This window comes from Parabacteroides sp. PF5-9, assembly GCF_029893105.1.
Classification (GTDB): Bacteria; Bacteroidota; Bacteroidia; order Bacteroidales; family Tannerellaceae; genus JARXWG01.
In genome coordinates, this window is sequence record NZ_JARXWG010000005.1 from 115,344 (window position 1) to 172,639 (window position 57,296).

A 57,296-nucleotide genomic window follows, 5' to 3' on the forward strand; every position below is an offset into this window, starting at 1 on the left:
TACAAGACAAACGTATCGCTCCGCATATGCTTATCCGTTACACCTATGAAGATGAGAAAGTGAAACATATGGTTTCTTTGTATACGATACGCCTCTGTTCGGAAGAACAATTAAAGGAGTTTAAATTCAGAGACGGAAAACTTTGGACAGCCAAACAGATTGAAGAAAATATCAACTCGGGAGTATTCAGCAAATACTTTGAAACAGAATTTCCCTATCTGCAAAACACCATATTATTCGCTGAAAATTTCTGTAACAACCTCAATAAAAAGGACGAAGACGAGATAAAATCAGTTATTTAAATTATCGGTTTCCCAATTCGATCACTTCCAAATCTTTGATCTGTGATCCATCAATCGCAAAACGAATGAGCGTGCGAACCTGATGAAAACCACTCTTTCCTACAGCACCGGGATTCATATAAAGACAATTCAACGACTTATCGAACATAACTTTCAGAATATGCGAATGTCCTGTTATAAACAGATTGGGACGGGTATCATAAAGATCTTTTCGTATCTCCGGATTATATCGCCCCGGATAACCACCGATATGTGTCATCATCACCTTCACCTCTTCCGCATAAAAATGAAGAATTTTAGGATATTGCTGCCTGATTCCCTGCCCATCGATATTGCCATAAACCGCTCGTAAAGGTTTAATGGCAGCCAATCGTGCAGCCAGATGTGCCGAACCGATATCACCGGCATGCCATATTTCATCACAAGAGTCAAAATAAGTTTTGTATTTATCATCCCACCAGGCATGGGTATCCGAAAGAAGGCCTATCCGAAGCATATCAGTTTTATTCGTTTGATGCAAAGATAAAATTAAATCATTCCACAATAAACAACGTCTCTATTTAGTTTTAAGTATATATCTTTACCCTTTCAACGCACGCAAATAATGATGGAGAATTTCTACAGATATTTTAAACGGGATATCAGTTGGTTATCATTCAACTACAGAGTCTTGCTTGAAGCAGAAGATGATACGCTTCCAATCTATGAACGGATTCGTTTTTTATCTATTTATTCTTCTAACCTCGAAGAATTCTATGAGATCCGTGTCGCCGAGCACCGGGGAGTGATCATGAAAAAGAACCTCTCCGAGGAAAGTGATCCGGAAGCTGAGAAGGTGCTTGCCGCTATCACCCAGGAAGTCAACCGACAGCAACGGGAATACTATCGCATCTTTTCGGAAAAGATCTTGCCCGATCTGAATAAACACAATATCTATCTGTATCAGGACAGTATACCGGAAGAGTTTCATAAAATATATATTCAAAACTTCTTTAATGAAGAAGTCTTTCCTTTTCTGGCACCCGTTATGATACAAGCCGGAGATATCCGAACGTTTATCCGTGACCGACGGCTATACCTTGTGGTGCGAATGGTGAAAAAGAAAAACATAGACAAAAATGATTCGCCTGAATATCATTATGCCTTAATGAAAATCCCTCATGCGAAAGTCCCTCGTTTCATAAACCTCCCCTCTCACAACGGACGGTTTTACATCATGTTTATTGATGATATTATCCGGGCCAACCTCTCTAGTATATTCCCGGGCTATCAGATAGATAGTTGTTATAGCATTAAAATATCAAGAGATGCCGATATCTATCTGGATGATGAGAAAGTACCGGATATCGCAGAAAGTATCCGTCAGAAAGTCAACAAACGCAAAGTAGGAGATCTGAGCCGTTTTATGTACGATCAGGCGATGCCCGACGACTTTCTTGCTTTCATCTGTAACGCTTTCGGCATCGAAAAAGATGATCTGGTGGTAGGAGGACGTTACCTGAATCTACAGGACTTAAGCAAATTACCCAATCCGTCGGGTCAATCTTTAGAACAACAAATCCCTGTTCCGATGCGCGTTCCTTTCCTGGACGAGATGAAATCGGTGATGAAAGCGATCAGGAAAAGAGATATCTTATTACATTTTCCGTATCAGTCGTTCGATTATCTATTGCGATTTATTATGGAAGCGGCTTTCGACCCTAAGGTCAAAGCGATCAAAATTACGCAATATCGTGTAGCCGAGAATTCTGCCGTAATTAATGCGTTGATCAGCGCTGCACAAAATGGGAAAAAGGTAACTGTTTTCGTCGAACTCAAAGCCCGTTTTGATGAAGAGAACAACCTCTATACAGCCGAGCGAATGAAACAGGCTGGCATTCGGATCATCTACAGTATCCCCGGATTAAAAGTGCATGCCAAAGTAGCCCTTATCCTGAGAAATGAAGAAGAAAACGGAAATAAAGGGAAAAACTATGCGTATTTGAGTACCGGAAATTTCAATGAAAAAACAGCCAAGATTTACTCAGATATGGCTCTCTTAACCAAAAACCCGGATATCATTGCTGATATTCAAAAAGTGTTCACCACGCTGGAAGGTCATCCGACCGATGGACTATTCAAACATTTATTGGTCGCCCGTTTTAACATGGTATCCGAGCTCCAACGTATGATCCAGCAGGAAATCGAACATGTCCGGCAAGGACGAAAAGGACGGATTATACTGAAAATGAATGGGCTTCACGATCAAAAGATGATCAACGCACTTTATCACGCCAGTGAAAACGGTGTGGAAATCGATCTGATTGTGCGTGGGATCTGTTGCCTGGTACCCAATCAACCTTATAGCCAAAATATCAAAGTTACCCGGATCGTCGACCTGTTTCTGGAGCACGCCCGTGTCTGGTATTTTTATAATGACGGGAAAAAGGATCTGTACCTCACATCAGCCGACTGGATGCGTCGTAACCTGAACAGGCGTATCGAGACAGCCTTTCCGATTCTCGACCAGACAATCAAAAAAAGGATTATCCATATCCTCGACCTTCAATTAAAAGACAATGTGAAAGCCTGTTTTATTGATGAAGAATTGCATAACAACTTTAAACGAGATAACAATCCCGTCAAAACCCGTTCACAACTGGCTATTTACGACTATTTAAAATCAGAGGAAATATAACGACGGGATCTTTTCCGGCAAATGTCCCGAACGTATCCGCCATTCCTGCGGATAAAGGTTGTTACTCCTGTTAACCAGATGTTTGACAAAACCTAAAGGTTGTTGCTCGTAAGTCAATAAAACATATCCTTTTCCGATCTCTTCGGGCAAAACAACCGATTCTTTTCTCAAAAAACGGATAGCCTGTTCCCATTCAAGCTCCTGAGAAGGGAAAGAGGATCGGTCAAAAGCCGTACTTAACGCCAATCCATGTATTGGCACACAATCTTTCCCTTTCACCTCCCCCAGCGGTACACCCGCCGACACGATCTTTAAACGATCGGCCAATTGACTATAAATCTCCATAAAACCCGAAGGGATAGCGACTAACGCCTCTTTCCGGTTTTCGATCTGAAACCTGTCTGCATTCAATAGCCAATCCGTTATCCCGGAAGGGATAATCGTTTTATTCTTTGTCTTCCTGTTTTTATTTTTCCGAACGGAAACCGGTCCGTCAGTTTTTTGCAAAACCGCCAGAAAGAAACCTTCTCCTCTGACTTTATGCGGAAAAAAGCGATAAACCGGATTGGCGTATTTGAGAGGTCCTGCCACCGCCCAATCCGAAGGAAAAGATACCGGAAGCACCTCTGCCCCCAACTCCTCCCGGATATACCGGATATTCTCTTCATTCTCTTCAACATTAAACGTACAGGTACTATAAACCAACAACCCGCCGGGTTTTAACGCTTCCCAGATATCATGGATAATCCTGCGCTGACGGGCAGCACATAAATCGACATTGTTTACACTCCACTCTTTGATGCTCTCGGGGTCTTTACGGAACATCCCTTCACCCGAGCAAGGAAGATCTGCTACAATCAGATCGAATAGATGACTCATTTCGCCGATCTCTGCCGGATCGTTATTCAGTACAATCGTATCGGGAGATCCCCATTTAGATATGTTTTCAGCAAGAATATAACTTCGGCTACGAATCACTTCATTACTGACCAACAGGCTGTTTTCGGGTAAAAGTGCTGCCAGATGAGTCGATTTACCACCCGGGGCAGCACATAAGTCGAGACAAACAACAGGTTCGGTGATATAGGCGCGTATCACCTGTTCAAGAAACATAGAAGAAGCCTCCTGTACATAATATCCTCCGGCATGAAACAACGGATCAAAAGTAAAAGCCAAACGTTCCGGTAGATAAAAACCTGTTTCACTCCACACCACTTTTTCCGATAAAGAGAACTCTTCAGATAGCTTATCTCTGTTCAAACGAATACTGACAGGAGAGTCTTCGTGTAAAGCATTTTCCAACGAATCATAATCGGCACCCAACAGCGCCTTGGTACGACGAATAAAATCAGGAGGAAGAATCATCTTTTCTGTTGTTTCAGGCAAAAATACTACATTTGCAGAAAAGTAACGGTATGCAAGCTTCTCTTTTCCTTATCCCTGTCACTTTAGGGGATACCCCCCACCACAAAGTGCTTCCCGAATATAACAGGGAAATTATTCTGCAAATCAAACATTTTATTGTGGAGAATGTGCGCACAGCCCGGCGCTTCTTGAAAAAGACAGACCCATCTATTGTCATTGACGAACTGACTTTTTACGAATTAAATAAACACACTTCACCCGAACAGGTATCGGGTTATCTGAGCCCTCTGAGCAGAGGAGAGCATGTAGGTGTCATCTCAGAGGCCGGATGTCCGGCCATCGCGGATCCCGGCGCAGATGTCGTCGCGATTGCACAGAAGAAAAAATACCCTGTCGTGCCCCTTGTCGGCCCCTCCTCGCTCCTCCTTGCTTTAATGGCATCCGGTTTCAACGGACAAAGTTTTGCCTTTCATGGGTATTTGCCGATCGACCCCACCGAACGGGTGCAGATGATCAAAAAACTGGAAGGGCGCATCTATTCGGAGAATCAGACACAGCTTTTCATTGAAACGCCTTATCGCAACAACAAACTGATAGAAGAGTTGATTCGAACCTGCCGGCCGTCGACCAAATTATGTATCGCTTCCGATATCACTTGTGAAGAGGAGTACATCCAGACACGTCCGGTAAAAGATTGGACAAACAAAATCCCCGATCTGAATAAGAAACCGACCATTTTCCTCGTTTATAAATAAAAGACAATATAAACTATGTATCAGGCACACGAAACAGCAGTGATCGATCCGGGATGTAAAATAGGAGATGGAACACGCATCTGGCACTTCACGCATATTATGACCGGTGCGGTAGTCGGCAATAACTGCAATATCGGTCAGAATGTTGTTGTCTCTCCCGAAGTGATTCTGGGGAATAATGTCAAAATACAAAATAATGTATCGGTATATACCGGTGTGATCTGTGAAGATGACGTATTTCTGGGACCCAGTTGCGTCTTTACCAATATACTGAACCCGCGCAGTGCAATCAGCCGGAAAGGAGAATATCTTCGGACCCATGTACGAAAAGGAGCATCGATCGGAGCAAATGCAACTATCCTCTGCGGACATACGATCGGAGAATATGCTTTAATCGGAGCAGGATCGGTCGTCACCAAAGAGGTTCTGCCTTATGCGCTGGTTATCGGAAACCCGGCAAAACAGGTCGGCTGGGTCAGCGAAGCCGGCTACCGGTTAATATTCAATGAAGAGAACCTGGCCATCTGCCCCGAAACAGGCGAGCAATACCAACTAAAAGACAATACGATCATTAAATTAACGTGAACTATACAACGTATAATCCTATGATTTAGATATTAATCATTTAGCCATCTTCATCAATTCATCAATCACCGCCTGATCATATCCCATCTCCTGTGCCTTCTCAAAATCGTTTATAGCTGAAGCCTTTTCATATTGCGCCAGTTTGATTTTGCCTCGAAGCACGTATAGCGACGCTGATGGTTCACTCTCTGCAAAGGCTTTATTCACATCCGCCATCGCACGAGCATTCTTCCCCATCATAAAATAAAGATCCGCCCGCCCTTCGTACAACAACCAGTCGCGAGGCTGCTCACTAATCAGATAGTTGTAAATCCGTTCACTATCCTCATAGTTCCCACGCATCTTTTCCAGGATCGCATGTCCCAACCGTCCACGTATCGACCGTTCGTTAGCTTGCAACAGTTGATCAAAATCCGCCTCCGCAGCCAGAAAATCCTTCTTTTGTAAATATACCAATCCCCGATAATACAACGCTTCCTGATGATCAGGTTCGTACAGTAATAATAAGGTATAATCGGCCAACGCCTTATCCGTCTCACCCATCTCGACATACAACGAGGCTCGGTTCTCCAGTATGGTCGCGTTCTGAGGCTGCCGGCTCAGTGCTGCGGTATAGGATATAAGCGCCTCTGCCCTTTTCCCCTGTCGGCGCTGAATCGTTCCCAGATTTGTCAATAACGCATAATTAGTCGGATTACCCGGTTCATTACGCATCGCTGCCTTCAGGCTCTCTTCAGCCGAGAACCAGTCTTCCTGCTCTACAAAGGTATAACTACGTTCTACCAGTTCCTCATACGTCTGTGCAAAACCGACCTGATGACCGCCCCCTAAAAAAACAACGATACAAAAACAATAGATCCAACGACTTCTTCTCATATACTCTACGATAGTGTGGAGCAAAACTACATAATATTTTCACGCTTCTTCTTTGAGATAAAAGAACTTTATAGGTTGATACATTTAATTAACGCAAATTTGAGAAAAAGTGAGAAAAACAGACGACTGTCATACTGCGAAAAACAGTTTTTGAAAAGTTCAAAAAAAAGAACAAAGCATTTGCAGGTTTAAAATAATTTGTACCTTTGCAACCGTATTAAAAACGGGATGTAGCACAGTTGGTAGCGCGCCACGTTCGGGACGTGGAGGTCGGACGTTCGAGTCGTCTCATCCCGACAGAAAGGATAAATAGATATGGTATTTATCCTTTTTTTATGCCTTCAATTGTCGGAGTATTCTAATAATTCCGGAACCGATCTGTTTACCTCAATCGACCGTATCACCTCCCACTTTTATATGTATCCCTTCCTTTTTTTTGCCATACAATTAATCGTCTACCAACTGTTAGACGATTCGGCCACAGTTGGTAGACGATAGTGAACCAATTGGTAGACGATAGTGACCCAACTGGTAGACGATTACCTCGTCAAGACAAAAAAAACAACAGATCCGAATCATTTAAAGAGGGGTTCTGCATCCTATACATATATTAATGTATAGCCTTACACCTAAGTTTTTTCTGATAAAATAAATGTATCCTGACTTGTCCGACTTTGTCTGAAAAAAGAAAATCACTTTCCTCCGGATGGGATTTTTTATATAAGCAGATGGGAATCACAGCGGTATCGCACTTATTTGTTTTTTAGTGTTTCGAAGCCCCTCTTTTTTTTTAATTTTATAACAAAAAATATGTATTTTTTTTGTTGGTTTGAAAAAAAAACAGGATATTTGGCACAAGAATGAATGGAAAATACCACATAATAGCCTGTTTTTTATGGGAGGATTTGACTTCTGCATAAGTCTGAGTTAATAGAAATACCGTTTCTTATTGGCTCTTTTTTATTTTACTTGAGCAGAAACAAGTCTTTTTTGTGTTGGTTCCATCTGTGAAATAAGTATGAAATATGTGTTTTATAAATCTAATATTAACCTTAAAATCTAAGAACGCATGAGTAACGCGAATTTTTGGAAAAAAGTGTTTTTGGGAGCTACTTTGTTGCTGTTCTGCTCGGGAACGATCCTGGCAGTCGACAAAGGTCATGCTACTGTAAACGTAGTTGACGGCACTCAACAGGGCCGTACAGTTACTGTTGTAGTATCAGATGCGATGGGTCCTATTATCGGAGCCAACGTTATGGTCAAAGGTACCACCATCGGTAATATTACCGATATGGACGGACGCGCTGTCATTGAAGGTGTGCCGGCCAACGCCACACTGGTAGTATCTTACATCGGTTATGTTGCCCGCGAGGTAGCAGCCGGAAATCAATCAAACATCAATGTCACTTTATCAGAGGACACACAAGCCCTGGATGAAGTAGTTGTTGTGGGTTACGGTACACAAGCTAAGAAGGACATTACAGGTTCTGTAGCGGTGGTAAATACTGAAGACTTGCAGGAGATACCTGTGGCTACAGTTGCTGAAGCTTTACAAGGTAGAGCATCAGGGGTGTACATTCAAACATCAGGAGCTCCAGGAGCATCCACTTCTATTCGTATTCGTGGGGTTGGGTCAGTAAATGATGCAGCACCTCTAGTCGTTGTAGACGGTGTATCTGGTGCGCCTATGGAATCTGTGAATCCGAATGACATCGAATCATTACAGATTTTGAAAGATGCTTCTGCAACAGCTATTTATGGAGCAAAAGGTGCGAATGGTGTAATCATCATCACCACCAAACAAGGTGATAAAGGTGGTCGCGTTCGCGTATCGTATGACGGATATGTGGGTACGTCTAAAATGGCGAACAGCGGATATGACGTATTGAATGGTTGGGAAGCGATGGAATTCGAAGCGTTAGGTATGGTGAACTTACGTGACGTAAGAGGTAAAACTCCTGCTGCTCACGCACAGTTCGGTGCATTAAATGACCAAGATCAACTTACAATGCCTTATGCTATTAAACCGGCTGGTTATTCAAAAGATCAGATTATTTCTCAATACGGTAGCGTAGATGCATGGGTTGCAGGTTACAAACCAAATGGAGGAAGTTCTTTTGCCCGTTCTGCTTATTACCAGATGTTGGAAGACGGTTATTCTGAAGCGGATGCCCGTAAAGGTACTGACTGGTACGACTTGGTGACTCAAAGTGGATTTATTCAGGATCACCAGCTTTCTGTATTAGGTGGACATGATAAAGGCTCTTACTCTATGTCAGTTGGTTATTCAAGCCGTGAAGGTACATTGAAATCTTCTTTCTTTGACCGTTATTCACTGCGTGCAAACAGTACATTCAGTCCGAATAAATACATCACTATTGGTCAGAATACAAACCTTTCTGTTATGGAAATGGGTGGTGACCGTGGTAACGGTGGTGAAGGTTCTGTTTATGCAAAGACTTATACTATGCAGTCTTGGGTACCTGTATATAACGTAGGCGGTGATCTTGCCGGATCTCAGGCTACTAATGGTGGTCGTGACGTATCTTCTGTATATATCGCTTCAGAACAAGCTGGAAGCTTTAATAGAAACTTCAGAGGTCAATCTTCTGTATTTGCTGAAGTAAAACCAATTGATGGTTTAACAGTTAAAACTCAGTTTGCTGCTACACTTCGTGGTGAAAACTATGGTAACTTCTATCCGGTGACTATTATGCACAATAAAGAAGGCCGTGGAACAAACGAATATACCGAAAGAATGCGTTGGTGGTTTGGCTACCAGTGGACCAACACAATAGCTTATACAAAAAAGATCAATGAAGATCAGACAATAAGCGTTGTTGCCGGTACGGAAGCATTGAAAGAAAACTTAGGTCGTTGGATTGAAGGTAATCGTAAAAACTTTGACTTTGAAGATGACCCAAATATGTGGATTTTAAGTAATGGTGGAACAGCGAATATGTCTGCTACAGGTGAAATGAACTCATACACCACTATGTTCGGATATTTCGGACGTGCTGACTATTCATATCAAGGTAAATACTTGGTTTCTGCTTCTATTCGTCGTGATGCTTCATCTCGTTTCTCTGAAAAGAACCGTTGGGGTACATTCCCTTCTGTCTCTTTAGGATGGCGTATGTCTGACGAAGCGTTTATGGAATCTACCCGTTCTTGGTTAGATGATTTCAAATTGCGTGCAGGTTACGGAACAACTGGTAACTCTAGTATTGGTGCTTATAACTATGCGTTCCAGTATGGTACAGGTAATAACTATTGGTATTCTATTAATGGTTCTGATGCAGGTGTTTATACCGGATACCATGTAACCAACTTAGGTGACGTGAATGCAAAATGGGAAACTGTTAAAACATTAAACCTTGGTTTTGATGCAACAGCATTAAATAACAAGTTGACATTAAGTTTGGAATGGTACAACCGTGAAACCAGCGATATGTTGGTGGATGCAAACTGGTCGGCATTGGCAGGTAGCCCAACTAGACCTAGAGTAAATATCGGTAATATGCGTAACCGCGGTATCGACTTCAGCGTAGGTTATCGTGACAAAATCGGTGATTTGCGTTATAACATCAATGCAAACCTTTCTACTTACAGAAATAAAATCACTAAATTAGGTGGTAGCGACTTGTTCGAAGGAACCCGTATCAGTAATATTTCGATTATGCGTGAAGGTCTTCCAATGGCTCAGTTCTTTGGATATAAAGTAGTTGGTATTTATAAGAGCGAAGAAGATGTATTGAACTACAAAAACTCAAAAGGTCAAACAATCCTTCCTTACGGAGCTTCAAGTTTGGAATCTTTAGATCCGAGTCAATATATCGGTCGTTACAAAATGGCTGATATCGATGATGACGGAATGGTAGGTTCTGATGACCGTACAGTGATTGGTAACCCGCATCCTGACTTCACTGGTGGTGTGAATATCTCTCTTCAGTATAAAAACTTCGACTTGAGCACATACCTGTATTTCTCTGTAGGTAACGACTTGTATAAGATGTTTGAATACTATACCCATTACGGTGCATTGCAGAGTAACTACTCCAAAGACCGTCGTGATAACTCATGGCATCCTGTAACTAACCCGAACGGTAAATACCCATTGTGGGCAGGAACAAGCCAGGAAGGTGCAGAAGCTGGTAACGAATCACACTCAATGTATATTGAAGACGGTTCATACCTGCGTATGCAAACACTTTCTTTAGGTTATACTTTGCCAAGAAGTATTACTGGTAAATTGGGATTGGAAAGACTACGCGTTTACGGACAGGTAGCTAACGTATTTACATTGACAGGTTACTCTGGTCTGGATCCTGAAGTTCGTCAGAACAGAACAGATGACAGACAAATGGGATTTGACTATGGTTCTTATGGAATGCCACGTCAATTTATCTTTGGTGTTAATGTTTCATTCTGATAAACATTTATATACAATTAAAAAAAATTCAGAATTATGAAGAAAATATATTTAGTAGCGGCAGTAATTGTCGGACTTACAATGGGTGCTTGTTCAGATTTTCTGGAAGTGGACCCGGTAGGGAAAAAATCGGAGAAAGACTATTATTCTCAGACTGGGATCGACCAGGTACTGGTAGGGGTATACGCCCGCTTCTTTACAGGGAATAGTTTTGCGAATGTCGTCACCAATTATGTCTATGGTGATGTAATGGCGGGTGATGCCAATAAAGGATCAAACTTTGCGGATCAGCCTGACTTTACCAGTTTGGAGTTGTATGCAATTACAACAGGGAACAGTTATTTGAACAGCAAATGGGAACGTTGTTATGACGGTGTTTTCCGTGCCAATACAGTAGAAAGCGTTTGTAACAAAACGAAAGATCAATTGGATGCGACTTACTATGCACATGCAACCGGACAAGCTGCTTTCTTCCGTGCTTACTATCATTTTGAGATTGTTAAGGTATTCGGTGCTGCTGTTCCTTACGTAGGTGTTGCTGATTATGAAGCAAATGTAAACCCACAGGTATCCAATGTGGATGAAGGTGGTAACTACGTCTATATCTGGGATAAGATTGCTGCTGACTTCCAATATGCTTATGATAATCTGCCTTCAGACTGGACACATAATGGTGAATTTGGTCGTGTAAATAAATGGGCTGCTGCTGCTTTCTTGGCAAAACTTAGAATGTACCAATCTTCTCCATATAATGGAACGAATGGTGGTTCAAACAAATGGGCTGAAGTAAAGACTATTCTGGAAAATGTAATGGCTAATGGTGTTGACCCAAAAGGAACAAAATATCAGTTGGCTAAAACATACGAAGAACTGTATACTGCTGGTGTAAGTGACTGGACAGGTGAATCTGTATTTGATGTTCAGAATTCATTGTCAGGATCTTCTGACCGTAACAGTACTGTAGCTGGTGGCGCTGCTGTTGGTATGAGTGGTGCGTTAGGTAACAGTGGTTGGGGATTCCTTCAACCGTCTTATGACTTGGTGAATGCACATATCGTAGATGAAAACGGATTGCCATTAATGGATGGATCTTTCCGTAAAAAAGCTCCGATTACAAGTTCTGCTCCAGAAATTGCTAATGAGCCGGAAACAGACCTGACGGTTTTTGTGGATCCACGTGTAGACTATACGGTTGGACGTTATGGAACTCCTTTCTTGGATTGGACTGTTTTAACAAAAACGGATGGTTGGATTCGTGAACCATCTAACGGTGGATATTATATCCATAAAAAACTGATCCCAAAGAAAGCGGATAATGGTTCGTTAAGTCTTTCGACTTCGGCTGCTTCAACAACGAAAAACTTCCACTTGGTACGTTATGCCGATGTACTGTTATGGTATGCTGAAGCGTTGATTGAAACAGGCGAACATACGAAAGCTGGTGAATATATCAATAAAGTACGTGCACGTGCAGCAAACAGCTTTGTAGAAGCTACAGATGCTGATTTAGTGCCAGCTACATCTCCTTATAAACTGGAAGATAAAGTGAACGGTAAAACCATAGATAATGCTGCTGGTAACTACCGTATCGGTTTATATCCTGCTTCTCAGTTTGCCTCTAAAGAGAAAGCAACTGAAGCTTTACGTTTCGAGCGCAGAATCGAGTTGGCAACAGAAGGTCATCGTTGGTACGACTTAACCCGTTGGGGTATTGCCCGTACTGAAATCAACAACTTTGTTGAATTTGAAAAGAATCATTTGAATAAGTACACAGGTGCTGAATCTTATCAGGATAAATGGGTGACATTACCTATTCCTTGGAATCAGCTTAACAAAATGCAAGATTTGCTTGTTCAGAATGAGAACTGGAAATAATATTAGATTTATCTTTTTTAGAAAGGGTGGCCAAAAGCCACCCTTTTTTAGTTTTAAAAATAGGCGGCAATAAGTCGCAATTAAACATTATCTACCTCATTATAATAAGTTTTTGCTTTTATACAATCATCTTTTTCACTTTTGTGATTTGCTGTTAAATAAAAAGGAGTCATCCTTGAGGACAACTCCTTTGACAATAAAATTACAGGAGATTAGTTCTTTGAACAATAAGCGGGTCCACCACACCTTTCACGGGCAATATTTTCTGCTTCTACATTTCCGTAATAATCAGGAACTTCTACAATGAAAGTCCCTCCTGATGATCCACACCAGCAAGTATACGACCCGCCACCCAGAATCTTCATCATTTCTTCTTTCTTCAAAACAGAACCTTGTTCTTTTAAAGCAATTTTTGTTAGCTTCTTCATGATTTCAATTTTTTAAGTAATTAATAAATAGTTATTTATCCATGGATTCGCCAAACCTAATTATTTGATTCATAAAAAGCAAGAAAAGTTGGTCACAGTTTGGTCACAGTTTGGTCACAAATCAATATCACCTCTGAAATTTGCGATGAAATGGATGTTTTAATTTTCATAACATTACTTTCTTTGTAACACTATTCTAGGACGAGACAAGACCTAAAAACAAAAAGAGATGGTGACAATTCACCATCTCTTTTTGTTATGATTGTATAATAATATGAGATTATTCTACATTTAACGTCACACGTTTGAAATCAACTACAGTAAGATCTTTATTCTGTTGTTTCAGATACTGTTCGATAGTCAATTTATTGTCTTTTACGAACTCCTGTTGTAACAATGTATTTTCTTTGTAGAATTTCTGCAACGCGCCTTCTGCAATACGATCTAACAGGTTTTCAGGTTTACCTGCCTGACGTGCTTTGTCGCGGGCAATCTCCATTTCCTGATCGATGATCTTCTGATCAACACCGTCTGCATTGACAGCAACCGGATTCATCGCAGCAATTTGCATGGCGATATCACGGGCAACCTGACGATCTACTTCCTGATTGAAAGCAACGATTGTAGCCAGTTTATTTCCCGGATGAATATAAGAAACAGCATAAGACCCATTTACTGTTTCATAGAAGCCTAGTTCCATCTTTTCACCTGTCACACCAATACGATCGGTAATATGATCCTGAATTGTACGATCTGCTAACGAAGAAGCTAATAAGGCCTCTAATGATTTTGGTTTTTTATCCATAGCGACATTCAGGATATCCTGAGTCAATGCTACGAATTCACCATTTTTAGCCACGAAGTCGGTTTCGCATTTTAAGGCAACGATTGCAGCAAAGCCACCATTTTCAGTAGCTAACACACAACCTTCTGACGCTTCACGATCCGAACGTTTTGCAGCAACAGCCTGTCCTTTTTTACGGATAATCTCCATTGCTTTATCGAAATCGTTATTTGCTTCTTCCAATGCATTTTTACAATCCATCATTCCAGCACCGCTCATCTTGCGTAGCTTGGAAATGTCAGCCATAGTAACAGCCATAATCTATAATTCCTTTCTTTAATTAATTATTCTTTTACTTCTTCAGCTTCATCCTGAACAGGGGTTTCTACAACCTCCTCTTGTGCCAAATCTTCAACAGCGTCTTCTTTCTTTGCGCTTTTTCTGATTGTTGACTTAGCTCTGCGCTCTCTTCTTGGAGCTTCTTCCTCACCGGTAGCATCGGTATCTACCTTTTCTGCTTTACGCTCTTCCAAACCTTCGCTCATCGCCTGACAAACAGCGCCAAGGATCACCTCAACAGATTTAGTGGCATCATCATTTGCCGGAATTACGAAATCAATGTTGCCCGGATCAGAATTCGTATCCACCATACCGAATACAGGGATACCTAAACGATTCGCTTCACGAACCGCAATATGCTCTTTCATCACGTCAACAACAAACAACGCAGAAGGTAGACGAGTCAGGTCGATAATAGAGCCTAATGTCTTTTCCAATTTTGCGCGTTGACGCGTGATCTGAAGTTTTTCTCTTTTTGAAAGATTATCAAATGTACCGTCTTTAGTCATCTTATCGATTGTAGTCATCTTTTTGATGGCTTTACGAATAGTCGGGAAATTGGTTAACATACCACCCGGCCAACGTTCAATCACGTAAGGCATACCGATAGAAGCAGCCTTATCAGCAACAACTTGTTTAGCTTGTTTTTTTGTAGCGACGAACAGCACTTTCTTTCCCTGACGAGCCAGGTTTTTCAATACTTCTGCTGCTTCGTCTACTTTAGCAACTGTTTTATATAAATCAATGATATGAATACCATTGCGCTCCATAAAAATATAAGGAGCCATTGCGGGGTTCCACTTTCTTTTTAAGTGTCCGAAGTGTACTCCGGCTTCTAATAACTGATCAAAATTTACTCTTGACATGGTTTTCTTTTAATTTTTCGTTTACTTTCTTTTGAATTCAACCATCAGGTAGTCCATCCACATTCCACATGTAAAAGAAATCCTGCTGATTTAGATACTAAACGTCTTGCTTTTGTAAGAAACTCACAAACAACATTAACGCTTACTGAACTGGAATCTCTTACGTGCTTTCGGTTGTCCCGGTTTTTTGCGTTCTACAACACGTGGATCACGGGTAACAAAACCTTCAGCTCTCAACGCTGGTTTATCTTCCGGATTGATTTTAATCAATGCACGAGCGATAGCCAAACGAGCCGCTTCTGATTGTCCTTTATATCCGCCACCAGCAAGATTGATCTTGATGTCGTATTTTTCGGAGACTTCCAACTTGTTCAATGGCTGTTTCACCACATACTGAAGAATAGAAGAAGGGAAATAATTATCCAAATCACGTTTGTTGATTGTTATTTTTCCAGTTCCTTCGCTTACGTATACACGTGCAACAGCCGCTTTACGTCTTCCTATTGCATTTATTACTTCCATAGGGCTTATTTATATGAGTTTATATCGATTGATTTCGGTTGTTGCGCCTCATGCGGATGTTCTGCTCCTGCATATACATGCAAATTACCAAGCAATTTTGCACCCAGACGGTTTTTCGGCAACATACCTTTAACTACTTTACGGAACAAGCGATCTTCACCCTTAGCCATCAGATCGGCCGGAGTAAATTCACGTTGTCCACCGGGATATCCGGTATATCTCAAATAAATACGATCGTTCCATTTATTTCCTGTCAGAACGATTTTTTCTGCATTGATGATAATCACATTATCACCACAATCAACATGCGGAGTAAAATTGGGTTTATACTTGCCACGCAAGAGTTTTGCTACTTTAGAACAAAGGCGTCCCAAAGTCTGTCCGGTTGCATCTACAACCACCCATTCTTTATTAACAGTTGCTTTGTTAGCAGAAATGGTCTTAAAACTTAAAGTATCCACTGCTTTAATTAGTTTGTTAATTAATAATTTAAAAAACGAGCTTTTGTCTGTTCGCCAACATTATTACACGGACACGAGACGTAATAATGCGCTAAAAACTAAACTCTTAGTACATTTTGATAATAATCGGCTCGCAAAGGTACGGCTTTTCTCTGAAATATAAAATGTTTTTAGACCCTTTTTAACGAAAGGTTCTTCATCTGAATGCTCTATATAAGCATTTTGTCTATCAATTTCGTATAATCCGAAGTAAATAAACAGACCTGTTAAAAGACCGGATTCACCACCCTCTCAGACAGCAGGGCAATATCAATAACCTCCCGGATATCATCAACATAATGAAAAGTAAGTCCTTTCAGATAATCGGCATTAATCTCACCCACATCCTTTTTATTCTCTTTACACAAGATGATCTCTTTAATACCAGCCCGTTTAGCCGCCAATATTTTCTCTTTGATACCTCCCACCGGAAGGACTTTACCGCGAAGCGTAATTTCTCCGGTCATAGCCAGATTACTCTTTACTTTCCGTTGGGTAAATGCAGAAACTAATGAAGTCACCATCGTGACTCCGGCGCTCGGACCATCTTTCGGAATAGCACCCTCAGGCACATGCACATGCACATTCCATTTTTCGAACAACTCTTCCGCAATATCAAATTGCGAGGAATGCGAATGAATATATTCGAGTGCCAACATGGCTGATTCTTTCATCACATCACCCAGATTGCCCGTAAGCGTCAATTTCGACCCTTTGCCCCGACTCAAGCTGGATTCAACAAAAAGGATCTCACCGCCAACAGCCGTCCAGGCCAAACCTGTTACTACACCTGCATACTCATTGCCTTGATAACGATCGCGACTATATTCAACCGCTCCCAGGTATTCATGTAAATCTTCCGGAAGAATTTGTTGCGGAACCACCTCGTCGGACGCGATCTTCCGAGCCAGTTTTCGCATGATCTTGGCTATTTTCTTATCCAGTTCACGCACCCCACTCTCACGGGTATACGATTCGACGATCAATTGAAGTGTTTTCTTGGGAAATTTTACCGATTTTTTAGGAATACCGTGTGCTTCCAACTGTTTGGGAACCAAATGACGGGCCGCAATCTCCACTTTCTCTTCCAGGATATACCCACTGACCTCGATCAACTCCATACGATCCAATAACGGCTGCGAAATCGTATTCAGATTATTAGCGGTTGCAATAAACATCACCTTACTCAGATCATAGTCGACATCCAGATAGTTGTCATGGAAAGCATTGTTTTGCTCAGGGTCGAGCACCTCCAATAAAGCCGAAGCCGGGTCGCCTTTGAAATCATTTGTTACTTTATCAATTTCGTCCAATACAAATACCGGATTTGATGTACCGGCTTTATTGATATTCTGAATGATCCGTCCACTCATCGCTCCGATATACGTGCGACGGTGTCCGCGTATCTCCGCTTCATCATGCAATCCACCCAATGAAATTCGGACATATTTCCGGTTCAATGCTTCAGCGATCGATTTCCCCAAAGATGTTTTACCGACTCCCGGAGGGCCATAAAGGCAGATGATTGGAGATTTCATATCGCCTTTCAGTTTCAACACAGCAAGATGCTCTATAATACGTTCTTTCACCTTCTCCAAGCCGTAATGATCCCTATCCAGTATCTTCTGCGCATGTTTCAGGTTAAAATTATCTTTACTGTATTCATTCCATGGCAAATTGACAATCGTCTGTACATATTGTGTCTGGATGGAAAAATCGGGCGATTGCGGATGTAAACGTTCAAGCTTTCGCAACTCTTTTTCAAAAATCTCAGCAATAGGCGCCGACCATTTTTTCTTCGCCGCTTTTTTACGCAACTCTTTAATTTCCTGCTCATTGATATTACCACCCAACTCTTCCTGAATCGTTTTGATCTGTTGTTGCAGGAAATACTCTTTCTGTTGCTGGTTAATATCCTCATGCGTTTTCATCTGAATAGAGGTTTTCAACTCCATCAGTTGATACTCTCTGTTCAGAATAAACAAAAGCCGGTAAGCACGATCTTTCAGATCACTTATCATCAACAATTGCTGCTTCTCGGCTGCCCCGCTGGGGATATTGCTCGAAGAGAAATTGATCAGATAAAGCACATTTTTATTATTCTTGATCGAAAAAATCAGATCACGCGGAGGATCACTCATCGCCCCCAGCATTTTGATTGTCAAATCTTTTATCGTCGAAACCAACGCCTCAAATTCCCGGTCTTTTTTGTCCGGAATATGATCGTCAAGCAGGGTCACCTTTCCGCTCAAGAAAGGTTCGGTTTCTTGTATTTCATTTAATTCAAAACGTTTTTTACCCTGTAATATAATGGTTGTATTCCCATCCGGCATCTCCAAAACTTTCACGATATCGGCAACAACACCTATCGTAAAGAGATCATCCATCACAGGATCTTCTGTTTCCGAGTCTTTTTGGCAGACCACCCCAATCATTGCTTTATGCTTAACCGCATGACGAATCAACCGCATCGATTTTGGACGTCCCACAATCACCGGCATAGCTACTCCCGGGAAAAGCACCATATTTCGGAGCGGAAGGATAGGGATAATGCTACCAACTTTATCGACCCCATCAGCAAAGTCTTCATCTATATCACATTCGGTCAATATAGGCATCACAATTCCCAGATTATCCTCTAAATCTTCCATAAAATAAGGGCTGTATATTTTTGATTTTTGTTTCATACAATGTTATTTGTCGTGTGCAAAGGTACGGAGAAGCAGTGCAATAAATATGCCAAAAGTAAAGCTTTTCTCTTAAAAATGCTATAAATCTTTGATTATATCCGGAAGGAGATTCTTATAATGTCGAAAGTTCATACCTATAATAGATATGCCCCTCTTCGGTTTGTCCCGATTCAACCTTTGTCATACCCATTTTCTCACACAACCGAACCGAAGCAAGATTATCAGCATACATCCGGGCGACTACCTTCCGGGTCTTTAGCCGATTAAAACTATAGTGGATCAAACCTCTGCATATCTCCGAACCAAACCCTTGATTCCAATAAACAGTGTCTATAATATACCCCAGTTCCAAAATGGAGTTATCGTCAAAAGAGTTAAACAGTCCACCTTCGCCTATAAGAGTTCCATTCTCTTTCAATACAACAACAAATATACCAATCTGTTCACAGTACTCCTTATTAATCCGATTATATTTTTCACGCAACTCTTCCAGAGTCCAATTATATTTCCCATTGGAAACATAACGCATATTCTCTTTTTGGGTATAGATTGCCAGAAGGTGGGGAAGATCATCTTCATTGATTTCACGCAAAAACAACCGGGGTGTTTCAATAGAAATCATCACCGCAATAATTCATAGTAATGAAAATCAACAAATGCTCCATTTTTAAAAGCCGCTTTTTCCATAACGCCAACCTTTCTGAATCCATTTTTCTCCATCACACGCATAGAAGCCGTATTGTACGCATATGCGCAAGCGTAGATCCGGGCAATATCCGTTTCCTGAAAGACGATACGGATAGCTGCCCGGACAGCCTCCGTGATGATGCCTTTATTCCAATAGGCCTCTCCGATCCAGTAACCCAATTCAGCATTATAACGCTCTACATCAGACTGAAGAATAAAACCGACACCCCCCACAGCCTTACCATCCACCACAATGGCGTAATCCAACGGGAATGATCTTTTTAAGCACTCTTTGATAAAAGCTTTCCCATTTTTCTTCGTATAGGGATGTGGAAAACCATCACGCACATTATTCCAGATATTCACATTATTCGCCTGTTCTGATAAGGATTCAGCATCTTCTAATTTCCAGGGACGTATCTCAAAATTTTCTTTCTGTATCGGAAACATAACGGCTCTATTAGCGTTTTTTCTTGTTATTTAATAGATCTACAAAGATTCGGCCTTTCTCTGTGATCCTGAACTTCTGATAGGGATGATTCGGTTTTTCTTCTATTGTACGCCCAATCAACCCATCATTTAAAAGGCGTGTGATAATTTTATTCAACTGTCCCGAAATGGTTTTTTGTTTCATTTTTTGGGACAACTGTTTGCGGGATAATTCCGAATGGAGTAATTTCCGCAAAATAGACGAATAGAGCGTTTCTCTATCCCGTTCAAAACTTAAAGTCGTATTTAACGATTGAAACAATTCTTGTTTATAATCCGGCACAACCTCCAGCTGAATCCGATCTTCCTTTTTTATCCCTTTACCAAATGTCAAACGGAAATAGAGATCAGACTCTTCCCTTTTTATCCCTATCTCAGGATATTCCAGAAGCTCGTCGGTCATAATAGACAAACCCTCGCCCCAGCGATCAATCAAACCCAACCGCTGAAAAACGGTGTAGATCTGTTTATTACGAATAGCCACCTGCGTGATTGCCGTCGCATCAAACCGGATAGACGAAAGAGGCAAACCCGGACTACAGATTTCAATCCGGTCGTCATAGACGAATACCCGTACAGGAAGATCCTTCAATGCATAATCCCTATGTATGACCGCATTATAAAGCGCTTCACGAATAGCTTTGACCGGATACTCCCACCGGGGTATGGAATACAACCCATCCAAACGGGTTCCCATATGAATATGCCCCAGTATAAACTGGTAAGCAGCTTCTGGCTGTTCAGCAATATTGGTCGCTATCACTTTTTCATCAATACATTCGGAAGAATCATTTCCCCTAAAACGCATACATTCAATGATCGCCGACGGAAACAGCCCTTCTTTGATCTGCCCATCTGATAAAAGAACCAACGCATTTGTCGGTACCGTATCATCATCCGAGTCTAATGTCAATCCCATCCGCCTGAGCAATGAAGCTGTAACAAACTCACTGTTTTTTTCCAGATACATCCGTTTAAAGCTTTCAATATCAAGATCTCTTGTCTTTACCTGAGGATATGATTCCCGATCAAAAGAGTGGTGTAATCGTTGTCGCTTTAATGCGGCTATATAATCACCATCTGCCAACCGATTCGTTGTACCGAAGCGGATATATGTTCCATCTTCAACTCCCTTTTCTACCAGATGATATGGGGGCTCACTCCCTTTAACCACCGTGATTTTCACCACCGCCAATTCTGCTATCCGAAGAAAAGAGACCTGAGGCAAAATCGCCGGCGCACATTGTGTACTAACGGTTTTCAATATCTTTTCTTCCCAAGCAAACAACTCTTTCTCCGGCACTCCTGTGACTTCGCGTGGTGCATCATTCATGCCTATAAAAAGATCGCCTCCTACACCATTTGCAAAAGCAATAATGGTGCGAACCCATTCCTGTGGATCAGAAAATGCTGGTAAAAAACAAATGCTTCGACCGGCCGGTTCGTTTAACAATAGAGACTCATTCATTGGCCTTCCTTCATACACGACTGCAAAGGTAGAATTATTTCTATTTTTTCCAGTCTGGCTTCAACTTTTTTAATACTCCATAAAGAATGAATAAAGCCTTTCAATTGCTTTTTCGGTATTACCTACCTCTGTTTTTTGTTAGAGGTACCTCTAAATTCATTTAGAGGTAGGTGTAAATCGATTTAGAGGTACGTCTAAATTATTTTAGACGTACCTCTAACAGAAAAAGGATTCTGAAGATGTTGAAAAAAGTCGCCTTCGGTTTGAAATGTTATGCTGATCCGAGCAAAAAAATGCAAAAACAATTCGGAAAGTTTCCAAAACAGGAAACTTTTTATACCTTTACAAAAAAGATCATTATGACCGTTCAGATCGACAAAATAGGACTATTGATTCGCGAGGAAAGGGTTCGCTGCGGCATGACACAGGAAGAACTAGGTATAAAAATCGGCGTCGGCAAAGCGCAAATTTCAAAAATAGAGAGTGGAAAAGGATTAACTATAAAGACTATCAATAAAGTGCTTGCTGCATTGAATTTATCTACAACTGTCAGGTTGGCTGGCAAAAAGAGTATTGATAAGCGAATTGTCGGATATGTTGTTGCCGTCATAAACGAATTTGCAAAAACATACAATCTAACAGTACGTGAAGCGAGCAATTACCTGCACCACCATAAAGGGCTGGAATTTCTTGAGGAGCACTATGAAGCCGAACACCTATTGTCGATCGAGGACAGTGTGCAGGATTTGGCACGTATTTGTCGCAATCAGGGAGGAGGAATTGTATGATACTGTTCCATGGATCAAATACAGCGATTAAAACCATTGACTTTGCCAAATGCAAACCGTATAAAGACTTCGGGCAAGGTTTTTACCTAACCGAAATAGAAGAGCAAGCGATACAAATGGCAAGACGAACAGCGTCTATCTATGGAGGTGAACCGACTGTAACTTCTTTTAAATTCGACTATGCGGAGGTATTCAATCATTCGTCTTTGTCAATCAAACATTTTGAGAAACCGGATGAAGAGTGGGCTTTATTTGTAATGGCTAATCGGAGCCGGGCTCAGATACATCCCATCCATGCATATGATATTGTCATTGGGCCGGTGGCTGATGACACAATAGCGACACTGTTCCGCAATTTTGATGATGGCATTATTGACCTACCTACTTTAGTAAACGGTCTTAAATACAAGAACATATCTTCCCTATATTTTTTTCATTCACAGAAAGCTGTAGTATATCTCAACGCATTATGAATAAAAAAACGCATTATTTAATCGAAGGTATAACCAAGGACGTTGTCATTTATCTCATGGAAGATAATGATATGGGTATGTCTGAAGCGATCACATTGTTCCATAATTCGGAAACATTTGAAAAACTCACAACCGAAACAACCGGATTATATATTGAAAGTTCGGCCTATGTCTATGAGATTCTGAAATCGGAAATCAAAATGGGAAAAATCAAATAAAACAACTATTCCCAAAAATTAAAGAAATGATGGACAGAGCCATGTCCTTTTCCGATTTCATACATCGCCCCGGCAGTAATCGCCTGACGAATATACGCTTTAGCCTGACGAATCGCCTCATTAAGCGGCAGACCGTGAGCCAGAAAAGCGGCGATAGCGGATGATAATGTACAACCGGTTCCGTGTGTATTTTTTGTCTGTAGACGCTCGGAAGAGAGATAAATAAGTTCGTCAGACTCCGCATTGTAGAAAACGTCGGTCAAAGTATCTTCCGTCAGATGCCCGGCTTTCAACAAGACTGATACCGAACGATTCTGTGACAGTTCCCGCGCAGCATCAGGGAGTTCCTCCTGATGAGTAATCTGTTTGCCCAGTAGAATACTTGCTTCCGGGATATTCGGGGTAATCACACGAGCCTGGGGAATTAGTTCGTTTTTTAAGGTTTTGATCGCTTCATCCTGTAGAAGAGGATCGCCGGAAGTGGCGACCATAACAGGGTCGAGCACAATGTTTTTGATCGTATATCGGGCAAGCGTATCACGAACGGCCATGATTAGTTCGGAGGAATGCAGCATTCCGATTTTAATCGCGTCGGCTCCTATATCGTCGAGCACCGAACGTATCTGCCCGGTGACAAACGGTACCGGTACCGGATGTACCCCTGTCACGCCGACAGTATTTTCATCCACCACCGCAACAATGACCGTTGCTCCATAACACCCACAGGCTGAAAAGGTTTTAAGGTCGGCCTGAATACCGGCACCTCCGCTCGGATCACTTCCGGCAATAGTCAGTGCACGTCTATATTGTTTATTTGTTGACATCTTTTAATCGTATTTGATGAATAATCCGGCAAAAATCAGCCGCCGCTTTTTGCGGATCAGCGGCCGACATAATGGCAGAGACGACAGATAGACCATCCGCTCCTGCACGGATAATTTCGGTAGCATTGTTCAGATTGACTCCTCCAATAGCTACTGCCGGATGATTAGAGAGATGAGTTATTGAACGCACTCCGTCAAGTCCAAGCGCCGATGCGGTATCGGTCTTTGTTGGGGTATTGAATACAGGAGAAATACCAATATAATCTATATCCAGTTGATTAGCCCGTAAAACATCTTCTTCGTTTTCTACCGACAAACCGATGATTTTGTTTTTCCCCAGTAGCTTGCGTGCTATCGGATAAGGAAGGTCGTTTTGACCGATATGAAGGCCGTCGGCATCACTCGCCAAGGCGATATCTAACCGATCATTGACAATAAGCGGAACCCCATAAGGCTTCAGTATGCGTTTAAGCGCAACTGCCCGTTCATAAAAAGTTTTGCTGTCACACGTTTTCTCACGCAGCTGAACAAGAGTTACTCCTCCTTTCACAGCTTCTTCTACTACCTCTATGAGCGGTCGTCCCAAAGAGAGCATACTATCGGTGACCAGATAAAGGCTTAGATCGATTTTTTTCTGCATATTTATCCTTTGAGATGGCGACGGATCGTCTCCCCGTTGATATTAGATAATTCGTCGAGGAAGTTGACTTGCAAACTACCATTACCTTTCGAGTAGGTAGCAGCAATTTCTCCGGCTATCCCCATGATGGCCATCCCATGTGCAGACGCTTCCAACGGGTTTGGATTAACTGCGGCAAAGGTTGCCACCATAGCCGTGGCAGTACACCCCATACCGGTTACACGCGCCATAAGCGTATTGCCATTCGCGACCATCTCCGTTTGCCGACCGTCGGTGATATAATCCGTCTGCCCACTAATAACCACAATGGCTCCTGTATGAGCAGCTAACGCCTTAGCAGATTCAAGTGCCAAATCGGATGAATCGATACTATCTACCCCTTTGGTACGACCATTGTTGTTCCACAAGGCCATAATCTCCGAAGCGTTACCTCGTATGATGGTAGGTGGACAGGTTTCCATCAATTGCTTACAAACGTTAGACCGATAAGAGGTTGCACCTGCACCTACCGGGTCAAGAATAAGAGGGATTTGACGGTTCAATGCCGTTTTTCCTGCAATCAACATACTCTCCACCCAACTTTCCTCAAGTGTTCCGATGTTTAATACAACGGCTGAAGCAATAGCCGCCATTTCTTCCACCTCATCTATGGCATGGGCCATAACAGGCGAAGCACCAATAGCCAATAAGCCATTGGCGGTATTATTCATTACGACATAATTGGTGATATTGTGAATCAGTGGCGAACGTTCTCTCACCAGGAGCAGATCCCGCTCCAAATGTGTACTGTCAATCATCTTTTAAGTGAATATTTAACCTTATTTTTTAGACAGATCATGTAGAAAGAGATCCATCATTCGTTTGGCTGCTACAAATGAACTGATTTCATTGTTTAAAACCTGTTGTTCTGTTGCTACCAGCATCTCCTCAACGGCAGGATTATGATAAAAGGTATCTCTAAGTGTTTCGTTAATGCTTTCATACATCCAGTATTTGGCCTGTTCGTTACGTTTATGAGAGAAATAGCCGTTGTTTTTCGTAAAAGCAACATATTCGTCAATCATTTCCCAGATTTCCGGAATACCCAGTTTATAATATCCGGAGTAGGTTAATACCTTCGGTGTCCAACCGGAGTCTGCCAAAGGGAAAAGATGCAAGGCGTTGCGAAATTGCGAGGCAGCCAGCTTCGCTTTTTCGATATTATCACCATCGGCTTTATTGATAATGATCCCATCGGCCATCTCCATTATACCGCGTTTAATCCCTTGTAACTCATCCCCTGTTCCAGCCAATTGAATCAACAAAAAGAAATCGACCATGGAATGAACAGCCGTTTCACTTTGTCCGACACCGACCGTTTCGACAAAAACAGCGTCGAAACCTGCAGCTTCACAAAGCACTATCGTTTCACGGGTTTTACGAGCCACCCCTCCCAGCGAGCCGGCAGAAGGAGAAGGACGGATAAACGCATTTTTCTCACGGGAAAGTTCCTCCATCCGGGTTTTATCTCCGAGAATACTCCCTTTTGTGCGTTCACTGCTTGGATCGATCGCAAGAACAGCCAATTTATGCCCCTGATTGAGCAAATGTATCCCAAAGGCATCTATAGAGGTACTTTTTCCGGCACCGGGAACTCCGGTAATTCCTATCCGAACCGATTTTCCGGCATAAGGCAAACATTTTTCGATGATTTCCTGGGCGACTTGCTGATGTTCGGGACGGGCACTTTCTACGAGAGTAACGGCCTGACTGAGAATCGTGATGTTTCCTTTCAAAATCCCGTCGACGAATTCGGCCGGTGTATATTCTTTACGTTGGATGCGTTTCGTTAAGTACGGGTTGACAGTAGGGGCATCTGAAATCCCTTTATTAACCTTCAATCCCTTATACATTTCATCATTCTCGGGATGTTCCATATTTTTTGAAATTAAGAATGAAAAATTTAAAAATGAAAAATGAAGAGTTAGAATCGTCGTTTTTTAATTCTTAACTCTCCATTCTTCATTTTTCATTTATTTTATTTGTGGGCTGTCACCTTGATCAACCGCACAGGGCCATTCGGATCATTGCATACAACATTGATCAATGATTCGAGTTTGGCTTTAACATCTTTCGGACGAAGCGACACTTTGAATGTCGTTGAGGCTCCCGGTTTGAGTTCTCTTTTCCCTCCTGAAATATCCAGCCGTTCATCGTCTGAAGTTACACTATAGATGATCAGAGGTGATTTACCTGTGTTTTTGATTTCAAAAGTACCGGTGACTTTCCCTCCGATTAACGGAATGATACTGCTCTTGTTGGTTACCTGTCCAAATTCGATAATTGTTCCCGAAAGCTGAGCCATAGGCGCCTGTGTCTTCTCTGAAGGCGACAGTTTGGTGAAATTGTCAATGATATTGGCCGCGATTTTGATCTCACCCAACACCTCTTTTTCATCCGAGGTACTTAATGTGACCGGAAGTTCGGTAACGATCCGCCCTTTTCGCTTGGCGACCTTGGCATCCAGTAAAATGGTAATTTCTCCCGTCTCGCCCGGCTGCAAGGTTGCTGGGTTGACTTCAACAGTGAAATAGTTTGGCATCTTACCCAATAAGATACTTAACGACTTCTGACTGTCGTTCATGATGTTTATCCGTTCTCCCATCGCTTCGCCTTCACGAATGCTACTGAACAAAATTGTTTTTGTATGCAACTTCAACTCTCCGATGGAATAAGGATAGGTAAATACCGGCTGAGCCGCTTTCGGTTTGACATTACCCCGGATGGAAAGTGTAAAACTTCCCTTTTTCCCATTACTGTAAATGGATACTGTTTTATGGAAAGGTCCGGGACGTCCTTTCGGATCGAACGTAATCTTGACCTCACTGGTCTTTCCCGGAGCAATAGGTTCTTTCGACCATTCCGGACGGGCACACCCACATGATGCAGTGATTCGCGTAATCACTAACGGTTTATTCCCCGTATTCTTGACCGTGAAAACATGCGTTGCCGGACCTTCTGCTTCGGAGATCGTTCCGAAATTATACGTCATCGCATCCGCACTTATCTGCGCATCATTTTGAGCGACGGTAATCCCCCAGAACAACACACCCATCAGAATAAGTAGAAATCGTTTGTTTTGCAACATGTGGTTTTTGTTTGCCTGTTTTATTTTACCTCACCACGGATTGTCAATATAAAACTGCCTGTTTTTCCGTTACTATACACCGATATCGATTTAGTAAACGGTCCGGGGCGATGAGCCGGGTCGAAAGTAATCTTAATGGTACCTTTTCCTCCCGGAGCGATCGGTTCTTTTGTCCATTCGGGAGTTGTACACCCACAAGAGGCAATCACCCGTGTTAATACCAACGGCATCCCTCCTGTATTTTTAATTTCAAAGGTATGAGACACTTTACCATCGGCTTCTTTAATCTCTCCGAAATCGTAAGCCATCTGGTCTGCTGCGATAACAGCTTGTTGGTCCTGAGCCGAAACAAAGTTAGTAGCCAACAATACTGCCATAAAAATAAAAATAATCTGTTTCATTTTTCTTTTTAATTGCATTATTTAAAACGACAAATATAGTGAAAACCAAGTACAACATCAAGAATCAACACATTATTTGCGCACAACCAGCTTATCCCCTTCCGTATGAGAAACAAATTCGGGAGCATACAAACACTGTATTGTACTGATTCCTCCTGCATATTCTCCACTACGTGAAACATACACCGGATATTCGATCACAAATGTGCCTTTTGGTAAATGTTCGAAGAAGAAATTTTCCGACAGATCTTTCGGCGAACGATAGAAAAACACTCCGTCACGATAAGAGACCCCCGACAACTGATCAGCCGGTTCAAAACTTCCTGCACGCAGATCTTTCAGGTAGACATAATCCATATCACGGTCTGTGCGTACCGTTAAACGAACAATAACTTTATCTCCTACACGTAACGCATTATGATCCGCCGGACGAATCTGCCTCTCGCTTCCGCTGTTTGTTTCAACAAAGAGTTTCTTCTCGACATTCAATACCCCTTTTTGTCCACTTACTTTATCCAGATCCTCAAAGTACTGATGATAGACCGCCCCCCATGCAGGAGCCTCACCTGTTTTACGGATATTTACTGAAGAGGCCTGCGACGTAATTGCATCTCCTTCTGCGACTCGTTTTATATATCCTGTAGCAGCTTCACCTTCTGTTGAATTGAACACCTGGTTGTTCCATTCGACAGCCACCGTATTCTTATTCATCAACCAGTCACTTCCAGTCAATAGAATAGCGTATACAGCATTAACTGTTGCAGGAACAGACTCCCAGCTCTGTGTCCGCTTCTGGTTCAATAGCCACTGTTTCATGCGATCTGTTTCTGTCTGATCGGCACCCAATTCATGGAAAACAAACATCAGTTGCGTATGCACATCTATCGGTGAAGTGAAATAATTTGTTCCTCTGCGATTATTCGCCCAGTACATACCCATCTCTTCTGAGGTCGTTGCCGTCTTGCGCAGCCAGGCCAGAATCGCTGTTGCTACATCCTTTTTCCCGTTCCGGTGCATCAACAGAGCAATTTCTCCTTTTCCTTTCAGGTCGTATTTACTCCATTGTTTCTCTGCCTGGTCAGTATAAAAACGAATGGCCTCCCGTGCATCTCCCAGTTCAGGAATATCCCTGTATCCACTCCGGACATAAAGGAATTCGAGTTGTTCCGGACTAGGCAGAACTGATCGCCATTGTTCATTCTGTTTTTTCAGAGATTCATACTCTTTTTGAATTGTCTGATCGAGATATTTCAATGCCCTCATTTGCATTTCTTTCTCTTCCTGACCGTATTGAACAGCACCTAATTCGGCCAGTTGCTTCATCCCTTTCAGGATAGAGAGTGTAATCGAACGACTGGAGTTTAATCCTTTAAACCAACTCCATCCTCCTTCTTCTGTTTGCTGCTGCAGGAGTTGTTGAAGTGCCGCTTCGCGCTGGAAAGAAGCACGGTTCAGATCGAATAATAACGAAAGTCGCTGTTTTTGCTCAGTTTCGTTTTTAGCCTCCATCACCCACGGGGTCTCCTCCAAAAGGATATTTTTCAGCTCTTCATTCTTCTCAAGGTTAGACAATAGCGTTTCCGCATTGCCACCTTGTATACTCCATTGCCTGATTACCTGTTGCAATTGGGGATACTCATTCACCATAGAGACAGCCAGAGTATTACTATAGTAGGCAGCAAACCACGAAAGAATATTCTCATTTTCCGGCGTAGAGATAGTAGGCAAAGCCTGAACAGCATACCAAGCCGGATTACTACTCAACTCCAATGTCATTCGGAAAGGTTTGCGACTGTTTTTACCCGAGTTAATCTGAAGCTGTTTTTCTCCTTTTTTCAACAGATAGAACGGTGTACTTTCCGTTACGAATAGTTGATTAGACAAGACCGGGATCAGATGTTGTTCTCCATCGCTGCCCTCTTCCGAATCGGCCACTATGCGTAGACCGATCAACTCCATGTTTGCCGGAACTGCAATAGTCCAGTCGACGGAAGTATTACCTCCCGCAGCCAGATCAAACGATTGCTGTCCGATTGACAGACCAACAATAGCCTTTTCGGTAGCAGGGTCAAACAGTTCCAGACGAACATTCCCTTTTAATCTTCCTTCCGATTGATTAATCACCTGAGTCGCGATAGATACCTGATCTCCCTGTCGCATAAAACGCGGAAGATTGGGTAATACCATCAATGGCTTACTGGTAATCACCTCCTTAGTCAGATTGCCAAATTTAAGATCTGCCGTATGTGTTACTGTCTGTAATTTCCAGGTCGTATTACTTTCCGGCATAGTGAAACTAAGGATAAAATCACCTGTTTCATTCGTCCGGATCACCGGATAGAAAAAGGCTGTTTCGTTAAAGTTCTGACGAATGGACGTTTGACTGTTTTTCTTTCCGTTTTCCGATTGAGTCGTGGCCTGATCCATTGCAACTCCCGAATCGGCCACTGCTTCCTCTACCATATTTTCAGCAAGAACATCTGCTTCTTTCCGCATCATACTTAAACCGCCCATCGAACGGGTAGACGGAGCCATATTATAAAAGACGTGTCTATCGAGTACATTTTGCCAGTCCAACTGATCAAATTCGTAGTTTTTCACTTCGAGATAGTCCACTGTCCCACTCGCACTTTCATGATTCCGATAAAATCCGATACCCGCTTCAAAACTTCTTAACCATACATTGATTGACGAGGTGGGATTAAACGACCAGTTGAACGGTTGTATTTGATCCAATGAAATATCATACATACCTGCCAATACTTCTGCAACAGCCGGTAAAGAGTCGTTATCTACGACTTTAAACTTCCAGACCTCTTTATTACCCGGCAATAAACGATCCCGGAACGTCTCGGTTTTTATGTATAATTGACGGTTCGGTCTCTTGCGATAGATCGGCACCTGCGAAGCATATAATTGTCCCTCTTTGACGAAGGTAAACGAAGCAACGATACCATCTCCGTAATTTGCTTTAAAAGGTATCCGGAATGTTTTGTTCTCGTTATTCAACTTCACCATTGAACGCGATATAAACAACCCATTGCTATGATGTAACTCATACAAGAGGAAAACATCCTTATCGGAGGATCCGAATATAATTTCAGCCTCCTCTCCCGGCATACACGTCGTTTTTTCGTTCAGTATCCATGTATGAGAAAATACCGGAGGACGTTTATCCTGTTTGCCATAAAGCACAAAATCGTGTGTTTGTTTGGCCGTTCTCCCCTTACTATCTGCCGCCTCCATTTTAAGGCGATATCGTCCGGATGGAAATTTCGACAGCAACCACGAAGGCAACTCTTCGCCCGAAGTAAACTGTCCGGATGTCACCAGTTTGTCCTCCTTATACATCGGACTACCGTATTGATTTTTCCCGTTCTCTTCCAGACTGACGACTGTATATAACCCGGAAACGTCTGTTCTTTCTCCATTCAAGGTCTGCACATCTATTAATACACTTGTCTTGTTTTTATCTACCTGCTCCGGCAGATTGGTCGAGAGAAGGATACTAGCTTCCCCTACACTGAAGAGAGAGTATGCTTCCTGCGTCTCACCTTTACTGTCGGTTACGGTAGCAGTCACCTCAAAGCGCTCATAAAGGCTCCACCACAACGGCTGTTGCTGTTCTCTTTTTTCCGGTTTAAATACAAACGAGAAACTACCGTCGCCGGTCACCGTTGTTGTTCCGTATCCGACCTGTTCCGTTTGACCTCCCCACCCCATGCGTGGCCATAAAGGTGTACGGGTAATCCGCCAAGTGACCTCTCCACTCTGAAGAGAAGCACCGGAAAATGTTTGTACTTTCCCATTGAGGCGAACCTCATCTCCAAAAGCAATTTCCTCTTTTACAGGAAGAAAATCCACCTTGAATGTCGGACGTTTATACTCTTCCACCCGGATATATGTCGAATAATCCCCGGCTTCGATCCGGAAAGTACCATTCAATGCCTGTTTAGGCAGGATAAATTCGCCGTTGAATGAGCCGAATTCATTTGTTGTAAGCTGTTGACGGGTCACCTCTTTATTATTGGCATCCCGAAGGGAAACCGTAAAAGACTCTTTCGTTACAACCTTTGGATTTTCCGTATCGGGAATATAAGCGATCCCTTTGAAAAATACGGTTTGTCCCGGACGATAAAGTCCACGGTCGGTAAACAGCGAAAGCTTTGTTTTATCTTTTTGCGGTTCCGTATGATAGCGATAAAGATAGACACTGGCAACTCTTGCCCAGGTATCTCCCGGCAAGATGGGTTGACAGGCATAAATCTCTTTATTGTCGGGTAAAACAGCGATACCGTTTTTATCTGTTTCCACTGTCCCAAGCAGTTGCAGATACCGCCGTTGTCCACCAAAATAGTACACTTCAGCTCCGGATATCGGCTTCCCACTTTTGAAATCAGTGACAAACACCTCTGCCTTTCCCGAAGCCAACTGTCGCGAAACAGCGGCCAAACGGGTAACACTCAATGTATGTCTGTTTTTTATCTCCTTATCGGAAGCGCTGATAATACATTCATAGAGTGCTGCCTTTTCCACCGGAATCCGCAGAATCGTATCCTGACTACTATAGGTATTTTTAATCGGAAGCGAGAAAGCGAGTTCTTTCACCAATGATCCTTTCACCGCCTCCTCATCCGGAGAGTTATACGACATTAAGTCAATCGGTTGCCGCTTACTTTCAAACAGTTGAACGGTTACACCGGTAATATTTTTATACGTCAATTTCAGTTCTACATATTGCCCCGGATAAACCGTATTGGGCATCTCCGATGCTATAAACGGCTCCTCCATGGAAGCCAGTTCATTCTTCAACAAATTAATTCGTTCATATCCGGGAAAACGGGAAATAGCCTCTTTGATCTGGTGATATCGCTGAGTCTGTAACGAATCTGTGTTCAAACGGCCATCATCCGGCAAATAACGGGTTTGATTCAACTGGGCTATAAGTATTTCAATAGAAAAATCCTCATCCGCATACAGGCGGTTAAGCGACTCTAAAGCTGTGATATAGTCGGTATATTTCTGTGGGAAATGGCCTTGTTGGTATTGATAATTCAGATAATCCAGTTCGACCATAAGCGCTGCTTTTCTCTGCGGTTGTTGTTGCCGGAAAGAAAGAAGCTTTTCATATATTTCATAGGAAGGATGAATCGCCAATGCCCGATAGGCCAAAAAGTCGTATAATGTCGGACGCAATTCCGGAGAATCTTTACCCTTTATCAATAGCTCTTTAAAATCAGTAACGGGAGTTTGTTGTAATAGATCGGCAGGTTGCAAAGAGAGCGTCAACTCCTCCTGGATCTTATCCTCAAAAAGATTGGCAGACCATTCGCGAATATCATCGGGGATAAAACCGGTTAATGCTGTCCGTTGAGTCACTTGCCACCGGTTTTGCTGATAATACCAGTCATACATTTCTGCCAGTATGGAATGCAACAGGGCGACAGAAGCCTGTCCTGACGTCTTTGTCGTAAAGGCTTCCACCTCTTGTATCAATTCCGGGAACCGGTCGTTATCCTTTTCCAGTTCATCCTGCATATGCGTAATTAATGCCTTGATGAGTTCCGGGGTGTTATGCTCTTCGATTAATGTACTGATCATTCGCTCTTCTTTTGATGTTTCGCCGGCTTTGATGTATATCACAAACAATGAAATACCACAAAGGATCAATACCGAAACAATAGTTGCTCTTATCTTCATACCTATTTTATTCATTAAACTGGAAACAATAACTGTTTCAATATAGATACAAAGAAAGAGCAAATATTTGTGAAATATCCGTTAATAAGGATTAATTGTCGAAAGATTCCGGATTATCCCTACTTTTTCCGGATATAGGTCAAGAAGGTATACGGATAAATATGTTTTTCATCAGCAGAAAACTGCTGACATTCGATCTCTTCCCATTCGTCAAAGTTTATTTCTGGGAAAAAAGTATCAGCATCTTCAAAAACATGATGAACACGTGTCAGATACATTTTATCGGCAATCTCTAACGCCTGTTTGTACACCATCGCACCGCCGATCATAAAAATTTCATCTTCTTTCTCACAAATATCCAAGGCGTCATGCATCGACTCACAGGCGAAACAATCCACAAATCCGGCTTCAGGCAAGGTCGTCAGAACAATGTTTTTCCGATTAGGCAATGCGCCCTTAGGCAATGACTCGAATGTTTTGCGACCCATAACAACGGCATGCCCGGTTGTCAACTCTTTAAAGCGTTTCATATCGTATGGCATATGCCACAACAATTGTTGTTTTTTTCCGATAGCATTATTCTCCGAAAGCGCAGCAATAATAGAAATAGTACTCATGAGCGAATCGTTTTAATCTGTTTTTGCGTTTGTAAAATTCAATCAATCACCATCAGACAGCGACATCTCCCTTGATATGGGGATGCGGATTATAATCATTTAGTTCAAAGTCGTCATATTGAAAATCAAAAATACTTTTTACTTCCGGATTGATATATATTGTCGGAAGCTTACGACATTCACGGCTGAGTTGCAACTCAACCTGGTCGAGGTGATTGCTGTAAATATGTGCATCACCAAGTGTATGTACAAAATCTCCGGCACGCAAACCGGTCACTTGCGCCATCATTTGCAATAACAAAGCATAAGAAGCTATATTAAAAGGAACGCCCAGAAAGATATCGGCGGAACGCTGATAAAGCTGGAGACTCAGTTTACCATCGGCCACATAAAACTGAAAAAAAGCGTGACAGGGTGGCAGGTTCATATTCTCCAGATCACCTACATTCCAGGCGCTGACAATAATCCGGCGCGAATCGGGCGTCTGCTTGATCATCTCCACCGCCTGACTGATCTGGTCGATAGACCCTCCTTTATAATCGGGCCATGAGCGCCATTGATAGCCATAGATATGCCCTAAATCACCATCCGGGTCGGCCCATTCGTTCCATATCCGCACACCATTTTCCTGTAGATAACGTGCGTTTGTATCGCCTTTCAGAAACCATAAAAGTTCGTAGATAATCGATTTCAGATGTAATTTCTTGGTCGTAAGCAGAGGAAAACCCTCTTCCATATTAAAACGCATCTGATGACCGAAAACACTTAACGTCCCGGTTCCTGTTCGGTCTTCTTTCCGTATCCCTTCTGTTAAGACACGATTGAGCAGCGCATGGTATTGTTTCATCTGTTCTGTTCTTGTAGGATGCAAATGTACGAAAGTGGTCGGAATAAACCAAAGATTGAATCAATCGTATTTTCTCGTCACATCACTCTATCAAACAAGCTTTTTTTAATACCGAATGAATACAGCTAAAAGAATGGATTGCATAGGCTCCTCCAGCGATCCTTATCTACGACTATTTTTGCAGTAAGGAATTAATCGTCTAACAGATGTGTCACTTTCGTCTAACAGTTGGTGCACTTTCGTCTACCAGTTGTGTCACTATCGTCTACCAATTGGTAGACGATTAATTTGTCAGAGAAAACGCGTTAAGGCAACACAATAAAATGTGTATGACATGCAGTAAAAAAAACCCACTTTTTTACAACTACAGTGGTATTCGATTGGCAAATATTTGATATATTTGCCCTCTTCATCTCTTTAACCGCAGACAATCCATATGACTGAAAAAACAGAAAAACAGATAAAAGACGAACAGATGGTACAAGAGGAGTTCAATGCACTTTTGAACGAATACTTAAATTCCAACCATCGTCGTAAGGTTGAACGGATTACCAAAGCGTTCAATTTCGCCAATCAGGCTCATGCCGGCGCCAGACGTCGTTCGGGAGATCCGTATATCATGCATCCGCTCGCTGTTGCCCGGATTGTCTGTAGTGAGATGGGACTGGGATCGACTTCGATCTGTTCCGCTCTGTTACATGATGTGGTGGAAGATACCGAGTATACCGTCGAAGATCTGCGGAATATGTTCGGTGATAAAATCGCCCAGATTGTGGATGGATTGACAAAGATCGCCGGAGGGATATTTGGGGATCAGGCCTCGGCACAGGCAGAGAATTTCCGCAAATTACTGCTCACCATGAGCGACGATATCCGGGTGATCCTGATAAAAATTGCCGACCGGTTACACAATATGCGTACACTCGGCTCGATGTTAACAGCCAAACAGTTCAAAATTGCAGGAGAGACCTTATACCTCTATGCCCCCATGGCTCATCGATTGGGATTGTTCTCTATTAAGACCGAGCTGGAAGACCTCAGTTTTAAATATGAGCATCCGAATGAATATGAGATGATCAATAACAAACTAAGGGCAACGGAGGAATCGCGTAACAAACTGTTTGAGCATTTTGCTGAGCCGGTACATCTCAAACTCCAGGCCATGGGCATGAAGTATGATATGCGTGCGCGTGTCAAATCGGCCTATTCGATCTGGAATAAAATGCAAGGCAAAAATGTGCCTTTCGAAGATATTTATGACATCTATGCCGTAAGAATCATTTTCGACTCGCAGCCGGGTCTCGATGAAAAAAACCAATGTTGGGATATCTACGCCGCTATCACCGATATCTACCGGGTTCGTCCGGACCGTATCCGCGACTGGGTCAGCCACCCGAAAGCAAATGGATATCAGGCTCTTCACATGACTGTAATGGGTCCCGACGGTCAATGGGTGGAGTTACAGATCAGAAGCCGCAGAATGGATGAGATTGCAGAAAAAGGGTTTGCGGCTCATTGGAAATACAAAGAGAGTAATGTCGAAGAAGATACCGAACTGGATAAATGGTTGCAAACGATCACCGAAATACTGGAAAGTCCGAATCCGAACGCATTGGATTTCCTGGACACGATCAAATTAAACCTGTTTACGACAGAGATTTTTGTTTTCACCCCCAAAGGAGACCTTAAAACGTTGCCTCAGGGGGCTACCGCATTGGATTTTGCCTATGCATTGCATACCGACATCGGCAACCGTTGCATCGGTGCTAAAGTCAACCATAACCTGGTGCCGTTAAACCATCCATTATCCAGTGGGGATCAGGTGGAGATCATCACTTCGCGGTCGCAAAAACCACAGTCGGAATGGTTGGGGTATATTACGACAGCCAAGGCACGTTCAAAAATTGATGCTGTCCTGAAAAAAGCACGAAAAGACGAAGCCCAAAAAGGAAAAACCAAAATATTGGAAGCCTTTAAACGAATCGACCTGGAAGCAACAACCTCTGCCCTCGACAAATTAGCCTTATATTATGGGTTCCCCAAACGGGAGGATTTCTATTATGCCGTAGAACAAGGGGATGTGATGTTGCCCGAAAATATACAGAAACTACTGAAAGAGAAAACGGATAATATCTTCTTTAAATACGTCAAACAGGCTCTTGGGGTTGGTCAGAAAAACGAGAAAAACCCTCAGGTAAAAGACGAAGAGAAAAAGGAGAAACCTAAATTCGACAAAACCAAACCGTATATTCTTCGTGGGGATGAGTATTCAAAAAATTATGTGATCGCGGATTGTTGTAAACCGATCCCCGGAGACGACGCATTAGGTTTTATCAATGATGATGATACGGTGGTCGTTCACAAACGGGCCTGTCCTATCGCCATGCGATTGAAAAGCAGCTTCGGAGGACGTATTCTGAATACCGAATGGAGCAGCCACAGGAACACCTCTTTTGATGCGACCCTGCAAGTAAATGGGATTGACTCTGTTGGTGTCTTGACGGCGATCACCAAAACCATTTCGGAATATAATGTGAATATTCAGAAAGTACTGATCGAAGCCAAAGCGGGATTCTTTGAAGGAAAGATCAAGATGCAAGTCCACGATGTGGAAGATATCCAGAAAATGTGTGTGACGCTGTCGAAGATAAAAAATATCAAATCGGTCGGCCGTATCGCTGAATAACAGTTTATTGCGAAAGAACCAGATAGGTCATATAAGCTACATAACAAAGGACTAAAACAAGACCTTCCGGACGTGTTATCGTTCGCTTTTTAAAGAATAGTCCGAACATATACAATAAGATACAGGAACCGATCAATACATAAAAATCAACAGGAGTTATTCCGCGGATCGGCAACGGACTGATCGTTGCGCTACATCCCAGTACAAAAAAGATATTAAACAGGTTAGAGCCTATCACGTTGCCGATCGCCATCTCGGGGTTCTTCTTCAATGCTGCTGTAACGGATGTAGCCAATTCGGGTAAAGAGGTTCCTCCGGCGACTAATGTCAGTCCGATCACCGACTCACTGACTCCTAAACTTCGGGCTATTCCGGAAGCTCCACTCACAAAAAGATCACCGCCAAAAACAAGTCCGGCCAGACCGCCGAGAATAAACAAAGAGGCTTTCCAGAGAGCCATCTCTTTGATCTGAGAACCACTCTCCTCCCCGCTTTGAGCAATCGCAAAGGTATATCCAAGAAATATCAGAAAAAAACAGAGTAAAACTAATCCGTCGCTCGTACTTATACTGTTTTGACTATCTCCATTGAGTAATATATCATTGGCAAAAATGAAAAGAACAATAGCTGCCAGCAAACATAAAGGGATCTCTTTACGCAACGTGCCTCTTGTTATCGGTATAGGAACAATGGCCGCCGTGCAACCCACAATCATTAAGACATTGAAGATATTACTCCCCCCAACATTCCCTATCGCCATATCAGCACTTCCTTTCAACGCAGAAGAGAGACTGACAGCTAATTCGGGAGCAGAGGTGCCGAATGCCACAATGGTCAACCCAATCACCAAATTGGATATATGAAAACGTTTTGCAACTGACGAGGCGCCATCAGTCAATATATTGGCTCCGACTAATATCAGGATTAATCCGCCAAGAAGAAAGAGAATATCTAACATAAATCAGAACGGCAAATCGTCTACCGGATCAGCAGGTCCGAAATCAGGAGTTGATGGAGCAACCGGAGCAGATGCGGGAGCGAAATTTTCAGGAGTTAAACCGTCAGCGCCACCCATAGGCATATCCGTTGCCGCACGGTCTACACGCCATGCATTGATATTGGTAAACCAACGTCCCTGATATTCCCGGCTGTCTATATCAAAAGAGATGGTTAACATTTCGCCGGGTTGAATAGCTGCCTGAGCTATACGATCGGCACCGAAAAGCTGAAAACAGACCTTTTTAGGATATTGTTCCTGCGTTTCCAAGACATACTCTTGCTTTTTCCATTCGTTGCCAGTTTTACTGACTCCTCCTTGTTCAGGCAATACAGCTATAATTTTTCCGGTAATTTCCATAGATATGTGCTTTAAAATTCGACTGCGAAGTTAAGATTTTCTCCACGAAGATATGCATAGTGAAGGATCATTTTCTAATCAAACATGAAAAATCAGAATGATTTCTCCAGGGGAACAACTGTAGTACGATTATTCTTTAGGAGCAAACGCATCAAAATCATCCCGCAGAGCAAGGAGTTTTTCTTTGATGTTTTTCAAACGATAGACAATATCCTCCTGTCGGATGGCCGTATCTTTATTATCTTTTAATTTCTGGCGGGCACCGGCCAAGGTCAACCCTCGTTCTTTGACCAGGTAATAGACCAGACGGATCGCGTCGATATCTTCCTGTTTATAAAAACGCGTTCCCTTATTTGTCTTTCGCGGACTAATGATATCAAACTCTTTCTCCCAAAAGCGTAAAGTCGATTCATTGACGTTAAACATCTGAGCCACTTCACTGATGGAGTAAAACTGTTTAAGATTTTTATCTTTTTTCAATACCATGACATCCACACTTTATTGTTAATCCATGACCTGACCATGATTTTCTGCAATCTGAAGCATTCGGTCATACTCTTCCGGGGTCAAATCCATAAAATAATAACGCGACGGATTATCATGTCTTCCTCGCACAATTACTTCATAATGTAAGTGAGGACCTGTCGACTTACCGGTATTTCCTACCTCACCGATAACCTCTCCACGAGTCACCTTCTGGCCAACGCGAGCCCTGAATTTGCTCATGTGTCCATATAATGTTTCATAACCAAATCCATGATTGATCATCACACAGTTCCCATACCCCTGTTTCCATCCGGTAAAAGTAATCACCCCGTTTCCGGTAGCATAAATCTCCGTTCCGATTTTTGCTGAGAAGTCCATTCCGGCATGGAATTTAGGCACCCGGTAAATGGGATCCATACGCATACCGTATCCCGATGCTGTACGGGTCAATCCTTTATTTGAAATCGGCTGAATGGCCGGAATACATTTACTTCTTTCCTCCTGGGTCTTCCCTAACTCGATCAGTTCTTCCAGCGAATTGGATTGTACATACAACTGTTTGCGCAACATATCCATCTTCTTGGTCGTTGAAACGACCAGGTCGGCATTGGTCAACTCCAATAAATGTTCATACCGATTGGTACCTCCGAAGCCGGATTTGCGTACAGATTCGGGAATCGACGCGGCCTGAAAAATCGCACGGTATAAATTCTCATCACGCTGCTGCACATCTTCAAGCACATCTAATGCATCGTCCAGGCGCGCTGCCAGGACACTGTATTGTGTTTGTAACAGTTTATTCTCTTTCCGTAACTGCGACTCCATGGGGGAATCAATGAAATTCATCATCACAAAAAAAGCGATGCCGCCTAAGAATACACCGGTACTCAAATGACGCAATACCGCTATAATACGTTCCTTATTAGACGGATAAACCCGCTCATAACTTAGCGAGTTCGGATTGTATAAGAAATATGTTTTTCGACTTTTGAATAGCTTCATAATGCAATTTATCGCTGAAAATAGACGCAAAAATAATAATTTACAGTACTTTTGCAAATTGTTTTTCAGAATATTAACGAGTACTATATAGCGACATTATGTTAACAGCAAAAGAAATCCGTGATTCATTCAAATCCTTTTTTGCGTCAAAAGGACATCAAATTGTGCCATCGGCACCCATGGTGATAAAAGGAGATCCAACCCTGATGTTCACCAATGCCGGAATGAACCAATTTAAAGATATTATCCTCGGGAATGTGCCCATCAAATATCCCCGGATAGCCGATTCTCAAAAATGTCTTCGGGTGAGTGGTAAACACAACGACCTGGAAGAAGTGGGTCATGACACCTATCACCACACCATGTTTGAGATGCTGGGGAACTGGTCGTTTGGCGATTATTTCAAAAAAGAGGCCATTGAATGGGCATGGGAATATCTGGTCGACGTATTGAAACTCGACCCGGATCGCCTATATGCAACCGTATTTGAAGGCAGCCCTTCGGAGAATCTCGAACGGGATAATGAAGCGGCAGCTTACTGGGAACAATACTTGCCGTTAGACCATATTCTGAACGGTAACAAAAAAGATAATTTCTGGGAAATGGGCGACACCGGACCTTGTGGACCATGTTCGGAAGTACATATCGACCTGCGTACCCCGGAAGAACGAAATCTTATTCCCGGACAGGAGTTGGTCAACAAAGATCATCCGCAGGTCATCGAAATCTGGAATCTCGTGTTTATGCAATTCAACCGGTTGAGCGACGGTTCACTAGAAGGACTTCCTGCCCGTGTAATCGATACCGGTATGGGATTTGAGCGTCTTTGTATGGCAATCCAGGGAAAAACATCCAACTATGACACGGATGTTTTCCAACCGATTATTCAGGCTCTCGCTAAAATAACCGGATCGGTCTATGGACAGGACAAACAGAAAGATATTGCGATGCGTGTTATTGCCGATCATATTCGGACGATTGCCTTTTCCATTACCGACGGGCAATTACCTTCCAATGCCAAAGCGGGTTATGTTATCCGCCGCATTTTGCGCCGGGCAGTGCGTTACGGATACACATTCCTCAATCGCCGCGAAGCGTTTATGTATACGCTGATCCCTTCATTGATCGAGACAATGGGTGATGCGTATCCCGAACTGATCGCCCAGCAAACGTTGATTGAAAAAGTGATAAAAGAGGAAGAAGAGTCTTTCCTGCGTACACTCGAAACAGGTATTCGTTTGCTCGATAAAAAAATTGAAGAGGCGAACAATGCTCAACAAACAGTGATAAGCGGAATCGATGCTTTCACATTATATGATACGTATGGTTTCCCATTAGACTTAACCGAACTGATCTTACGAGAAAAGAATAAGAGTGTTAATCTGGATGAGTTTAACACCGAAATGCAAAAACAGAAAGAGCGTGCCCGGAATGCAGCTGCAATCGAAACCGGCGACTGGATTATTCTCAAAGAAGGAGAAAGCCGGTTTGTCGGATACGATAATTTCGAATGTGAATCGGAAATTCTGCGCTACCGTAAAATCAAACAGAAAAATAAAGAATTATATCAGATCGTATTGGATCAAACCCCTTTCTATGCAGAGAAAGGAGGACAGGTAGGCGATACCGGATGGCTGTTTTCCGAGAATGAAAAAACAGAGATTATCGATACAAAAAGTGAAAATAATCTTTCCGTTCACCTTGTCACAAAGCTGCCTATGGATGTGACTGTCACGTTTACGGCTAAAGTAAATGAGAAAAAACGGCTGCAGAGTGAATGTAATCACTCGGCGACACACCTTTTACATGAAGCTTTACGTGAAATACTGGGACCACATGTCGAACAGAAAGGATCGTATGTCTCTCCGGAAGCATTACGTTTTGACTTCTCTCATTTCCAGAAAGTCAGTGAAGAAGAGATCCGTGAGGTTGAAAAACTGGTGAATCAACGCATACGTTTGAATCTGGCGTTAGAAGAACACCGGAATATGCCGATTGCAGAGGCGCAGGCCATGGGAGCAATGGCATTATTTGGTGAAAAATATGGCGAAGAGGTGCGTGTCGTTAAATATGGCAATTCCATTGAATTATGCGGAGGCACACATATCCCTGCCACAGGAATGATCGGAACGATGCGTATTGTCTCTGAAAGTTCTATTGCTGCCGGCATTCGTCGTATTGAGGCCGTAACGGCAGAGGCAGCAGAGAATTTCGCCTATTCACACCTCGACCTACTACGTGAAATCCGCCAGATGTTCAATAATATGCCTAACCTTGTGCAGTCAATTAAAAAGAGTATCGAAGAAAATGCGGAGATGAAAAAACAACTCGAAGACTACATCAAAGAGAAAGCAATCATGCTTAAAAAGAGTCTTCTTGAGAAAACCGACGAACGACAGGGCATCAAATTAGTGAAATACATCGGACAGGGCAATGTCGATATCATGAAAAATATCGCATTCCAAATAAAAGGAGAACTCCCTGGTAACTTTATGTTTGTCGCCGGAATTACCGACGAGACTAAATGTACCCTTATGGTCATGTTGGGCGAAAACCTGGTAAAAGATGGACTGGATGCCGGAAAACTGGTAAAAAATGCTGCCAAGCACATACAAGGAGGTGGAGGAGGACAGCCTCACTTTGCCACCGCCGGTGGTAAAAACATGGATGGTCTCGCAACTGCTGTTGATGAGATTATTGAAGCTGCAGGATTGAAATAATTAGACTCCCAACGACAAATGAATCAACAAAAAGTCGTTATAAGTGAAGACATACGGTCCGACCTACAGGACTTTATGTCTTCATTAACTTACAACAAAGCCTTTATACTCACCGATAGGAATACCTTGGAGAACTGTTTTCCGGTGATCAAAGAGATCCCGGCCATCCAGAATGCAACGAGTTTCACCATCGCCGCCGGAGATGAACACAAAAATGAAACACAACTCCACGCCGTATGGGACTTCCTCTCGAATAACGGGGCGTCGCGCGACTCCATCCTGATCAATCTGGGAGGAGGCATGGTCACCGATCTGGGTGGTTTTGCCGGTGCAACATTCAAACGCGGCATCCGCACGATTAATATCCCGACCACGCTCATGGCTGCTGTTGATGCTGCTGTAGGAGGAAAAACCGGTATTAACTTTAACGGACTAAAAAATGAAGTCGGAGCATTCTATCCGCCATTATCCGTTTTTATCGATTGTCACTTTCTGCAAACATTAGACCTGAATAACATCTTGTCAGGATATGCCGAAATGCTCAAACATGGACTGATCAGTTCACCGGAAATATTAATGCCCCTACTAAGCTTTGATCTGTATACCCAGTCGATACGCGAAGTTCAGTCCGAATCGATCCGTCAATTATCCAAGCTGGTGGCTCAGTCCGTCGCAGTGAAGCAACGTATCGTAGAAGCAGACCCTTTGGAAAAAAACATTCGAAAAGCATTAAACTTCGGACACACCATCGGACACGCTTTTGAAAGCCTTTCATTCGAGCTAAAAAGACCGCTATTACACGGCCATGCCGTAGCAGCCGGTATGGTCAGTGAACTTTATCTCTCACACAAACTGTGCCGCTTCCCAATGGATAAGTTAAGTCAAATCGTTTACTTCATCAAAGAGTACTATCCCGCGTTTTACTTCGACTGCAAAGCTTACGACACACTCTACGAATTCATGACGCACGATAAAAAGAACGAAGGTGGAAAAATCAACTTCTCCCTTTTATCCGATATCGGCGAAGTCCAGATCAACCAATCAGTCTCCCAATCACTCATCCTCGAATCACTCGATTTTTACAGGGAAAGTTTTGGGGTCTAAGGAAAATTTATCGTAAATTTGCACCGCATAAAAGCGGGATGTAGCTCAGCCCGGTAGAGTACGCGTCTGGGGGGCGTGTGGTCGCAGGTTCAAATCCTGTCATCCCGACGGCTAATTAACAGAGACTTACAAGAAATTGTAAGTCTTTTTTTATGCTTGCGTGACGGATTCGTGACGGTTTTTCGGTTTGTTTTTGCTTGATTTTTGACTTATCTTTGACTTGAAAAAATAACAAAGATTAACGTAGGTGAACATGATGACAACGTGGCAAAAATTAGAATTGTGCAAAATAAGATACTATTTGGATGAACATCCGGATTTATACAACTTCAATCATTTCGAAGAAACCTTAATTTCCCCACACCTTGAGAAACTCCCTTTCTTAAGCAATTATAGTCAAGTACTTTTTGATTACGGCAAACATCTATACAGCCTAAAGCAGAATATGGCAAAAGACGATGATGACCATAGTTTCATATACTGCTTTCATCTCCTAACAGAATATCGATTACTCTTGTTACCGGGGAACTTGCCTTCGGTAAAAATCCCCAACTCAAAGAATAATGCGAATAAACGAAAAGGAAAGTTCCATATCACAGACGATAATTACCGGAGAATTTTAATGACAGGCATTGAAGCTGAAATGAGAAAATATAATTTACACCACATAGCAAAACCCAGCGAACAAATAAGTCAAGAGATTGAAGATAGAGTAAATGAAGATTGGGTAAAGAAATGTATGGAAGAAATAGACAAACGTTATCCAAAATATCCTATACAAGAAAAAATACGTTTGCTTCATAATTCCTATGCATTAGAATTTCCTATTGTTGTAGAGAATTTTACGTTAGAGCACGTTGATTTTATGATTGACAGAGGATTGAAAGTGAATAAAGAACGAAATTATTTCAAAACAAGTTCAGGAAGACCATCATTCAGTTTTGAACGAGAGTGTGCAGAGACGCTATTTTCACTTCTTATTATTGACTTTGTTTTAGAAATCAAGAACAATCCGACTCAAGATAAAATGCCTCAAATGCACGATATGATAAGATATGACTTCATTTATGATTTTCTTTATTACTTCAAGATTTACACTACTGAAATTGCCCCCAATCATACAACCAGGAAATCAGACCTAATAAAATCTCTGATAGGTAAAAAACGAACAAAAACACAAGGGAAAACAAAGAATTAAACCGGTTGTTTTTTGACCTATTTAGCTTCCTGAAAATCTCATTGCCCTTTGATTCTGTTAGTATACTTTTGTCCACAGATACTCAAAATTAATGCAATATGAGACAAAGGACTTTTGAAGAAATCAAAGAAAAACCTTTGATTTATCTTACTGTAGAGGAATTTCTAAATCTACAAGAAACTTTAGGAAAAAAGAGTGATACCTCGACACAATTCCCTGAAATAATGTCAATCGACATTGCCTCACGTTTTACGGGTTATAAGAAAAGTACGCTTTACCGTAAAACATGTACAAATGCTATCCCCTTTTACCGTCAAGGGAGTCGAGTTCTATTCAAAAAAATGGAACTTGAAAAATGGTTATTATCCAACAAACAGGAAACCGTCAAGGAACATATTGAGAGATTGGAAAGCGAGTTGAACAATCGGACTAAACGCAAAATAAATGGAAAATAACAATCCGATCAACTGGCGTGAAGCTCGATTAAATATCAACGAGGAATTTTCTGAACCTCCAGTTATTCTTATGGTCGAAGATTCTATTGTCTGCACCTTAGGGAATTTTTCCGCCAGTTCCGGCAAAGACAAATCCAAAAAGACGTTTAATGTATCTGCCATGACAGCTTCTCTACTATCGGGAAAGCCAGTATTAAACTACTATCCCTTTCTACCCAACGATAGACAGAAAATTCTATATGTTGATACAGAACAAAGTCCTTTTCACTGTATAAAGGTTGCAAAACGCATCTTGAAACTTGCCGACAAAGAATTGACCGAAGTAGAAGATAGTTTTATATTCTTATCTCTACGAAGATACGCTCCAAAGGTTCGAATACAGATTATAGAACAAGCAATTGAAGACAATCCCGAGATATTCCTTGTTATTATAGACGGAATCCGTGATTTAGTACTGGATATAAACAGTCCATCAGAAGCGACCGAGATAATGGGGAAACTTCTTAAATGGACGGACGAAAAATCAATTCATATTCATACGGTCATTCACTTAAATAAAGTGGACGAAAATACTCGTGGCCATTTAGGCACAGAACTCAACAATAAAGCTGAAACTGTTATGCAAGTAACCAAATCCACAGATGATAGCAATATTAGTGTTGTCAGTCCGAAGAGTGTCCGGGATGTTGAATTTAACCCTTTCGCTTTCTGTATAAACGAAAATGCCCTACCCGAACTTACAGAAAGCCATTCTACCTCTAAACAGCCAAGCAAAGGATTTGATTACAACGAACTCTCAGAATCCGAACACAGAGAAGCTCTGGAGATGGCATTTGAGTCAATTCCACAAGTCGGTTACAATCAGCTGATAGAAGTATTACAGAAAGCATATCAGGCGGTTGCCGGAGTTGATTTTGGCGTCAACAAGACAAAAGGGTTAAAGAAATTTCTTATCAATAAAAGAATGATAATCCAAATAGGTAAAAAGTACGAATACAATAAGGATTTTCATTACTAAAAGGCGTTTAGTTTAATACCCCCTATATATATAGTAACCCATTCTAAACCGAATAACATTAGGGAAAACAAGACTTTATTCAAAACTCATTTTCCCTAATGTTTGGTTGAAGTTATTCCTTAAGAAGTGATTAGCGAGAGGGGAATGCTACAAAGTAACATTCTTGGGCTTAAATCATAGATTTACAGCAGTTTTCAAAGTTACATAATCTTTGATAATGTAACATTTGAATTACTTCTAAATTTAACAGTTTAATTATAAGAGATTTAGTCATGAAACAAAAGATAATACGAGTGTCAGAAACGTCACACTCAGACTTCAAGGATTTGGTAGCAAAGTTTTCAGAATACAATATCAGTACAGCGACCGAGGAACTTATCAAAACAGCTCTTAAACGAGGACAGATAAAATACAATGATAAAGAGAATGCTTATCAAGCCGTCAGGGAATTAGATGCGACTTTCCGAAAATGGATGCGTCAGCAAGAGAAAATGCACCTAACTAAAATATCGGAAGAACTTCTCGCCTTAGCACAAGAATTGAGAGATACTACGACTAAACAGGACTTACGAGAGCAAAGTAAGAAGATTGGCGAAGCTTTTGAAAAGACATATACGCAAACCTTAAAATCTTTAGCAACCGAGTATTCCAAAGTACTGTTAGAACTTGCAGAGTTGAAAAATCCCATCAACAAGCACTCAAAAGTTGTAGAAGAAAAGCTAACCAAGAAAATGTTCAGTTGATGTACACTAAGGTAATATGTCCCGGCATTCATGGGAGAACTTCTTTTGCCAATACTGGTTCATGCTCTGCTCTTGTCAATTATCTGAATAAAGAGAATAAAGACAAGCCTTTAATTGAAAAAGAAATGTTTTTCAATCAGGAGCGGAATAACATAACAAGCTATGAAGTGATCAAAGCGATAGACGGGAACAGAAAGGGTCTATCAAAACGAACTCCCAAGTTCCACTCATTGGTTATTGCTCCTGATAAATCAGAACTACAGCACATCAAGAACAATCCTGATGCGCTCAAAGAATATGTTCGTGATGTCATGGAGTTGTATGCACAAAACTTTAATCTGAAAGACGGTAGAAAGCTCTCTGCTGATGATTTAGTCTGGTTCGGGAAGTTAGAATATTTCCGGAAGAATAAAGATTCAAAAGAAGATATGCATGTTCATATTGTTGTTTCGGCAAGAGATAAAAGCCAAACAATAACCTTGAACCCAAATGTCAATAATAAACAGCGGTTCAATCGGGTTAATTTCTCTTTCAATAGCGAAAAAGCCTTTGACTTACGGTTTAGCTATGAGCGAAAAAAGTCTTTGCTATTTACCCATCAAACAAACCGTTATGGTTCTTTTGACGATAAAAAGAAGCTCTATTATGAGCAAAATAAATCTCACAAAGCGATTGAAAGCCATTTGAGTAGCATCGTATCAATAAATTTCGAAGTCGAAGAAGCCAATAATAAGCGAAGAAAACGGAAATTGAGTCGTTAGGTATTCCAACTTTATAGAAATATATATTTCCATATTAACGAAATATAGAAAACGACAATCCTATATTATCAAAACAAATAATATAGGATTGTCGAAATATTTATTCCTTAATTACATCCGAGAAATCAGATAGATCGTCCAAGTGAAAAGCATGGATGCTCTTAATTCTGTTTGTCAAATCAGACTCCTTTTTAAGCCACTCCATGAAGATGAATGTATTTCGGAGTCCGTCTTTCTCGCAAGCATAAAAATTGCCGGAAACACGAGTAAAGCCGTTATTGCTTAGGGCAATTTCGAGCGTTCGCACAATTGACTGTATATTTTCTGTCTCTTCAAAAGTGATATAAATTCCGTGCATAATTTCACAAAATATAAAAATACATATTTTGATAATATTGAAACATCTATTTCTCTTCTTTTGCTTCGAGAAGTATAGGAATAAGGGTAAACATTTCTCCACTTCTCCTGCGGATAATTACTTTTTCTCCTTTGTTTATCTCCTTTAGGTAGTAATTCGTTTTCCTGAAGAAATCTGTTGATGTAATTGTTTTCATATTGGTCAGATTATTTTTCTTTTATCATTTTGTAGCATTGAGTACCATCAGAAGACAAGATAAATACAGCCCCCATTTCTTGTCGGACTGGTTGTCCAAGCTTTGGATTTTGGAATGAAAAGTAAGTATCTACTTTCTTGGCTAAAATATCTGTACCTGTGCGATTGTCATATCTATGAATATAGTCAGCAGTCCAGTTATTTGCTTTCTGTAGTTCCTCTTTTGCTTTTTCCAAATCTTTCTGATAAGTAGAAGTTAAAACTCCAGCAAAAATATCATTTTTTTTCTTTTGTTGTTTTTCGATAGCGTTCTCCCAGTGGGTAACAGAGCGTTGTGCCGATTCGATTTTCTTTTGCTTTTCAACCTGATACTGTTCTTGAAGAATCGTTATACTGTCGGCAACGGTAATATCTGACAACTCAAATTTAGTGAACTCAATCTTGAAATCAGTCTTGATGCCATTTTCTGTTTGCAAGTAATCTAAAACAGCATTTTTATAGACATTGTCTGTTCCAGTGCAAGAAGTCGCAAATAATATAAGAGCGATGGATAGTAGGATTTGTTTCATGATACAGTAATATTTAGTTTTGAATAATTGTCAAAATCGAATAGATCTACTGGAATACAGCTAACTCCACTATCTTTGCCTAATGCAATGCCAATAAGTACTTGAAATTGTTCGAACAAGACTCTCCTTTCAAACCCGGAAGGCTCTATTTCTTTCCCTAATATTTTGTAATAGGTTTTGAAAGCGAGATAAAAGAAGTAGTGGGAACTGATGCTTATACAATCATCAGTATCTTCTGGTACGTACCAGTATTCCAAAAGACATTTTGGGATTTCGCTTGTCTTTGCATTGATATTGCTGGATATGAATTCAATGCTTTCCTGATGGATAGAATTTGTTTTTGCCATGATTCTCTGTTTTTACTTGAGTTCCACGACAAAAAAAGAAGACGTGGAAACTACAAATCTTATTCTACCCGAGGCTCTGGTAAGCCCATAGTGAAAAATAAGCAGTAGCTCCACGCCTATACGACATGGAGCATTCTCGCTTATCATCCTTTCACTATTGAAATTTACCAGATTCCGGGTAAGGATAATACCGTGAATACTAATCCAATATGTTTAACGAATAAATCCGTCTGTTTTCTGTCGTAAAGATACGAATTCTTACTTAAATTCGCAATTTGGCAATAACAAAAACGTTAAAAATTCACTTAAAAGTAAACTTATTGCAAGGAAAAATTGTTAGATTCAAAAAACTTCTTTATCTTTGCGAGAAAAATTCACTTAAAAGTAAAGTTGTGGAGTGTGAACTTGAACTGTATTTAGAAAATGAAAATGTAAATATTTATTCGATCAGAACGAATGGAGAAAAACTTGAGATAGAAAAGTTTTTAGAAAAATTTCCTCCTGGTTCAAAATATGAGAAAGATATAAATATAATATTAGCTGCTATAAAAAAAATTATATCTAACGGAGCATTAGAACGTTACTTTAGACCGGAAGGGGCATATGGTGACGGTATTGGAGCCATACCTATAGAAGGGAATCGATTGAGGCTTTACTGTATTCGCGTCTCCAATTCTATCTTAGTCATTGGAAATGGAGATGTTAAGCAAGTGAAAAAATGGCAAGAGTGTCCTATATTATCTCAATATGTTGAACAATTAAAGAAACTTCAAGAAAAGCTCAACCAATCCTTAAAAGATCGCACTACAACAATTATGAATAAAAATATAAATGGACGTCTAAAATTTAATATAAAATGAACGGAAAAGGAAATTTGCTCGAAGATAGATTAAAGGAAATACCAAAAGATATAGAGGAATTTGTTTCGCTGTCATTTGATATTTCTGATAGAATTCGAGATGTTTTAGAAGAAAATAACATATCTCAAAAACGGCTAGCTCAACTTTTAGGAAAAAGAGAGTCAGAGGTTAGCAAGTGGCTAAAAGGAACTCATAATTTTACAATAGAAACTATTGCAAAAATAAGTGTTGTTCTTGATACTAAGATTTTTTATGTGCCAACAAAAACAAAATCTTTAGTAGAAATAAAACAGGCTATTAAAGATTTTGAGTATTTATATAATAAATCATCTAAGGAAAATTTTTTTAACATTAAGCTACAGACTCTTCCTGAAAAATCAATATACAAAAACGAAGATCATATAGGGCTTGTTGACTCCGAAAAGAAAATAGCTATAAAAAAAGTAGACAGTACAACTATCTATAAATTAGCTTGTACAGCAAATTTTGAGAGTTCAAAAGAAAGTCCTGCTATCAATATTGTATTTTAGTAATATTTTGAAATATGAAAAATAAAAAATCTGATTTTAAAGAAATTAGTATTAGCTTAAAGAAAATACAGGATTGTAAGTTTTATTACAATTTAGACTTTAAGTGCAATCAGGAAAGTTTGAAAGAAGATAAATTACCATACAACGTAATCGTCAAATACTTTTTTTCATATGAATTAGAAGAAGATTTGTTTTACATAAACATTTCTATTATTTATGAAGAAAAAAACAATCAAATATTAGAGGCGGAAAACCGTTTTACATTTCACATTAAGGAACTAAAAAGGCTTATCAAAGTACAAAGTAGCACATCATTTGCATTAGAAGTAGACTTTTTACCAACCTTAATTAATGTAGCAATAGGAACAATGCGTGGAATTATCTTTTCAAGAACAGGGTCTAGTTCTCTTTCAGAATACCCATTACCTATGATTTCAATGACTGAATTAACCCAAACGACAGATCAATAAAAAAATCAAGTATGGATAAGGCGCAAAGAAAGGCTATTTTAAATCAGGCTTTTTCCCCGACACAGCCAATTCAAGAAAAAGATTTCTTTTTCGGGAGAATGAATCAACTCATGAAAGTTATTGATGCTATAAATGAGAAAGGGCAACATGCAATTTTATATGGTGAGCGAGGAGTGGGAAAAACTTCCTTAGCAAATATAATGTATAAATCTTACACTAATATTTATCCGGTAAAAATCACATGTGATAGAAGACATACATTCCGTTCTCTTTGGGAAGATGCATTTGATAAGATACAGTACTCTCAAACAACAAATGGCATAGGATTTAATGCGCAGAATAAGAGCAAAATGGTATCAATGAAAAGTCTAATATCATCATATACAGACTTGAAAACGAATCAAATTGTTGACATTCTGAATAATCTTGGAAATGATTACAAATTAATGTTTATATTTGATGAGTTCGATAATATAGATGATTTAAATACTAAATATTTTTTTGCAGACCTGTTAAAATCTCTATCTGACAATAATATTAACACAACGGTTATATTAGTGGGGATAGCAGAAAGCGTAGAAGATCTAATAGGGAGCCACCAATCACTGGAACGATGCCTAAAGCAGGTAAAGATGCCGCGAATGAAAAAAGAAGAGTGTGAGGAGATAATAGTCAATGGTTTAAAACTTCTCGATATAAAAATAGATAAGATTATTCAAGAAAAAATAATAGAATTTTCTTCAGGATTTCCACATTATATTCACTTGTTATGCAAATATGGGTGCTTAGAATTAATAGAAAATGATAAAACTTATTTTTCCGAACCATATTTAAATATTGCCATAAATAAAGGTATTGAAAATACATCTGAACAATTGCGAATAACTTTTAGGGCAGCTATTTTATCATCAAGCAACAATGGTAAATGGAAGAATATTTTATATGCTTGTGCTAATTCCGAGCTAGATGAGTTCAATTCATTCACAACCAGTGACATTGTTAAAGAATATAATAAAATCACACAAAAAGCATCTAACAACTCAAATCTGCATTATTGTATCAATGAACTCACAAAAAAGAATCGAGCAGAAATATTGACAAAATTGGGCAAGGGGCGAAGTTCTCGTTATACATTTAAAAATCCTATGATGAGAGCGTTTATTAAACTTAAAATGAATGCGAAATAAAATTATGACTCTATAACACCCTCACCACTTCATCTATAACCCTATTCCCAAAACTATCCAAATATACTTCGGTCGTTTTCACATCTCCATGCCCGAGAACTTGCGATATTTTGTCTGTGGAAACATTACTATTTCTCAGGCGCATGGCTACAGAATGTCGGGAAACATAGGTGGTTAAATTGAGTTCAATGCCAAGATCTTTACCTAATCTCTTTAATGCATCGTTGTATCGTCCTCGCCTATTCTTAATATGACTATATAGTTTTGAATGGCTATAATCTTTCGTAACACAGGGAGTAAGGTAATCTGCGGTTAAAAGAGTATTGTGCTTGAACCAGTCTATAAGGACTTCCAGTTCCGGTGTTATTTTTACGTACAACGGTTTAGTCGAGTTATTATTCCGTAGTTTGTAGCGTTTGTAGACGAGGTATTTATCATTGTCGATGACATAGATGTTTTTGGTGGATAATAATGCCATATCGATGTAGCTAATCCCATGACAATAATAAGAGAATAGAAATAGTCTGCGAGCAATTTCTAATCGAACGTTCTCACAGGAAGTCGTTTTGATTGTTTCAATATAATTGTCAGATAAATAACGCTTTGCTGTAGTCTCAGTTAGTTTATTTACTTCAAATTTGCTTCTCCCACCATAAGGATAGAAGCGTTCGTCAGCATCGCCCTCGCTAATAGCTTTGTTGTAGGCTGCTCGTAAAGCTTTATGATAATACTTCCGGGTATTTCCGCAACATCCCTCTCGCTGTACTATTCGGCCTCCTTTTTTGTATTTAGAGATTCTTGGTTTTTGTAAAAATACATCGAAAGCCCTCACGTATTTGAGATTAATTTCACTAAAAATTCGCTTATTAAACTCAGAATCGAATATACAGAGCATCTCTAAAGTTCGTTGATAACATTCCGCATTCCCGTCATGACCGGTTGCTTTCAGGTCTGAAACTAGCTTAGTGAAGAACTCACTTACATTGGATTGATAGGTTTTATGTAGAAATGTATCCTCAAACTGGGTAAGTGTCCAGTCTATTTTTTGGCGATCAAACTCTTCAACAATATCATGTGCCTGAACTTCTTTTCGATTCAGATATTCGTTATTTTGTGTTCTATCGGGATGTAGATCTTTACCTCTCCCGGTTTTATATCTTTGCAAATCTTCATCCCATTGATGGGGATGAGCGTATAGATTCAAAGCAATCACTTTTCGTTCGTTATTTTTGCGAATCACTAATTTTATAGGGCATCCCTTTTGCGATGAATTTCCTGCGTAAAGACTAAATTTAAAACTTGCCATATCTTATACTTTGTATCGTTTTTGCGTGACGGATTCGTGACGGAATTTATACAAAGGTATAAAAATGAAGTCCAATCTTGCAATAGCAAAGATTTCGTATTCAACAGAATATCAAACAAATGCAAATAAAATCAAAGACTTTTTTTGATTCTGGGGGGCGTGTGGTCGCAGGTTCAAATCCTGTCATCCCGACGGCTAATTAACAGCCATTTACGATAAAAAGTAGATGGCTGTTTTCTTTTTTACTGACGGATTACTGACGAAATGGATGTAAAAGGATAGAAAGAAAAGAAAGGGGTCAACGGATAAACCCAATTGGGGTGGAGTTTTCAAGAATGCAATTTAGTATCTTTGCTCCAATGAAAGAACTAATGGAACATATAAATATAATTGAAGTTGGGAAAAACCTAATATGTAGACTTTTCTTTTGGTGCAACATACTTTTCATGTTCTCTTTATTTTTCTTTGTAAGAAGTCCTGACGTTCATATATTAGCATATAAAAAGAAAGGGACGAACAGGTTCGCATCTGTGGCAATTACATTTTTAAGTCTATGCTACTTAGTTATTTATATGACATTTGGTGCTATTCATCTACAATTTTACGTAAAGACTTATTGGGAGTCTATTATATTAATGTTTTTCGCATTCACAGTAACTCTTTTTGCCCAACCACCATACTACAAAAACAAAAAAAATACGTATTTAATAATATTCATGCCCCTTGTTTGGGGAGTATTAATGTTTTTGGATTTGTTTGAAATAATATAGACTCCATCCCTACTTATGGGGCGACATTTTTTCAATTTCTGCTAACAGATTGTTGTGTTTATTACGAATATCATTGAGAATTAAACGAAACTCTTTAATATCATCGTCTGTAATTAAAGAGCAAAAATCTAGAGTTTCATCAACTTCATTAATCAACAGTTCAGCACTGGGCTTGTTTTCAAGTATTATATTAAAGTCTTCTTTTGGAAAGAAATTAGACGGAATAGGATCGTAGTCGTACTTCTCTCTTAAATGCTTCATTTTAAACCCGAAATCACGAATGATTTTAGGCATAGACTTCCATGTTTTGCTATGACTTGCTTTATCATGGGAAATATTCATATTTATCAATCTCGCCAAATGATAATATGAATAATATAGTCTTGAAATAACTTGCCCATGATATATATTAGATTGCGAGATCAATAAAAGACACATTTCTATCAGAGTTTTTGATTTCATCAATAAATTCAGATGATTCACCGAAGAAATCGTATCAATCTGCGCACATGAGGTTGTAAGAAATAACAAGAAAAGGAAAAATATTACTTTTATGGTAGTATATCTCATAAGCTATTATTTAGGGTTAGTCACTAGGCAGGTGTTTTGAGTTGAAGAGACTGTAATTATTGATTTTATATTAGTCAGTTATTGCTTCATACAAAACAGAAAGATTGTCTTTTTTTAATAGCAACTCCATTCCGGGAGATGCATCCATTAAGTATTTCCCATTATCATCAGAGAAAATTATCAAATAATCAACAAAACTTAAAGCCTCTTTGTGTTTTTCAAATTCATCTCGCCCCATTGTCATTATAGCTGTAGCTATACCATCAGCAATAAGACATTCTTTGTAGACAACGGTGGCGCTCAATATATCTTGATCTGCGGGATAACCGGTCTTTGGATTTATTGTATGTGCATATTTCTTTCCATCCTTAATATAATAATTAAGATAATCCCCAGAAGTAGCAACAGCTAACCTTTGGTCTGTCTGAAGTAATTTGAACAATGATAGGTTATTAATATTATCATCGGGTTTTCTTATCCCTAATGACCACTTTTCGTTTTTAGGGTTTTTGCCTTTTACTAAAATTTCTCCCCCTACATAAATCATATAATTCATTACACCAATTTCATCAAAAAAATCACCTATCATATCACAAACGCACCCATCACCAACACCGGAAAAGCTGACAAGAACTCTAGGATCAGACTTTATCAACTCATTATTTACAAGGCTAATTTTTTTATAACCCACAAATTCAAGTATACTATCTACGTCAATAGCAATTTCTTTTGTTCTTATTTCTGGATTATTTTTAAATCCAAATCCCCAATGATTTAGTATAGGAGCACATGTGATATCAAAATATCCTTCTGTTATATCCGAGATATACAATGACTTATTTAATGTGTTAATAAAAATAGAATCTAATTCCACTTTCTTATTGTTATTTACGTGCGAAATAACTGACGTAGAGTCAAATGGATTCAGGGATTTATAATATCTTTTAAAGATATCCTTTATTTCGGTATCTAAAGGTTTATTATATTCATAATTTATTTTATAGAAAGTATGATTGGAGCCTAATGATTCGTAGTATTTCACCTCCTTAGTACAAGATAAGGCCACAAGAAAACATAAGAATGCTAAAAACTTTTTCATCTACCCGTTTTGTTAAGTAATTACTCCCGGCAAAGGTAATAAGGAATTATAACAAATAGACATGATTACATACCCAAACCTTTGTTTCTACCTATTTGAGGTTTCTGTTTAGGCTTAATTCCTAACATTTCCCTAAACTCATCGTACTTCTGCCTGAACCATTGGGCAAGACTGATTCCATTAAGTAGTAACCGAAAGCTGCTCGGCGCTCCTGTACCTTTATCAAACCG

53 protein-coding genes and 2 tRNA genes (1 of these 55 only partly in view) are annotated in these 57,296 nt (G+C 40.6%); 23 read left to right on the forward strand and 32 right to left on the reverse strand.

The annotated features are described in order from the left end of the window. Nucleotides 1-302, forward strand: partial view of a hypothetical protein gene (locus M2135_RS04690; protein WP_280747440.1) — the final stretch only. The gene continues 856 nt to the left of window position 1, outside the view; 302 of the gene's 1,158 nt are visible here — the last part of the coding sequence; its start codon lies off the left edge, out of view; it ends in the stop codon at nt 300-302. Between the two features lies 1 nt (nt 303). On the opposite strand, the gene M2135_RS04695 is transcribed toward M2135_RS04690, so the two are convergent. Then, entirely contained in the window at nt 304-798 is a 495-nt protein-coding gene (locus M2135_RS04695; protein ID WP_280747441.1) for a metallophosphoesterase family protein, read from the reverse strand. Nucleotides 799-909: 111 nt separating this feature from the next. On the opposite strand from M2135_RS04695, the gene M2135_RS04700 reads away from it, so the two are divergent. After that, nucleotides 910-2,979: an RNA degradosome polyphosphate kinase gene (locus M2135_RS04700; protein ID WP_280747495.1), complete on the forward strand. Its 2,070-nt coding sequence runs from the start codon at nt 910-912 to the stop codon at nt 2,977-2,979. Here the strand turns inward: M2135_RS04700 and M2135_RS04705 are convergent. Next, entirely contained in the window at nt 2,965-4,344 is a 1,380-nt protein-coding gene (locus M2135_RS04705) for an rRNA cytosine-C5-methyltransferase (protein WP_280747496.1), read from the reverse strand. The genes M2135_RS04700 and M2135_RS04705 overlap by 15 nt on opposite strands. Before the next feature lie 50 nt (nt 4,345-4,394). Between M2135_RS04705 and M2135_RS04710 the strand changes: the two genes are divergently transcribed. Together M2135_RS04710 and M2135_RS04715 are read left to right on the forward strand one after the other, a co-directional pair. Continuing rightward, nucleotides 4,395-5,099 carry an SAM-dependent methyltransferase gene (locus tag M2135_RS04710; RefSeq protein ID WP_280747497.1) on the forward strand — a complete coding sequence of 235 codons (705 nt, stop codon included), beginning with the start codon at nt 4,395-4,397 and terminating at the stop codon, nt 5,097-5,099. A gap of 15 nt (nt 5,100-5,114) precedes the next feature. Next, nucleotides 5,115-5,684, forward strand: a complete 570-nt coding sequence (locus tag M2135_RS04715) for an acyltransferase (protein ID WP_280747442.1) — start codon at nt 5,115-5,117, stop codon at nt 5,682-5,684. Between the two features lie 36 nt (nt 5,685-5,720). On the opposite strand, the gene M2135_RS04720 is transcribed toward M2135_RS04715, so the two are convergent. Further along, on the reverse strand, nt 5,721-6,560 hold the full coding sequence (locus M2135_RS04720; RefSeq protein WP_280747443.1) for a tetratricopeptide repeat protein: 840 nt from the start codon (nt 6,558-6,560) through the stop codon (nt 5,721-5,723). 224 nt (nt 6,561-6,784) lie between these two features. Here M2135_RS04720 and M2135_RS04725 point away from each other — a divergent pair. The 3 genes from M2135_RS04725 (at nt 6,785) to M2135_RS04735 (ending at nt 12,867) form a co-directional block, all read left to right on the forward strand. Next, nucleotides 6,785-6,857: transfer RNA gene (locus M2135_RS04725), tRNA-Pro, on the forward strand. Nucleotides 6,858-7,629: 772 nt separating this feature from the next. Beyond that, nucleotides 7,630-10,992 carry a TonB-dependent receptor gene (locus tag M2135_RS04730; protein ID WP_280747444.1) on the forward strand — a complete coding sequence of 1,121 codons (3,363 nt, stop codon included), beginning with the start codon at nt 7,630-7,632 and terminating at the stop codon, nt 10,990-10,992. 36 nt (nt 10,993-11,028) lie between these two features. Continuing rightward, nucleotides 11,029-12,867 (forward strand): RagB/SusD family nutrient uptake outer membrane protein, encoded by a 1,839-nt coding sequence (locus tag M2135_RS04735; RefSeq protein ID WP_280747445.1) that lies wholly within the window; start codon nt 11,029-11,031, stop codon nt 12,865-12,867. A 212-nt stretch (nt 12,868-13,079) separates the two neighbouring features. On the opposite strand, the gene M2135_RS04740 is transcribed toward M2135_RS04735, so the two are convergent. The 9 genes from M2135_RS04740 to M2135_RS04780 form a co-directional block, all read right to left on the reverse strand. After that, nucleotides 13,080-13,295: a TIGR04149 family rSAM-modified RiPP gene (locus M2135_RS04740; RefSeq protein ID WP_280747446.1), complete on the reverse strand. Its 216-nt coding sequence runs from the start codon at nt 13,293-13,295 to the stop codon at nt 13,080-13,082. A 280-nt stretch (nt 13,296-13,575) separates the two neighbouring features. Next, a complete protein-coding gene (gene tsf / locus M2135_RS04745; protein ID WP_280747447.1) occupies nt 13,576-14,397 on the reverse strand; it encodes a translation elongation factor Ts in 822 nt (273 codons plus the stop codon). 26 nt (nt 14,398-14,423) lie between these two features. Continuing rightward, nucleotides 14,424-15,284 carry a 30S ribosomal protein S2 gene (rpsB, locus tag M2135_RS04750; protein WP_280747448.1) on the reverse strand — a complete coding sequence of 287 codons (861 nt, stop codon included), beginning with the start codon at nt 15,282-15,284 and terminating at the stop codon, nt 14,424-14,426. A gap of 135 nt (nt 15,285-15,419) precedes the next feature. After that, complete coding sequence (gene rpsI, locus M2135_RS04755) at nt 15,420-15,806, reverse strand: 30S ribosomal protein S9 (protein ID WP_280747449.1); 387 nt, start codon at nt 15,804-15,806, stop codon at nt 15,420-15,422. Nucleotides 15,807-15,811: 5 nt separating this feature from the next. Then, nucleotides 15,812-16,267, reverse strand: coding sequence for a 50S ribosomal protein L13 (rplM, locus tag M2135_RS04760; RefSeq protein WP_280747450.1), 456 nt, complete (start codon nt 16,265-16,267; stop codon nt 15,812-15,814). A gap of 266 nt (nt 16,268-16,533) precedes the next feature. After that, nucleotides 16,534-18,957, reverse strand: a complete 2,424-nt coding sequence (gene lon / locus M2135_RS04765; protein WP_280747498.1) for an endopeptidase La — start codon at nt 18,955-18,957, stop codon at nt 16,534-16,536. Between the two features lie 151 nt (nt 18,958-19,108). Next, nucleotides 19,109-19,618, reverse strand: coding sequence for a GNAT family N-acetyltransferase (locus tag M2135_RS04770; protein ID WP_280747451.1), 510 nt, complete (start codon nt 19,616-19,618; stop codon nt 19,109-19,111). Next, a complete protein-coding gene (locus tag M2135_RS04775) occupies nt 19,618-20,133 on the reverse strand; it encodes a GNAT family N-acetyltransferase (protein WP_280747452.1) in 516 nt (171 codons plus the stop codon). The genes M2135_RS04770 and M2135_RS04775 overlap by 1 nt, the downstream gene beginning before the upstream one ends. A gap of 10 nt (nt 20,134-20,143) precedes the next feature. Next, nucleotides 20,144-21,640 carry an RNA-binding domain-containing protein gene (locus M2135_RS04780; RefSeq protein WP_280747453.1) on the reverse strand — a complete coding sequence of 499 codons (1,497 nt, stop codon included), beginning with the start codon at nt 21,638-21,640 and terminating at the stop codon, nt 20,144-20,146. A 239-nt stretch (nt 21,641-21,879) separates the two neighbouring features. Here M2135_RS04780 and M2135_RS04785 point away from each other — a divergent pair, with 239 nt between their 5' ends. The 3 genes from M2135_RS04785 to M2135_RS04795 are packed head-to-tail and all read left to right on the forward strand — an operon-like array spanning nt 21,880 to nt 23,119. After that, a complete protein-coding gene (locus tag M2135_RS04785) occupies nt 21,880-22,428 on the forward strand; it encodes a DUF3791 domain-containing protein (protein WP_280747454.1) in 549 nt (182 codons plus the stop codon). Further along, on the forward strand, nt 22,425-22,901 hold the full coding sequence (locus M2135_RS04790) for a DUF3990 domain-containing protein (protein ID WP_280747455.1): 477 nt from the start codon (nt 22,425-22,427) through the stop codon (nt 22,899-22,901). The genes M2135_RS04785 and M2135_RS04790 overlap by 4 nt, the downstream gene beginning before the upstream one ends. Continuing rightward, complete coding sequence (locus M2135_RS04795) at nt 22,898-23,119, forward strand: hypothetical protein (protein ID WP_280747456.1); 222 nt, start codon at nt 22,898-22,900, stop codon at nt 23,117-23,119. The genes M2135_RS04790 and M2135_RS04795 overlap by 4 nt, the downstream gene beginning before the upstream one ends. Nucleotides 23,120-23,124: 5 nt before the next feature. Here M2135_RS04795 and thiD read toward each other — a convergent pair whose 3' ends face one another. The 9 genes from thiD to M2135_RS04840 form a co-directional block, all read right to left on the reverse strand. Further along, nucleotides 23,125-23,943 (reverse strand): bifunctional hydroxymethylpyrimidine kinase/phosphomethylpyrimidine kinase, encoded by an 819-nt coding sequence (gene thiD, locus M2135_RS04800; RefSeq protein ID WP_280747457.1) that lies wholly within the window; start codon nt 23,941-23,943, stop codon nt 23,125-23,127. Next, nucleotides 23,930-24,583 (reverse strand): thiamine phosphate synthase, encoded by a 654-nt coding sequence (thiE, locus tag M2135_RS04805; RefSeq protein ID WP_280747458.1) that lies wholly within the window; start codon nt 24,581-24,583, stop codon nt 23,930-23,932. The genes thiD and thiE overlap by 14 nt, the downstream gene beginning before the upstream one ends. A 2-nt stretch (nt 24,584-24,585) precedes the next feature. Continuing rightward, complete coding sequence (thiM, locus tag M2135_RS04810; protein WP_280747459.1) at nt 24,586-25,380, reverse strand: hydroxyethylthiazole kinase; 795 nt, start codon at nt 25,378-25,380, stop codon at nt 24,586-24,588. Between the two features lie 21 nt (nt 25,381-25,401). Continuing rightward, nucleotides 25,402-26,499, reverse strand: coding sequence for a methylmalonyl Co-A mutase-associated GTPase MeaB (meaB, locus tag M2135_RS04815; protein ID WP_280747460.1), 1,098 nt, complete (start codon nt 26,497-26,499; stop codon nt 25,402-25,404). Nucleotides 26,500-26,600: 101 nt separating this feature from the next. Beyond that, nucleotides 26,601-27,710, reverse strand: coding sequence for a DUF1573 domain-containing protein (locus M2135_RS04820; protein WP_280747461.1), 1,110 nt, complete (start codon nt 27,708-27,710; stop codon nt 26,601-26,603). 20 nt (nt 27,711-27,730) lie between these two features. After that, nucleotides 27,731-28,111, reverse strand: coding sequence for a DUF1573 domain-containing protein (locus tag M2135_RS04825; protein ID WP_280747462.1), 381 nt, complete (start codon nt 28,109-28,111; stop codon nt 27,731-27,733). Nucleotides 28,112-28,183: 72 nt separating this feature from the next. Further along, on the reverse strand, nt 28,184-33,811 hold the full coding sequence (locus M2135_RS04830; protein WP_280747463.1) for an alpha-2-macroglobulin family protein: 5,628 nt from the start codon (nt 33,809-33,811) through the stop codon (nt 28,184-28,186). A gap of 119 nt (nt 33,812-33,930) precedes the next feature. Continuing rightward, nucleotides 33,931-34,428, reverse strand: a complete 498-nt coding sequence (locus M2135_RS04835) for a dihydrofolate reductase (RefSeq protein WP_280747464.1) — start codon at nt 34,426-34,428, stop codon at nt 33,931-33,933. 52 nt (nt 34,429-34,480) lie between these two features. Further along, a complete protein-coding gene (locus M2135_RS04840; RefSeq protein ID WP_280747465.1) occupies nt 34,481-35,275 on the reverse strand; it encodes a thymidylate synthase in 795 nt (264 codons plus the stop codon). Nucleotides 35,276-35,711: 436 nt separating this feature from the next. Between M2135_RS04840 and M2135_RS04845 the strand changes: the two genes are divergently transcribed. After that, nucleotides 35,712-37,961 (forward strand): RelA/SpoT family protein, encoded by a 2,250-nt coding sequence (locus tag M2135_RS04845; RefSeq protein ID WP_280747466.1) that lies wholly within the window; start codon nt 35,712-35,714, stop codon nt 37,959-37,961. A 4-nt stretch (nt 37,962-37,965) separates the two neighbouring features. Here the strand turns inward: M2135_RS04845 and M2135_RS04850 are convergent, their stop codons facing one another. The 4 genes from M2135_RS04850 to M2135_RS04865 all read right to left on the reverse strand — a co-directional run bounded on the left by M2135_RS04850 (nt 37,966) and on the right by M2135_RS04865 (nt 40,806). Next, the gene (locus M2135_RS04850; RefSeq protein WP_280747467.1) at nt 37,966-38,919 is read right to left on the reverse strand and encodes a calcium/sodium antiporter; all 954 of its coding nucleotides are present in this window, start codon (nt 38,917-38,919) and stop codon (nt 37,966-37,968) included. Between the two features lie 3 nt (nt 38,920-38,922). Beyond that, entirely contained in the window at nt 38,923-39,318 is a 396-nt protein-coding gene (locus M2135_RS04855) for a DUF3127 domain-containing protein (RefSeq protein WP_280747468.1), read from the reverse strand. Between the two features lie 129 nt (nt 39,319-39,447). Then, entirely contained in the window at nt 39,448-39,804 is a 357-nt protein-coding gene (locus M2135_RS04860; RefSeq protein WP_280747469.1) for a MerR family transcriptional regulator, read from the reverse strand. Between the two features lie 18 nt (nt 39,805-39,822). After that, entirely contained in the window at nt 39,823-40,806 is a 984-nt protein-coding gene (locus M2135_RS04865; RefSeq protein ID WP_280747470.1) for a M23 family metallopeptidase, read from the reverse strand. 98 nt (nt 40,807-40,904) lie between these two features. Here M2135_RS04865 and alaS point away from each other — a divergent pair, with 98 nt between their 5' ends. From alaS to M2135_RS04905, 8 genes are all read left to right on the forward strand, one after another. Further along, complete coding sequence (alaS, locus tag M2135_RS04870) at nt 40,905-43,526, forward strand: alanine--tRNA ligase (RefSeq protein WP_280747471.1); 2,622 nt, start codon at nt 40,905-40,907, stop codon at nt 43,524-43,526. Nucleotides 43,527-43,544: 18 nt separating this feature from the next. Then, nucleotides 43,545-44,630 (forward strand): 3-dehydroquinate synthase, encoded by a 1,086-nt coding sequence (gene aroB, locus M2135_RS04875; RefSeq protein WP_280747472.1) that lies wholly within the window; start codon nt 43,545-43,547, stop codon nt 44,628-44,630. A 34-nt stretch (nt 44,631-44,664) separates the two neighbouring features. Beyond that, nucleotides 44,665-44,738: transfer RNA gene (locus M2135_RS04880), tRNA-Pro, on the forward strand. Nucleotides 44,739-44,883: 145 nt separating this feature from the next. Next, a complete protein-coding gene (locus M2135_RS04885; protein WP_280747473.1) occupies nt 44,884-45,828 on the forward strand; it encodes a hypothetical protein in 945 nt (314 codons plus the stop codon). A gap of 98 nt (nt 45,829-45,926) precedes the next feature. Then, nucleotides 45,927-46,283 carry a helix-turn-helix domain-containing protein gene (locus M2135_RS04890; RefSeq protein ID WP_280747474.1) on the forward strand — a complete coding sequence of 119 codons (357 nt, stop codon included), beginning with the start codon at nt 45,927-45,929 and terminating at the stop codon, nt 46,281-46,283. Beyond that, entirely contained in the window at nt 46,273-47,301 is a 1,029-nt protein-coding gene (locus tag M2135_RS04895) for an AAA family ATPase (RefSeq protein ID WP_280747475.1), read from the forward strand. Before M2135_RS04890 ends, M2135_RS04895 begins: the two co-directional genes overlap by 11 nt. Before the next feature lie 272 nt (nt 47,302-47,573). Beyond that, nucleotides 47,574-48,044 (forward strand): hypothetical protein, encoded by a 471-nt coding sequence (locus M2135_RS04900; RefSeq protein ID WP_280747476.1) that lies wholly within the window; start codon nt 47,574-47,576, stop codon nt 48,042-48,044. Next, nucleotides 48,044-48,805, forward strand: a complete 762-nt coding sequence (locus tag M2135_RS04905) for a DUF5712 family protein (protein ID WP_280747477.1) — start codon at nt 48,044-48,046, stop codon at nt 48,803-48,805. Before M2135_RS04900 ends, M2135_RS04905 begins: the two co-directional genes overlap by 1 nt. 100 nt (nt 48,806-48,905) lie before the next feature. On the opposite strand, the gene M2135_RS04910 is transcribed toward M2135_RS04905, so the two are convergent. The 4 genes from M2135_RS04910 to M2135_RS04925 are packed head-to-tail and all read right to left on the reverse strand — an operon-like array spanning nt 48,906 to nt 50,274. Beyond that, nucleotides 48,906-49,163, reverse strand: a complete 258-nt coding sequence (locus M2135_RS04910; RefSeq protein ID WP_280747478.1) for a hypothetical protein — start codon at nt 49,161-49,163, stop codon at nt 48,906-48,908. Between the two features lie 46 nt (nt 49,164-49,209). Beyond that, the gene (locus M2135_RS04915; protein WP_280747479.1) at nt 49,210-49,359 is read right to left on the reverse strand and encodes a hypothetical protein; all 150 of its coding nucleotides are present in this window, start codon (nt 49,357-49,359) and stop codon (nt 49,210-49,212) included. A 10-nt stretch (nt 49,360-49,369) separates the two neighbouring features. Continuing rightward, nucleotides 49,370-49,927, reverse strand: coding sequence for a hypothetical protein (locus M2135_RS04920; RefSeq protein WP_280747480.1), 558 nt, complete (start codon nt 49,925-49,927; stop codon nt 49,370-49,372). Next, nucleotides 49,924-50,274 carry a hypothetical protein gene (locus M2135_RS04925; protein ID WP_280747481.1) on the reverse strand — a complete coding sequence of 117 codons (351 nt, stop codon included), beginning with the start codon at nt 50,272-50,274 and terminating at the stop codon, nt 49,924-49,926. Before M2135_RS04925 ends, M2135_RS04920 begins: the two co-directional genes overlap by 4 nt. A gap of 275 nt (nt 50,275-50,549) precedes the next feature. On the opposite strand from M2135_RS04925, the gene M2135_RS04930 reads away from it, so the two are divergent. From M2135_RS04930 to M2135_RS04945, 4 genes are read left to right on the forward strand one after another with little or no spacing between them, the layout of a single operon-like run. Continuing rightward, nucleotides 50,550-51,134, forward strand: coding sequence for a hypothetical protein (locus M2135_RS04930; protein ID WP_280747482.1), 585 nt, complete (start codon nt 50,550-50,552; stop codon nt 51,132-51,134). Then, on the forward strand, nt 51,131-51,664 hold the full coding sequence (locus M2135_RS04935; protein WP_280747483.1) for a helix-turn-helix domain-containing protein: 534 nt from the start codon (nt 51,131-51,133) through the stop codon (nt 51,662-51,664). Before M2135_RS04930 ends, M2135_RS04935 begins: the two co-directional genes overlap by 4 nt. Before the next feature lie 14 nt (nt 51,665-51,678). Next, on the forward strand, nt 51,679-52,134 hold the full coding sequence (locus tag M2135_RS04940) for a hypothetical protein (protein WP_280747484.1): 456 nt from the start codon (nt 51,679-51,681) through the stop codon (nt 52,132-52,134). Nucleotides 52,135-52,145: 11 nt separating this feature from the next. Then, nucleotides 52,146-53,321 (forward strand): AAA family ATPase, encoded by a 1,176-nt coding sequence (locus tag M2135_RS04945; RefSeq protein WP_280747485.1) that lies wholly within the window; start codon nt 52,146-52,148, stop codon nt 53,319-53,321. Nucleotides 53,322-53,331: 10 nt separating this feature from the next. Here M2135_RS04945 and M2135_RS04950 read toward each other — a convergent pair whose 3' ends face one another. The 3 genes from M2135_RS04950 to M2135_RS04960 all read right to left on the reverse strand — a co-directional run bounded on the left by M2135_RS04950 (nt 53,332) and on the right by M2135_RS04960 (nt 57,066). Continuing rightward, nucleotides 53,332-54,627, reverse strand: coding sequence for a phage integrase SAM-like domain-containing protein (locus M2135_RS04950; protein ID WP_280747486.1), 1,296 nt, complete (start codon nt 54,625-54,627; stop codon nt 53,332-53,334). A gap of 779 nt (nt 54,628-55,406) precedes the next feature. After that, nucleotides 55,407-55,691, reverse strand: coding sequence for a hypothetical protein (locus M2135_RS04955; RefSeq protein WP_280747487.1), 285 nt, complete (start codon nt 55,689-55,691; stop codon nt 55,407-55,409). A gap of 346 nt (nt 55,692-56,037) precedes the next feature. Continuing rightward, a complete protein-coding gene (locus M2135_RS04960; RefSeq protein WP_280747488.1) occupies nt 56,038-57,066 on the reverse strand; it encodes an FAD:protein FMN transferase in 1,029 nt (342 codons plus the stop codon). Between the last annotated feature and the right edge of the window lie 230 nt (nt 57,067-57,296).

Coding starts and splice junctions, on each gene's coding strand:
- M2135_RS04910 (WP_280747478.1), bottom strand. CDS start 49,163: ATGCACGGAATTTATATCACTTTTGAAGAGACAGAAAATATACAGTCA.
- M2135_RS04780 (WP_280747453.1), bottom strand. CDS start 21,640: ATGAATGAGTCTCTATTGTTAAACGAACCGGCCGGTCGAAGCATTTGT.
- M2135_RS04785 (WP_280747454.1), top strand. CDS start 21,880: ATGTTGAAAAAAGTCGCCTTCGGTTTGAAATGTTATGCTGATCCGAGC.
- M2135_RS04705 (WP_280747496.1), bottom strand. CDS start 4,344: ATGATTCTTCCTCCTGATTTTATTCGTCGTACCAAGGCGCTGTTGGGT.
- M2135_RS04940 (WP_280747484.1), top strand. CDS start 51,679: ATGAAAAATAAAAAATCTGATTTTAAAGAAATTAGTATTAGCTTAAAG.
- thiD (WP_280747457.1), bottom strand. CDS start 23,943: ATGTCAACAAATAAACAATATAGACGTGCACTGACTATTGCCGGAAGT.
- M2135_RS04905 (WP_280747477.1), top strand. CDS start 48,044: ATGTACACTAAGGTAATATGTCCCGGCATTCATGGGAGAACTTCTTTT.
- M2135_RS04695 (WP_280747441.1), bottom strand. CDS start 798: ATGCTTCGGATAGGCCTTCTTTCGGATACCCATGCCTGGTGGGATGAT.
- M2135_RS04715 (WP_280747442.1), top strand. CDS start 5,115: ATGTATCAGGCACACGAAACAGCAGTGATCGATCCGGGATGTAAAATA.
- M2135_RS04730 (WP_280747444.1), top strand. CDS start 7,630: ATGAGTAACGCGAATTTTTGGAAAAAAGTGTTTTTGGGAGCTACTTTG.
- M2135_RS04890 (WP_280747474.1), top strand. CDS start 45,927: ATGAGACAAAGGACTTTTGAAGAAATCAAAGAAAAACCTTTGATTTAT.
- thiM (WP_280747459.1), bottom strand. CDS start 25,380: ATGATTGACAGTACACATTTGGAGCGGGATCTGCTCCTGGTGAGAGAA.
- M2135_RS04925 (WP_280747481.1), bottom strand. CDS start 50,274: ATGGCAAAAACAAATTCTATCCATCAGGAAAGCATTGAATTCATATCC.
- M2135_RS04850 (WP_280747467.1), bottom strand. CDS start 38,919: ATGTTAGATATTCTCTTTCTTCTTGGCGGATTAATCCTGATATTAGTC.
- M2135_RS04795 (WP_280747456.1), top strand. CDS start 22,898: ATGAATAAAAAAACGCATTATTTAATCGAAGGTATAACCAAGGACGTT.
- M2135_RS04820 (WP_280747461.1), bottom strand. CDS start 27,710: ATGTTGCAAAACAAACGATTTCTACTTATTCTGATGGGTGTGTTGTTC.
- M2135_RS04830 (WP_280747463.1), bottom strand. CDS start 33,811: ATGAAGATAAGAGCAACTATTGTTTCGGTATTGATCCTTTGTGGTATT.
- M2135_RS04770 (WP_280747451.1), bottom strand. CDS start 19,618: ATGATTTCTATTGAAACACCCCGGTTGTTTTTGCGTGAAATCAATGAA.
- alaS (WP_280747471.1), top strand. CDS start 40,905: ATGTTAACAGCAAAAGAAATCCGTGATTCATTCAAATCCTTTTTTGCG.
- M2135_RS04700 (WP_280747495.1), top strand. CDS start 910: ATGGAGAATTTCTACAGATATTTTAAACGGGATATCAGTTGGTTATCA.
- M2135_RS04920 (WP_280747480.1), bottom strand. CDS start 49,927: ATGAAACAAATCCTACTATCCATCGCTCTTATATTATTTGCGACTTCT.
- M2135_RS04895 (WP_280747475.1), top strand. CDS start 46,273: ATGGAAAATAACAATCCGATCAACTGGCGTGAAGCTCGATTAAATATC.
- lon (WP_280747498.1), bottom strand. CDS start 18,957: ATGGAAGATTTAGAGGATAATCTGGGAATTGTGATGCCTATATTGACC.
- M2135_RS04865 (WP_280747470.1), bottom strand. CDS start 40,806: ATGAAGCTATTCAAAAGTCGAAAAACATATTTCTTATACAATCCGAAC.
- M2135_RS04885 (WP_280747473.1), top strand. CDS start 44,884: ATGATGACAACGTGGCAAAAATTAGAATTGTGCAAAATAAGATACTAT.
- meaB (WP_280747460.1), bottom strand. CDS start 26,499: ATGGAACATCCCGAGAATGATGAAATGTATAAGGGATTGAAGGTTAAT.
- M2135_RS04845 (WP_280747466.1), top strand. CDS start 35,712: ATGACTGAAAAAACAGAAAAACAGATAAAAGACGAACAGATGGTACAA.
- M2135_RS04720 (WP_280747443.1), bottom strand. CDS start 6,560: ATGAGAAGAAGTCGTTGGATCTATTGTTTTTGTATCGTTGTTTTTTTA.
- tsf (WP_280747447.1), bottom strand. CDS start 14,397: ATGGCTGTTACTATGGCTGACATTTCCAAGCTACGCAAGATGAGCGGT.
- rpsB (WP_280747448.1), bottom strand. CDS start 15,284: ATGTCAAGAGTAAATTTTGATCAGTTATTAGAAGCCGGAGTACACTTC.
- thiE (WP_280747458.1), bottom strand. CDS start 24,583: ATGCAGAAAAAAATCGATCTAAGCCTTTATCTGGTCACCGATAGTATG.
- M2135_RS04855 (WP_280747468.1), bottom strand. CDS start 39,318: ATGGAAATTACCGGAAAAATTATAGCTGTATTGCCTGAACAAGGAGGA.
- M2135_RS04735 (WP_280747445.1), top strand. CDS start 11,029: ATGAAGAAAATATATTTAGTAGCGGCAGTAATTGTCGGACTTACAATG.
- aroB (WP_280747472.1), top strand. CDS start 43,545: ATGAATCAACAAAAAGTCGTTATAAGTGAAGACATACGGTCCGACCTA.
- M2135_RS04935 (WP_280747483.1), top strand. CDS start 51,131: ATGAACGGAAAAGGAAATTTGCTCGAAGATAGATTAAAGGAAATACCA.
- M2135_RS04950 (WP_280747486.1), bottom strand. CDS start 54,627: ATGGCAAGTTTTAAATTTAGTCTTTACGCAGGAAATTCATCGCAAAAG.
- M2135_RS04740 (WP_280747446.1), bottom strand. CDS start 13,295: ATGAAGAAGCTAACAAAAATTGCTTTAAAAGAACAAGGTTCTGTTTTG.
- M2135_RS04825 (WP_280747462.1), bottom strand. CDS start 28,111: ATGAAACAGATTATTTTTATTTTTATGGCAGTATTGTTGGCTACTAAC.
- M2135_RS04900 (WP_280747476.1), top strand. CDS start 47,574: ATGAAACAAAAGATAATACGAGTGTCAGAAACGTCACACTCAGACTTC.
- M2135_RS04945 (WP_280747485.1), top strand. CDS start 52,146: ATGGATAAGGCGCAAAGAAAGGCTATTTTAAATCAGGCTTTTTCCCCG.
- M2135_RS04860 (WP_280747469.1), bottom strand. CDS start 39,804: ATGGTATTGAAAAAAGATAAAAATCTTAAACAGTTTTACTCCATCAGT.
- M2135_RS04960 (WP_280747488.1), bottom strand. CDS start 57,066: ATGAAAAAGTTTTTAGCATTCTTATGTTTTCTTGTGGCCTTATCTTGT.
- M2135_RS04775 (WP_280747452.1), bottom strand. CDS start 20,133: ATGTTTCCGATACAGAAAGAAAATTTTGAGATACGTCCCTGGAAATTA.
- M2135_RS04955 (WP_280747487.1), bottom strand. CDS start 55,691: ATGCCTAAAATCATTCGTGATTTCGGGTTTAAAATGAAGCATTTAAGA.
- rpsI (WP_280747449.1), bottom strand. CDS start 15,806: ATGGAAGTAATAAATGCAATAGGAAGACGTAAAGCGGCTGTTGCACGT.
- M2135_RS04710 (WP_280747497.1), top strand. CDS start 4,395: ATGCAAGCTTCTCTTTTCCTTATCCCTGTCACTTTAGGGGATACCCCC.
- M2135_RS04915 (WP_280747479.1), bottom strand. CDS start 49,359: ATGAAAACAATTACATCAACAGATTTCTTCAGGAAAACGAATTACTAC.
- M2135_RS04790 (WP_280747455.1), top strand. CDS start 22,425: ATGATACTGTTCCATGGATCAAATACAGCGATTAAAACCATTGACTTT.
- M2135_RS04840 (WP_280747465.1), bottom strand. CDS start 35,275: ATGAAACAATACCATGCGCTGCTCAATCGTGTCTTAACAGAAGGGATA.
- M2135_RS04835 (WP_280747464.1), bottom strand. CDS start 34,428: ATGAGTACTATTTCTATTATTGCTGCGCTTTCGGAGAATAATGCTATC.